The sequence below is a fragment of the Marivita sp. genome (assembly GCF_022763305.1).
Taxonomy (GTDB): Bacteria; Pseudomonadota; Alphaproteobacteria; order Rhodobacterales; family Rhodobacteraceae; genus Marivita.
Genome location: NZ_JALEGT010000013.1, coordinates 1 through 48,114, shown reverse-complemented (window position 1 = coordinate 48,114; position 48,114 = coordinate 1). Strand labels below are relative to the sequence as shown.

The following is a 48,114-nucleotide window of genomic DNA, read 5'->3' as shown; positions in this document are numbered from 1 at the left end:
GCCATTTGGGACTGGTCACGATGGCGACGCGAACATCAAATCAACGCCGCCATCGCGCATCATAAATCTCGACTCAAAGTGCAACTGTAGTACTAAGGCGCGAAATTACGCCCCGCTCTGCAAGGAATTTGCTCCGCTGCACCGGACAGTTCCTCGCGCCACGCAGCATGTCACGCAACTCTTCGATTTCCGCTGTGTGCCAGTCAATCAGGCTGCGCGGGATCTCAGGCCTCGATCTTGAAGGTCGAGGTCTCCGATGACAGCACGTTCGATACATCGGAAAGCCGTTTGCAGGCAGATGTTGTTTCAGTCGCCATCTGGGCGTTTTCCTGTGTCATGTGCTCCATGTGACCGACCGCTTCGTTGATCTGCGACAGGGCGGCTGACTGGCTTGTGATGCCTTCTGCAATTCGTCCGACGGAGGTGCTCAAAGTCTCGATGCCCTCAAAGAAGACACCCAGATCAGATCCGACCCGGTTCGCCAGGGACACCCCGTTCGACACGTGGTTTTCGCTTTCGGAAATCAGTCCGGCAATCTCGCGCGCAGAGTCGGAACTGCGTTGGGCCAACTGCCGCACTTCGGTTGCCACAACGGCAAATCCGCGACCCGCTGCCCCTGCGCGTGCCGCTTCGATCGCCGCGTTGAGTGCGAGAAGATTGGTCTGGACGGCAATGGACTCGATTGTGTTGACGATCTTGGAGATGCGACCGGACGACGTCTGGATCAGCTCCATGGCCTGCACCATCTCCTCGACCAGTTTGGTGTTGCTTTCGGCCTTTCCGCCTGTCGCCTTTGCGATGTTGTCTGCCGAAGTCGCTTCTTCGACGGCGCTACGCACCGTGCTATTGAGTTGGCTCACAGCCTATGCTGTCTGGCTCAGGGCCGAGGCCTGCGAGGCGCTGCGGCTAGACAGTTCCTCGGAAGAGGCGTTCATGCTCTGTTCGATTGTCTTGACAGCGGCGGTGACGGAGGACACCCGCCCCAAAAGGGCAGTCCAGTCTTCGGAGGTCCGATTGAAGGCGGTACCGACAAGGGCCAGGTCAGGCTGGTCGCTGATCTTGATGCGGTATGTCAGATCACCCTGACGCAGATGATCGAGGCCCTTGGCAAGGTCCTGGATCGCCTCTTGCCGCGCCGTGATATCCGTTGCTACCTTGACGATGCGTGTGACGTTGCCATGCACGTCAAAGACAGGCGCATAGGTCGCCTGAATCCAGATTGTCCGCCCGGTGCGTGTTCGGCGGGGGAATTGATCGGTGAAGGTCTCGCCCGACCTGAGGTACTGCCAGAACTTGGCGTATGCGCTGCTGCGTGCATATTCCGGGTCCACAAAGATCCGATGATGATTTCCAATCACAGCCTCGGCCCGATACTCAAGCGCCGCTAAAAAATTATCATTTGCGTGCAGGATGATGCCATCCACCGTGAAATGAATCACAGCCTGCGTGCGTTCCACCATCGCGAGCAACGCGATTTGACTTTCGTCCATCGTAGTTTCGGGATTTAAATCCAACATACTTTTTTCCCTTTTACAGCTGTGCATCAATACGACAGGCACCCGGTCGCATTTAGCGAATCGATTGAAAAATCAACGTTTTTACCGAAAGATATAGCGGCGTTTACAGTGGTTGATGCCGGACACCCTATTCGGGTGGGGAATCTTTTTTCAGGACGATGCCGTCAGACGGATCCACGCATCCAAGGTCGCCGGATTGGACGTGCCGGACCAACGCTGCGCCACGATGTCCATTCCAACCCACCCTAGAAGGTCGTCGAGGCGGGTCAGATCGCCACGTGCGAGGTCAGGATGCGCCAAGGCCGCAGGCACCCAGGCCACGCCAAGCCCGGATTGGGACAATTGCAGCGCCGCGGTCGACAGGCCGGTTTCCGTGACGACGCTGATCCGGCAGGTGCCTTCCAGCGCGGGCAGGATGTGTCGGCTCACGGCCGCACCCAGAAACACGTCCGTCGGATACCCGATGATCCGCAAGGTGCCTCCGTGAAAACCGGCGATGAGGTCGTCGGCATAGGCGCTGCCGCAGACGGGGATCAGCGTTTCCTCTCCAATCACGGCTTCGAGCAGGAAAGACGCCGGCTCCATCACGGGCTCCGACTTGATCCTGTAGGTCAGCGAAATCTCGGCCTGTCTGCGGATCAACAGCGTTTCGCACTCGTCCCGGTTGGCCGACCGCAGTCGGATATGCGTTCGGCTGGGTTCCGCCACTGAATTGATGATCTGCGTGCCCATGGACGTCGTGATCGCGTGCTGACTGGCAATCACCAATTGCCGCAGACCTGTGCGTTGCTCCTGCCGCATGTCGGACAGCATCTGGCGCAATTCGATTGCGAGTTTGCGCAGCTCGGCCTCGCGATCGCGGAGCACCCGAGAGGGGCCACTGGGTTTGACGCTGCGGTCGATCAGCTCGATGCCCAGAACCTCTTCCAGCACTTTGATGCGGCGGGAAAAGGCGGGCTGTGTTACGTTGCGCAGGCGGGCAGCGTCGGCGACACCGCCGCTGTCGAGAAGCGCCACGAGGTCTTCGATCCAGTCTATCCGCATGGAGGGCCTCTTTATGCGTAACGCGCATAATAACGCCGGTTTTTCTATTTGACGAGGCCGGTACCATGCAGAATTGATACGGCAACCCAATCAAAGGACGTTGCGATGCACTTTTCCCGATTCCCCCGCGTACACCTTGCCCATCTGCCAACGGCTCTAGAACCTATGGATCGCCTGTCAAAGGAACTTGGCGGTCCCCGCATCTGGATCAAGCGCGATGATTGCACCGGCATGTCCACCGGCGGCAACAAGACCCGCAAGCTCGAATTCCTGATGGCCGAGGCGCAGGCGCAGGGGGCCGATCTGGTCATCACCCAAGGTGCCACGCAATCGAACCACGCACGCCAGACCGCGGCCTGTGCCGCGAAGCTGGGCATGGATTGCCACATCCTTCTCGAGGATCGCACCGGATCGAACGATCCGAACTACAATCTGAACGGCAACGTGTTCCTTGACTTCCTGCACGGCGCGACGGCGGAAAAGCGTCCCGGCTCGGGTCTCGACATGAATGCCGAAATGGAAGCGGTGGCCGAGAAATTCCGCGCGGAAGGTCGCAATGTCTACACCATCCCCGGCGGTGGATCGAACCCGACCGGCGCGCTGGGCTACGCCAATGCTGCGATGGAACTGGTGACGCAGGCCAACAACATGGGTCTCAAGATCGACCGCATCGTTCACGCCACAGGCAGCGCGGGCACACAGGCCGGGCTGATCGTCGGTCTCAAGGCGATCAACGCGAACATCCCGCTTCTGGGCATCGGTGTGCGCGCGCCGAAGCCCAAGCAGGAAGAGAATGTCTTCAACCTCGCCGTCAAGACCGCCGAAAAGCTGGGTTGCCCCGGTGTGGTCAAGCGCGAGGATGTCGAGGCGAACACCGATTACGTCGGCGAAGGCTACGGCATCCCGACCAAGGAAGGCTTGGCTGCTATCGAGATGTTCGCCCGTCTGGAAGGCATCCTGCTTGATCCGGTCTATTCCGGCAAAGGCGCTGCCGGCATGATCGACCTTATCCGCAAGGGCGCGTTCGCGGGCGATGAGAACATCGTCTTCGTCCATACCGGCGGCGGTGTCGCGCTCTTCGGCTACACGGCAGCCTTCGACTATGACGCGCCGACCATGGCCGCCGAGTAATCGCACATGCAGCCGTTCACGGGCAGTTTCACCCAGCAGGAGCCGATTGCAGATGACGCAATCGCGGCGGCTGTCGAGGTGCTGCGCAGCGGACGGCTGCATCGCTACAACACGGTTGGTGACGAACTCGGCCCGGTGGCCGAGCTAGAAAAGGCGTATGCCGCCTATCAGGCCGCTGCGTACTGTCTCGCCTGCACCTCGGGTGGGTACGCCATGTCCACCGCCCTGCGCGCGCTGGGCATTGTCGTGGGCGACAGGGTTCTGACCAATGCCTTCACACTTGCCCCCGTTCCCGGCGCGATTGCCGCCGTCGGGGCCGAGGCCGTGCTGGTCGAGATCACACCCGATCTGGTGATTGATCTGGACGATCTGGACTCCAAGATCACAGACAGCGCGCCAAAGGCCATGCTCCTGTCCAACATGCGCGGGCACCTCTGCGACATGGAGGCGTTGATGGCGGTGCTCAACCATCATGGTGTGCCACTGATCGAAGACTGCGCCCACACCATGGGCGCGTCGTGGAACGGGCGCAAATCCGGCAGCTTCGGCATCGCCGGGTGTTTCTCGACCCAGACCTACAAGCATATGAACAGCGGCGAAGGCGGGTTCCTCACATCAGATGATCCCGAATTAATGGCCCGCGCGATCATGCTGTCGGGCTCGTACATGCTCTATGACCGGCACGGCGCGGCACCGTCCTCGGACGTGTTCACCGACATCCGCCTTGACACGCCCAACATGTCGGGCCGGATGGACAACCTGCGCGCGGCAATCCTGCTGCCTCAATTGGCCACGTTAGAGACGAATATCGACCGCTGGAACGATCGGCACGATCTCATCGCCAACCGCCTGCGCGAAGTTGCCGGGGTCTACGTCCCCAACCGTCCTTCGCAGGAACGCTATGTCGGATCGTCCTTCCAGTTCCTGATGCCTGACGTCAGTACAGAAACGGTCCAGCAAGTGGTCGCCGGGGCAAAGGCGCTGGGCGTCGAACTCAAATGGTTCGGCGCTGCAAGCCCGGTCGGGTTCACCTCGAACCACAAAAGCTGGCGCTACGTGACACCTCAGGATCTGCCGCGAACCGACGCGATCCTTTCCGGTCTTCTGGACATGCGCATCCCGCTGACCTTCAGCCTCGAGGATTGCGCCCATGTCGCGGACATCATCGTGCATGCGGTCGGACAAGCCCTGCAGAAAGGAGCAGCCTGATGCGGAAAATCGGTGTGCTGGGGGGCATGGGGCCAGAGGCCACGATCTACTTCATGCAGCAGGTCGTCGATGCCGTCGAAGCCCGTGACGACGCCGATCATATCCCGCTCTTGGTCGACAACAACACGCAGGTGCCCTCCCGCATCAAGGCCATCCTCGAAGGGGGCGGCGCCGATCCTGCGCCCGTTCTGGTGCAGATGGCCAAGGGTCTTGTCGCTGCGGGGGCCGAGGCGCTCGTGATGCCGTGCAACACGGCCCATTACTATGCCGGGCAGGTGGCCCAAGCCACCGATGCGCCATTCCTGAACATGGTCGACATGGCCAGTGCCGAGGCAGCGCGCATCGCACCCGGTGGCAAGGTAGGGCTTCTGGGCTCACCCGCCCTGCAGCAGGTCGGCGTTTTCGAAGACGCCCTGTCCCGCGTCGGTGTCAGCCCGGTCTACGCACGCGAACAAAGCCGCGCTTTGGCCGCTATCCGGTCGATCAAGGCCCAGGGTCCGTCAGAATTCGCAGCGCACAGCCTGTCGGACATCTGCGCCCAGATGGTTGCGGATGGGGCTGATGTGATCTGCATCTGCTGCACCGAGTTTTCGCTCCTGTCCAGGCAGATCGCCAGTTCAGTGCAGATCTATGACGCGATGCAGCTTCTGGTGTCGGCCACGGTGACGTTTTCCCGAGGCGAAGAGCAGGTGGTCGGCGCAGCCTGAGCGGATCAGACCGACACGCCTGCCAGCAGCGCGTCCCGATCCAGATCCGCCTTCGCGCCGCTCATCTTCACCGCGCCGCGCTCCAGCACGTAGAACCGGTCGCCGAGGTCGTAAGCAAAGCTGAAATACTGCTCGACCAGAACAATCGCCATCTCCGCCTGTTCGCGCAGCAGCGCGATCACCCGGCCAATCTGCTGGATGATATTGGGCTGGATGCCCTCGGTCGGCTCGTCCAGAAGCAGCAGCTTCGGCTTGGTGATCAGCGCGCGCGCGATCGCCAACTGTTGCTGTTGCCCACCCGACAGGTCGCCTCCACGCCGGTGCAGGAACTGCTTGAGGATCGGGAACAGATCGAAAATGTGGTCGGGTATGTGATGCTCTGTCTTGGGCAGGCAGGCAAACCCGGTCTCGAGGTTCTCGCGCACGGTCAGAAGCGGAAAGATGTCCCGCCCTTGCGGCACATAGGCGACGCCCTTCTGCGCCAGCGCATGCGCCGACGCGTGATCTATCGTTTCGCCGTTCAGCGACAGCGTGCCACCCGAATAGGCATGGGTGCCGGAAATCGCCTTGAGCAGGCTTGTCTTGCCGACCCCGTTTGTACCCATCACGCAGGTGATCTCGCCCTTTCGGGCCGCCATGTCGATCCCGTTCAGGATCTGGCTTCCGCCATAATGCAGCGTCAGGCGTTCGGTTTTCAGGACTTCATCGGCCAAGATACACCTCGATCACCTGTTCGTTCTTCGTCACATGGTCCAGCGACCCTTCGGCCAGAACCGACCCCTCGTGCAACACCGTCACCTTGCAGTTTAGGCGGCGCACGAATTCCATGTCATGCTCCACCACGACAACCGCTCGGGTTTTTGCCGCCTCGCGCAGGATGTCTGTGGTATGCTCCCGCTCTGCAGGCGTCATCCCCGCGGCGGGCTCATCGACAAGCAGCAACCGAGGCTCCTGCGCCAGCAGCATCCCGATCTCGAGCCATTGCTTCTGCCCGTGGCTCAATTCGCCCGATTTACGGTGCAGCGCACCCGACAGGCCGATCTGTTCGGCAAGGTCCGCAACCTTGTGATTGTCTTCTGCCGACGGCTTGAAGAACAGCACCGCCAATGGCCCGCGCGTCTTTTTCAGCGCCATCATCAGATTGTCGAAAACGCTCTGATCCTCGAACACCGTGGGGCGCTGAAACTTCCGTCCGACACCGGCCTGCGCGATCTTGCTTTCCGACATCTTGAGCAGCGACACGCTCTTGTCGCCATAGATGACCCGTCCTTCATCGGGCTTGGTCTTCCCGGTGATGATGTCCATGAACGTGGTCTTGCCCGCACCGTTCGGCCCGATCACCGCGCGCAATTCGCGTTCTGCGATCTGGAACGACAGGTTGTTGATCGCCTTGAACCCGTCAAAGGACACCGACACGCCCGACACTTCGAGAAGAGTGCTCATTTCTCGGCCTCCTGTTCGCGAAGGGACCCCTGATCCGGACCAAGCGATGCACCATGCCGGTTCGGGCTCTTGCGTTCCGTGATCAGGTCAATCAGGCCACCGATGCCTTTGGGCGCATAGAGCGTCACCGCGACAAACGACAGACCAAGCAACACCGTCCACCAGTCCACCCAACTGATCGTGTAGACCCCAAGATTGATATCGGGCGCCTGCCCGCCGGTGAACCATGTGGAGACAAGCGACACAAAGGCCGCACCAATGACCGCGCCATAGAGCCTGCCGCGCCCGCCAATGGCCACCCATACGGCAAGGTAGATCGACGCGATGGGCGCAATCTCGGCCGGGTTGATGATGCCCGCCTGCGGATAATAAAGCGCACCCGCAATGCCCGCGATCACAGCGGTCAGAGTAAAGATCACCAGCTTGAACGCCTCGACCGGGTAACCCAGAAAACGCACCCGCGCTTCGTCATCGCGGATGGCGCGGATCACCGATCCGAACTTGCCCGACACAATCCACGCGCAGAGCACATACCCCAGACCAAGCGCCAGCGCCGAGGCCCAGAAGAACCACAGCGACACGGTTGCTTGAGGCACATCATCCAATCCCGGCAGGTTCTGCAGCCCAGACAGCCCGTTGTTGCCGCGCAACCCGCTGTCGTTCTGGAACAGGTGCAGCGACAGCGCGAGGGTCATCGCCTGTGTCAGGATCGAAAGGTAAACACCCGTGACCCGGCTGCGGAATGCCAGCCAGCCGAACACCAGCGCCAGCAGCCCCGGTACGATGACCACTGCGGCCAGTTGCAGCGGCAGGGAATGCGCAAAGGCCCAGATCGGCGGAAACTCGGACGACCCGACCACGCCGAAGATCTGCGTCGCAATCCCGTCCGACACTTCCTGCGGCGTCGGCGGCAGCGGCGCTGCGGCAAGGCTTTCCAGAACGATGATCTCGGTCCGGGCATACATCAGCCACATGCCGATCGCGTAGCCGCCAAGCCCAAAAAACGCCATGTGCCCCAGCGACAGGATCCCGCAATAGCCCCAGACAAGGTCCATCGCCAAAGCCACAAGACACAGGCACAGCGTCTTGCCCAGCGTCTTGATGAAGCTGGTCGAGATCACACCGATCCCGAACCCTTCGGACAGGATTGTCACACCAACGGTGAACAGCGCGAGAATGGCGAGAAAGATCATCACCGACGGAAAGCGCAGCGCAAAAGGCTGGCGACGGGGAAGGGCTGCATCAGTCATGATTTACGCCTCCGCCGCGCGGCCCTTGAGGGCGATGATGCCCTTCGGCCGGAACTGGATGAAGAGGATGATGAACAGGATCATGTAGGTCTGTGCCGCCAGCGTGTTGGACGGGTTGAACCACTCGATCCCTTTCTGCAGGAAGCCCACCATCGTGGCGCCCAGCAGCGTGCCCCAGATGTTGCCGACACCCCCTACAACAACCGTCATGAAGGACTGCACAATGTAGTCGCTGCCCATCTCCGAGGTGACCTTGGCGTAAAGCCCGATGGCAACACCGGCGATGCCCGCGATGCCGGACCCAAAGCCGAAGGTCAGCATGTTGATCTTGTCGGGATTGATCCCCATCGACGCCGCCATGCGCGGGTTCTGGGTCACGGCGCGCACCTCGAGGCCCAGCCGGGTGCGGTTCATCACGAAGAGGAACAGCGCGAGGAACAGCAGCGCCAGCACGAAGATCGCGATGCGGATATAGCTGATCGACACGATGTCGTTGATCACCAAAGACCCGTCCAGCCAACCGGGGGCCGTCAAAGGCCGGGCCTGCGTGCCAAAGATGTTCTTGGCGATCTGCTGCAAAGCGATGGAGATGCCGAAGGTGGCGAGCAGCGTCTCCAAAGGGCGGTGATAGAGCCAGCGGATCACGAGTCGCTCCATCGCGACCCCCGCACCGAAGGTCACGGCAAAGGCCAGCGGGATCGCGACCAGAATGGACAGCGTGTAGTCCGGGATGAAAAGCTGCACGACATAGCCCGTGTAGGCACCCATCATGATGAACTCGCCATGCGCCATGTTGATGACGCCCATCACACCGAACGTGATGGCCAGGCCGATGGCGGCAAGGAAATAGATCGACGCCAAAGACAGCGCGTCCAGCGACAGGTCGAACATCTGGTTGATCGCGACTTTGTTCTCGATGGCGTTCAGCGCAGCCTTCGCCGCGAACACCACCTCGGGCGGGGCACCGACATAGCGTTCAAAGAACACATGATTGGCAAGACGCTGGTCAACCTCGGCCTCGGTCGCAACAGCTGTCACCGTGCCCTGTTCCGCCAGCGCCGCATAGGCCATGTCGCGCGCGTCCTGGCTGTTCAGCGTGGCCACTTGGATACCTGCGACCTGTCCATCCGCGATATTCGCGATCAGCGCGTTGCGCTGGTCCTCGACGCTGATGCGCGGCTTGGCAAGGTCCGCTGCAACAAGAAGCGCATAGGCATCGTCGCGGCTGAGCGTGTCTGATCCCGGTTCAAGCACACGGCCAATGTCGTCATCGCTGGGAAGTGCCTCGGCGGCCTCGACGCGCACCGCCAAAAGCGGGTTCAGTGCGGCCCGCACGTCGACGCCCAGATCACCGTCAAAACTCTGGATCGCCTCGATCCGTTCTGCCTCCGTTGCGCCATAGGCAATCGTCAGCAACCGCTCCAACCGCTGCTTTCGGGCAAGGATCTGCGGGTCGGTCTCCGTCGGAAGGCTGGCGCGCAGGGCGGCAAGGTGGCTTTCCTCGGCTCCGCGTTCAATCGCGTCCAAAGCGCGCTGTCGGGTGTCCGGATCAGGGTCGCTCAGTTGGAACTGCACCAGCGCGGTCCCGATCAGACCCCGGATGCCCGAATTCGGCTTGAGCTGTTCGAAACCCTCATCCGGAACGTCGCCGATCAGGCTGCCATCGGCAAAGTCGAAGATGCGCAGCGTGTCGCGATCGACTTCTTCGGCATAAACGAACAGGCCTGTCTCGGTATTCACCCACATCTCGCGAAGCTGCCACTTGTCGAGCACAACCTGCGCCGCAGGCAACCCGCTGTTTGCGAGCGCATCAATGGCAGGCCCAATGGTCCGTCGCGAGCTTTCGACGATCAGATCGCTTTGGGACTGGAGCAGTTGTTGGATCGGGGCATCGGCCTGTTGGGATGAGGCGGGCAGGCTCAGCGTCAGGCATGCAAGAAGGGTGGCGGCAAAGCGCAGCATCGGAACATCCGTTTCGGTTGGTGCGTGAGGGCACACACCCTACGGGAAAAGGTGCGGTGCGTGGTGTTCCACGCACCGCTTTGTGGCTTAGTAGTTCGACTTGATCTGCACGCAGGTCGAGGTCGCGGTGTTGTACATACCGCAGCCAAGGTCTTTCCAATCCGACTTGAGAACTGCCGATTCCGGCAGGAAGTCGGTCCATGCGTCACCCGGAACCGGATCGGTCTGGCTGATGATGTCGAACTGGCCGTCTGCCTGAATTTCACCGATCAGGACCGGCTTGGTCAGGTGATGGTTCGGCAGCATCACGGCGGTGCCGCCGGTCAGGTTCGGGAATTCCTGACCGTACATCGCGGTACGGACAGCATCCACATCGGTGGTGCCGGCGTCGGTCACGGCGTTCACCCACATGTTGAAGCCGATGTAATGCGCTTCCATCGGGTCGTTGGTCACGCGGTCGTCACCCATGCGGGCTTTCCAAGCGGTGACCCACTCTTCGTTGGCAGGCGTGTCTGCGGACTGGAAATAGTTCCAAGCAGCAAGGTGGCCGACAAGGTTCGTGGTGTCGAGGCCGGACAGTTCTTCTTCACCGACCGAGAACGCAACGACGGGGATGTCATCGGCAGAAATGCCAGCAGCCGCCAGTTCCTTGTAGAAACCGATGTTCGCGTCGCCGTTGATCGTCGAGATCACGCCGACCTTCTTGCCGTCTGCGCCAAGCGCCACAACGTCGGCCACGATCTTGGACCAGTCGGAATGACCGAAGGGTGTGTAGTTCACGAAGATGTCTTCTTCCGCGATCCCTTTGTCCTTCAGATAGGCCTCGAGGATGTTGTTCGTGGTGCGCGGGTAGACATAGTCGGTGCCGAGCAGGGCGAACTTTTCGACGCCCAGTTCTTCAAGGAAGTAATCGGTGGCCGGGATCGCCTGCTGGTTCGGCGCGGCACCGGTGTAGAACACGTTTTTGGAGCTTTCTTCGCCCTCATACTGCACCGGGTAGAACATCAGGCCGTTGAGCTCTTCCAGAACGGGCAGTGCGGATTTGCGCGAGACCGAGGTCCATGCGCCGAAGATCACGTCGACTTCCTGAACCGACAGAAGCTCGCGTGCCTTTTCCGCAAAGAGCGGCCAGTCGGATGCCGGGTCCACGACAACGGCTTCAAGCTGACAGCCCAGCAGACCACCCTTTTCGTTCTGGATGTCCACCAGCATTTCCATCGTGTCTTTCAGGGTCGTTTCGGAGATGGCCATCGTGCCGGACAGAGAGTGCAGGACACCGACCTTGATCGGGCAGCTGACATCCTGCGCCAACGCGGGAAGGGTGGAAACCAGAAGTGCGGCAGCCGCTGTTGTGCTGAGAAATTTCATCGACATTATGCAAACGTCCTTTGTACGTTTTGCGCCGCGAAGGTTGCCAAGAGCAGTCCAAGGCCCCAGATATCGCCAACGCAAGTCTATTGCGGAGTGCGGTGGAGCCTGGAGTTGAACGGCCGGTTCCATCGCACGTTACCAGCTGAAGTTGCGCATCAGCCGCCGGTATCTAGGCCGCAGATCTCAGGGCGAGGAAATGTGTCGTTAACCGGGATAGCGATCTCCGGCGATTTCGCACAAGTTTTACGCGGTATTTCTGGCTTCGTCTGTTTTTTGTGCAATCGAGCGGATGCAGGCACCCTATTGGGAGGCTGGCCACGCCTGCTGATTCACGGGGCCTGGGCCTGAATCAGGGCCTTGAGCCGCCATCGCAAGGCTTTCCCGTGCCGGTTGAAGCAGGATTGTGTCGCACTGGGCCAATTCCTGTTCCGCCCGTTTTTCAGCCCATCCCGCCCGTCGTTCATCCTCGGAAAAGGCGGCTTGGGTCAAAAGAGAGGCATGCGCCATCTTGGCGTCGATGCGTTTGGCCAGAACCCGTGTCGCGGTGTCGGGTGTGATCAGCGTGTCGAGGATATCCACCAAGTGCGCGCGTTGCGTCTGCATCTGCTCCGTCGGTTGGTCGGACATCAGCCAATGGTGCTCGATCTGAGCGGACAGCCGACCCACGCAATCGGTCACGCGTCGCAACAGGTCGTCCTCGGGCTTCGCCGCCGTGGTGGCGAGGCAGGTGATGAAAGCGGCAAAGCCAAGAGTTTTCAAAACGCCCATTAATTGAGCGTGTCGCACTATTTTCGTTCGCGCAAGATAACCTGTGTCGCAAATATCCTTTTGCGTGAACTGAGTCTCTTTTGCACCAGGCCATGTCAGGCGTTGAGCCGCTGCCCGACACCGCGCACGATCGCGCCGACATCCATCAATTGATCCGCCAGTGGGTTCGATTTGCGCCAGACCATCCCGATGGTGCGATTCGGCCTCGGTGCGGGAAAGGTTGCGATCGACACGTTCGCATTGCGTGTTTCCAAAGCGACCGCCATGTCCGGGATCAGGGTCACACCCATGCCTGCCCCGACCATCTGAACCAGCGTGGACAGGGAACTGCCCTCCATCAACTGGCGCGGCTGCGTTTTGGTGATCTCGCAGAACGACAGTGCCTGATCGCGAAAGCAGTGGCCTTCTTCGAGGAGAAGGAGCCTCATAGTCTTGAGCATGTCTGGGCTGGGAACCGGCTTTGCCTCGTCCCGTCGCGGGCGCACCAGCACGAAGTCCTCCTGGAAGAGCGCAAATTCCCGCAGTGCGGCTTCCGAGATCGGCAGCGCGACGATGGCGGCATCAAGGCGGGACTCCAGCAGGTCCCCAACCAGCGACTTTGTCACCGATTCCCGCACCTCAAGGTCAATGTCGGGGAACCTGCTGGTCAGCGCCGTGATCGTGTCGGGCAGAAGATAGGGCGCAACCGTCGGAATGACGCCAAGACGGAACCGTCCGGCGAACGGACCTTTCGAGGCGCGCATGAGGTCCTCCAATTCGTCGATGGCCAGCAGGGCCTGACGCGCCTTGGCCACGAAATCCTCGCCGATCGCGGTCAACCGCACGGTTCGCGCGCTTCGTTCCACAAGCGTCGCCCCTGCAATCGATTCAAGTTCCTTGATCTGCAACGACAATGCCGGTTGAGAAATGGAACAGGCTTCCGCCGCCCGCCCAAAGTGCTGATGCCGGGCGAGCGCGTCGAAGTATCTGAGTTGCTTGATGGTCAATCCGATCATTTGAAAAACTTATCAGAATGTTTTGAATATCCAATTGGAATTTATTGATACGCACGGTTAGAACCATTCTAGATCGTGCGCCCGCGCACGGACTGATTCATTGCGAGGGAGAAAGACCATGGACGGCAACAATCTCGATCCGAAAGGGGCATGCCCCATCATGCACGGTGGCAACACCGGCACCGGCAACAGCGTCACCAAGTGGTGGCCGAGCGCGCTCAACCTCGGCATCCTGCACCAGCATGGCGCCCGCACCAACCCGATGGACCCGGATTACAATCACCGTGAAGCGGTCAAGGCTCTGGACTACGAAGGCGTGAAAGCCGACGTCAAGGCGCTGCTCAAGGACAGCCAGGACTGGTGGCCTGCGGACTGGGGTCACTATGGCGGTCTGATGATCCGTCTCGCATGGCACTCGGCAGGGTCGTACCGCATGGGTGACGGCCGCGGCGGCGCAGCCACCGGCAACATTCGCTTCGCGCCGCTCAACTCGTGGCCGGACAACGCCAGCCTCGACAAGGCCCGCCGTCTGCTTTGGCCGGTAAAGAAGAAATACGGAAACGCCCTCAGCTGGGCCGACCTGATCATCCTCGCGGGCAATATGGCCTATGAGGACATGGGTCTGAAGACATTCGGCTTCGGCTTTGGCCGCGAAGACGTGTGGGCGCCCGAAGAAGACGTGAACTGGGGTGTCGAGGAAGAATGGCTGGCACCGTCGGAAGAGCGGTATGGCGATCTCGACGAACCGGCCACCATGTACAACCCGCTCGCGGCTGTGCACATGGGCCTGATCTACGTGAACCCGGAAGGTGTGAACGGCCAACCCGACCCGGCCCGCACCGCGCTGCATGTGCGCGAAACCTTCAAGCGCATGGCGATGAACGACGAAGAAACCGCAGCGCTGACCTGTGGCGGTCACACCGTCGGCAAGGCGCACGGTGGTGGCGGCATGGCCGACAAGATCGGTGCTGCACCCGAAGGCTGCCCGGTTCACAGCCAGGGCTTCGGCTGGGACAACCCCGGTCATCAGGGCAAGGCGGCCAACGCCTTTACGTCGGGGATCGAAGGCGCATGGACGCAGCACCCGACCAAGTGGGACATGGGTTACTTCGACTACCTCTTCAACTATGAATGGAAGCTGACCAAATCGCCCGCCGGTGCAAACCAGTGGGAACCGGTCGACATGCCCGAGGATCACAAGCCGCTCGATCCGACCGATCCGTCCAAGCGCGGTATCCCGATGATGACGGATGCGGACATGGCGATGAAGGTTGACCCGATCTACAACGAGATCTGCCAGAAGTTCCGCGCAGACCCCGAGTATTTCGCCGACACCTTCGCCCGCGCATGGTTCAAGCTGACCCACCGCGACATGGGCCCGAAGGCCAACTACTACGGTCCCGACGTCCCTGCCGAAGACCTGATCTGGCAGGATCCGATCCCGGCGGGCAGCACCTCCTATGATGTGGCCGCGGTCAAGGCCAAGATCGCGGACAGCGGTCTGACCTCTGCCGAAATGATCGCCACCGCCTGGGACAGCGCACGCACCTATCGTCAGTCGGACAAGCGCGGCGGTGCCAACGGTGCCCGCATCCGGCTTGCTCCGCAGAAAGACTGGGCGGCGAACGAGCCCGAGCGTCTGGCGAAGGTTCTGGGCATCCTCGAGCCGATTGCGGCCGAAACCGGCGCATCCATCGCGGACGTGATCGTTCTGGCTGGCAATGTCGGTCTCGAGCAGGCGCTAAAGGCGGCAGGTCATGACATCGAAGTGCCCTTCGCACCTGGTCGCGGTGATGCCACGGCAGAGCAAACCGATGCAGAAAGTTTCAACGTGCTCGAACCGCTGGTCGATGGCTTCCGCAACTTCCAGAAGGAAAAGTACGCCGTATCGATGGAAGAGCTCACGCTCGACAAGACACAGCTCCTCGGTCTGACTGCGCGCGAAATGGCGGTTCTGATCGGTGGCATGCGCGTGCTGGGCACCAATCATGGTGGCAGCAAGCATGGTGTGTTCACGGATCGTGAAGGCCAGTTGACCAACGACTTCTTCGTCAACCTGACCGACATGACCTACAGCTGGAACCCGATGGAAGACGGCACCTACGAGATCCGCAACCGAAAGACGGGCGAGGTCAAGTGGACCGCAACCAGCATCGATCTGGTTCTGGGCTCGAACTCCATCCTCCGCGCCTATTGCGAGGTGTATGCGCAAGACGACAACGCGGGTAAATTCGCGCGTGATTTCGTCGATGCGTGGACAAAGGTGATGAACGCAGATCGCTTCGATCTCGTCGCCTGATCGCAGACAACAAACCCCGAGCGGTCCGCCGCTCGGGGTCTTTGTATCAGTACGTGGCAGTCTACTTTGCCGTTACGACTCTCCCAGCGCTTCCGTCATCACCACCTTGACACGCGCGCCTTCGGTTACGCCGTCGTCGATCTCGATCCGGCCGCCCATCGCTTCCGCAAAATTCTGAGCCAAGGTCAGCCCCACACCGACACCCGACGTCGTGCCGGTCTCGTGTCCCAATTTGTCAAACGGAACAAAAGCCGTTCCGGCCGCGCCTTTCGGGAACCCCGGCCCTGTATCCGTGAACATGATCTCGACTCGACCGTCCCCGACAGAGCGCGCCTCGATCACGATGACGCCCCCGGGATTGGAAAACTTGATCGCATTGTCGAGCAATTGCTTGAAAATCGACGCCAGCCAGACCGCGTTCGCCTCGACCCGCAAATCCGGGTCCACCTGATTGGACACGCTCACATCCTTGTTCTCAAGCGCGCTGCCAAACCGTCCGATTACCGTTTGCAGACAGGACAGGACGGGCACTTTCGACGTTTCGGCAGTTGCGTCTTCCGCGGTCCAATTGGCGAAATCAAAGATGTTTTCGATGATGAGCAGGAGAGCATTCGACGAACTCAGAATCTGGCCCGAATAGGATTCAAGCGTGTCCGCTGGTATCTCCTGACGCGCCTTGGCATCCGAATTCAGGAACTCTGCAAATCCGGAAATCGCATGCAACGGCGTCAGCATCTCGTGGCTGACACTGCGCATCAACGTGCTCTTCGCCTCGCTCGACCGTTCCGCCTGCCGTTGCGCCTCCAGCAGCCAGTCCGCCTGAAGATTGGCTCGGCGCACAAAATAGCCGATCACGAACAGAACCGTTGCGAAAACCGTCAAAGCCGTCGCTGGGGCAAGGACCCGGTCCGCAGCCTCGGGCGTCACTTCGAATTCGCCCAGAAGGGCATAATCCGTGGCCCAACTCAGATACCAAAGGAAGACCGGCAGGAACACCATGCCCACAAGCCATCCGAGGCTCCTGCGTGCCGAGAAAAGCACGAAGGGGCCTGTGGCAATGGCGACGAACATGAACGAGATATGCCCTTCCGGTGGTGTCACGAAGGTTGCCAGTGCAATGCCCGCATTGACTCCTGCCAGCCAGACGATTCTTGCGGTGAGATGCCATTCGACATAGTGCAGTAACAGCCCCGCCAAGAGGCCGAACATCGCTATCGCGGCCGCCACGGACAACAATGTTGCGCCAAGAAAATAGGCGGTGATCCACCAGCCCAGCGCAAACGGGATGACATAGGCCAGCAGGATCATCGAGAACTGGATTCTCAGATCCCTGTCGTTTCCGCGGATCAAATCTCTTTTCAAGAATCGCATGTGGCGTGACGCGAGTTTCAGTTGTGCAGCGGACAAAAGTCCTAGCGCATTTTTCAGCGAATAATGTTCGACCCAAAGACTTTTCCGTTACGTCACATGCTCTACCACAACCTCCGGTCGCGACAGCATGGTGGATTCGCGTAAACTGCTCTATCTTTGGTTGATCGACCCGGCGCTTGGGCCATCTGTGAAGTCCCGAGACAGATTTCACCGCTGTTCATCTTTGGCACAGAATGTGCAGTCGCCTATGTGAAGCCAAACAATCGAAGCAATACGACATACATTCTCTCAACATCTGAACATTACCTGATCATCGCCACGATCCCCACAGCGCCGAGCTTTCAAACCGAGGCTTTTACAACGCCCGCGTTTAACGATATTGCGCTCCGAGGCAATTCGGGTTGGACTAACGGTTAATATGAGCACCACGGGCAACGTTCTCATTCTCATCGCTTTGCTGCCGTTCCTCGGAGCGCTGGTTCCCGGTCTCATGATTCGTGCCGGTCGCAACGCCTGCGCCAGTTTCACTGCCGTTCCAACTGCGATCGCATTGATCCTTCTGCTGACTTTTGCGCCGGCGGTGATGGACGGTCAGGTCATTCAGGCCGAGGTCAACTGGCTGCCACAATTGGGCCTGTCGGCGTCGTTCTTTCTGGATGGCCTCGGCCTCTTGTTCGGCTGCATGATCCTCGGGGTCGGGCTGCTGATCACGCTCTATGCGCGCTTTTACCTGTCCGGCGAAGACCCCGTGGGCCAGTTCTACACGTATCTTCTGCTCTTCCAGGGCGCGATGCTGGGGATCGTTCTGTCCGACAACATCCTGCTTCTGCTGGTGTTCTGGGAACTGACATCGCTCTCGTCCTTCCTGCTGATTGGCTACTGGAAACACCTGCCCGAAGGACGCCAGGGTGCCCGCATGGCGCTGACCGTGACCGGGGCAGGGGGGCTGGCGATGATCGGCGGGATGCTGATCCTCGGAAATATCGTGGGCAGCTACAACCTGACCGACATCCTGCAGGCAGGCGACGCGATCCGAGCGTCCGAATGGTACCTGCCCGCGCTGATCCTGATCCTTCTGGGTGCCTTCACGAAATCCGCGCAATTCCCCTTCCACTTCTGGCTTCCGCACGCGATGGCCGCACCGACGCCGGTCTCGGCTTACCTGCACTCGGCAACGATGGTGAAGGCGGGTGTGTTCCTGATGGCCCGCATGTGGCCGGTGCTGTCAGGCACGGACGCATGGTTCTACATCGTCGCCACAATCGGCCTCATCACCATGGTGCTGGGCGCTCTCATTGCGCTCTTCAAGAATGACCTCAAGGCGCTTCTCGCCTTCTCGACAGTCAGTCACCTTGGCCTTCTGACGATGCTTCTGGGCTTCGGAACCGAGGCTGCGGCCGTTGCGGCGGTGTTCCACATCATCAACCACCTGACCTTCAAGGCGGCGCTCTTCATGACCGCCGGGATCATCGACCACGAAACCCATACGCGCGACATCAAACGTCTGGGTGGGTTGCGTCACCTGATGCCGATCACCTTCTTCATCGGCACGGTCGCCGCGCTGTCGATGGCGGGTATCCCGCTGTTCAACGGTTTCCTGTCCAAGGAAATGATGCTCGAGGAAGCCTCGCACACCTATTGGGCCGGCAACCACTATGCGGTGCCGGTACTCGCCACCATCGGTGCGCTGCTGTCGGTCGCCTATTCCTTCCGCTTCATCAGCCACGTCTTCCTCGGCCCGGTGCGTGACGATTACCCGTCCAAGCCGCATGATCCGCCCTTTGGCCTGTGGGCCTCGCCCGCGTTGCTGGTCATTCTGGTGATCCTGATCGGCGTGATGCCCTTCCTGGCAGAAGGCATCGTCACCGCTGCTGCAAGCGCCGTCACCGGTGCCGACCTGCATCCGCATCTCAAGATCTGGCACGGCGTTACGCCCGCGCTCTTCATGTCGATCATCGCCGTCGTCGGTGGTGCGGTGCTGCTCGCAATGCACGCGCCCCTCGACCGCGCGTGGATCAACGCCCGTCGTCCCGAGGCCAAGGCCATCTTCGATAGACTGATCGCCGCAATCGTTGGACTGACGCAGCGCATCACCGCCGGCACCCATAACGGTGCGATCAGCCGCTATCTTGCCATCTTCACTGTCGCCTCAGTGGTGCTGGGCGCGATTGCCTTCATGGGTGGGGGGCTTGCCGCGCCGACGCGCGGTCTGCTGCCGGTTCCGTCCGTGATTGCCGTGGGCTGGGTCATGCTGATCGTGGCAACGATTTCGGTCGTGACCATGCATCACCACCGGTTCCGGGCGCTTGTCCTGATCGGGATCATCGGTCTGACCATCTCGGCCGGGTTCGTCTACATGTCGGCCCCGGACCTGGCCCTAACACAGATTTCGGTCGAAACCGTCACAATCATGCTGCTGCTGCTTGCACTGCATTTCCTGCCGAAAATCACACCGCATGAAAGCCCGATGGGCCTCAAGATCCGCGATGGGATCATCGCTGTTGCCGCAGGGGCCGGTGTCGGTGGTCTGGCCTTCGCCTTCATGCAGCGCGATATCTCGACGATCTCGTCCTACCATATCGACAACAGCTACACCGGCGGTGGCGGCACCAACGTCGTGAACGTGATCCTCGTCGACTTCCGTGGGTACGACACCTATGGCGAAATCATCGTGCTCGGCATTGCCGGCCTGCTGATCTACGCGCTGATGCACGCCCTGCTAGAAGGACCTGCGGCGCGGCGCCTGCGCAATGCCGACTATTCGCAGGACCGGTCCAAGGACCGTCACCCGCTGATGATGGTGGTTGTCACGCGCGTGCTGATGCCCATCGCTCTTGTCGTCGGGCTCTACATCTTCCTGCGCGGTCACAACCAACCGGGCGGTGGCTTTGTCGCGGGCCTCGTTGTCGCCATTGCATTGCTGATGCAGTACATGGCCTCGGGCTTTACCTGGACACAGGATCGCCAGCGCATCGAATACCACACGCTCATCGGGTTCGGCGTGATCATCGCCGGAGTGACCGGTGCCGGTGCCTGGGTGTTCGGTGTACCGTTCCTGACCAGTTCTTACACCTACGTGCACCTTCCCCCGATCGAGGAATTCGAACTGGCGACGGCGATGCTCTTTGACCTTGGCGTGTTCCTGACGGTTCTGGGTGCGGTGATGTTGATGCTCTACAGCCTGTCGCGCATCGCGCGCTATGCTGGCACCACGGTAAACGTGGACCCCATGGATTACGATCCCGCCAGCCGGGTCGAAGACACACCGGAGGCGCGCTGACATGGAATTTCTGGTTGCAAGCGCCATCGGCACAATGACGGCAGGCGGGGTCTATCTCCTGTTGCGGCTGCGCACGTTCCCGGTGATCCTGGGACTTGCACTTCTGTCCTATGCCGTCAACGTCTTCATTTTTTCGAGCGGACGCCTGGCCATCGACATGTCGCCGATCCTGTCGAAATACGGTGAAGCCAGCTATACGGACCCGCTGCCGCAGGCGCTGGTTCTGACGGCCATCGTGATCTCCTTCGGCATGACAGCGGTTCTGGTGATGATCTCGCTGGGCGCGTTCCTCGAAGCGGACAGCGATGCCATCGACATCGACCAGACCGATCTGGATGAGGATTCCGCGAAATGAGCCACTGGATCATCCTTCCCGTTGTTCTGCCCGCGATGCTGGCCCCGATCATCGGGTTCATGATGCGCCACGACATCGTTCTGGCCCGTGTGACGTCGACCTTCGGAACCGTGCTCCTGCTCGGGATTTCCTTTGTCCTGCTTGGCATGGCCATGGACGGGACAACCCATATCTACCGCCTCGGAGACTGGCCCGCGCCGTTCGGCATCGTGCTGGTGCTGGACAGGCTGTCCGCTCTCATGGTCACATTGACGGCAACCCTCGCGCTGATGGTCCTGCTGCACGCCATGGCGACCGGATGGGATGACCGGGGCAAACATTTCCACGCGCTCTTCCAGTTTCAGCTGATGGGCATCTGCGGCGCGTTCCTGACGGGCGACATCTTCAACCTGTTCGTCTTCTTCGAGATCCTGCTGATCGCGTCCTACGGCCTCATGATCCATTCGGGCGGACGCGAAAGGATGCGCGCAGGGCTGCAATACGTCGTGATGAACCTTGCAGGGTCCACCCTGTTCCTGTTCGCGCTGGGCACGCTCTACGCGAGCACCGGCACGCTCAACATCGCGGACCTTGCCGCCAAGATCCCCGAGATTCCTGCGGATGAGGCCGGGCTGGTCCGCGTTGCGGCGATGCTTCTGATGATCGTCTTCGCGGTCAAGGCGGCGCTCTTCCCCGTACAATTCTGGCTGCCTGCCACCTATTCCAACGCCCCGGCGCCGGTGGCCGCGCTGTTTGCCATCATGACCAAGGTCGGGGCCTACGCCATTCTCCGCGTCCACACCGTGGTCTTCGGTCCCGGAGTCGCTGGCACCGAAGGCATGATCGACGCGTGGCTCTTTCCCGCAGCGATTGTCACCATCGCGCTTGGGTCCATCGGTGTTCTGGGTGCCAAACGCCTGATGCCGCTGATCAGCTTTTCCGTCGTCGGCTCCATGGGCACCCTGCTTGTTGCGGTTGCCGCGTTTTCGCCCGTCGCCACGACCGCCGCGCTTTACTACATGGTGCACTCCACCTTCGCCGCGGCCTGCCTGTTCCTGATCGCCGACCTGGTGGTCAGCCGACGCAATGGGGACTCGCTCACGCCGACCTTTGCGACGCTTCAGAACGGTCTCTTCGCTGCGATCTTCTTTGCCGCCGCCATCGCTATGGCCGGGATGCCTCCGCTCAGCGGGTTCCTTGGCAAGCTGCTGGTGCTGGACGCGCTGCGCGCGCCTGACGTGATCGTCTGGGCGTGGACAGCCATCCTTGTCGGCTCGCTTCTGACCATCGTTGGGTTCGCCCGCGCGGGCAGTGCGCTCTTCTGGAAATCCACCGCCATTGCCGCACCCGAGGTCGCCGGAGATCCGGTCGAACCGCCTTCGCAGGCCAATGTGGCCGAGGTCACGCCCGTGATGCTCACCCTCGCGGTTCTGGTTGCACTGTCGGTCTTCGCCGGCCCGGTGGCTTCCTATCTTGAGCAGACGTCGAACCAATTGTTCGACCGGTCCGGATACATCTCGGCGGTCCTTGCCCCGGTCGAGGAGCGCTGACGCATGTTGAAACGCCTGATCCCGCACCCGTTCCTGAGCCTCACGCTGGTCTTTGTCTGGCTTGCGCTGGTCAACAAGTTCACGCTGGGCAACCTGCTTCTCGGGATGCTCTTCGGCATCATCATTCCGATGCTCACCGCGCCCTATTGGCCCGACCGGCCCAAGATCAGACGCCCTCTCAAAGGGTTTGAATACGTCCTGATCGTTCTGTGGGACATCGTCGTGGCCAACATTCAGGTCGCCGCGATCATCCTCTTCAAGCGCGAGAAGAACATCCATTCGCAATGGATCGTTGTCCCGCTGGATGTCACATCGGCAGAGGCGATCACCGTTCTTGCGGGAACCATCACCATGACCCCCGGAACCGTGTCCGCAATGCTGTCGGCCGACGGGGGCAGCATCCTCGTGCATTGTCTGCACACTGACGATCCCGATTCAGTCCGGGACGAGATCAAGACCCGGTATGAACGGCGGCTGAAGGAGATTTTCCAATGATCGAAGCAGCAATCCTGTTTGCAGCCGGATGCTATGGCATCGCCCTGCTGCTCGACCTGTGGCGGATCGCCAAGGGGCCGCATGCCGCCGATCGCATTCTGGCGCTGGATACGATGGTCATCAACGTGATCGCGCTTCTGGTGCTGTACGGTGTCTGGCGCGGGACAGCCATCTATTTCGAGGCCGCGATGCTGGTCGCCATGGTCGGGTTCGTGTCAACTGTCGCCTATTGCCGCTTCCTGCTGCGCGGCGACATCATCGAGTGAGCGTGGAACATGAGCACAATTGTTGAAGCCCTGATCGCTCTGTCGCTGGTTGTCAGCGGGATCTTCGGTCTTGTCGGGTCCTACGGTCTCGTCAAGCTGACCAACACGCTGCAACGCCTGCATGCGCCCACCAAGGCAACGACCCTGGGTGTCGGCGGCGTGCTTGTGGCCTCCATGATCTATTTCTATGCAAAGACCGGCTACCTCTCGATCCACGAGCTTTTGATCTCGGTTTTCTTGCTTCTGACGGCGCCGATCACCGCGAATTTCATCGCCAAGACCTATATGGCGACAAGCCTCAAGGACAGCGACCTGCCCGACAGCCAAAGCAGCAGTGGCTGGTCGATCTACGATGAGCCGCCTGCAAGTCGGCCCGGATCGGGATCGGTTCAGTAGGCCTTTCGGTTGCCCTGGATCTCGCCCGTCGTCAGGACCGGCGAGGCATCCAGCCCCTTTGCATCCAGCATGTCGGCCACACGCTCCAAGGTCGCCACAAGCTGGGCCTGTTCCCAATCCGCCATTTCCAGAAACTTGCGCACATATCGCTGCTGTAGCGCGTCGGGCGCGTTCTCCAGCCGCCGGTGCCCAGCCTGCGTGACCGTCACATTGGTCTGACGGCGATCCTCCCGGGACGGCACGCGCTCGACCAGCCCCCGCAGGACAAGCTTGTCCACCAGCGCCGAGACGGTGGCCTGACTGACACCCATCTGGTTGGCCAGCGCCTTGGGTGTCACGCTTTCCCGTTCATCGACGATCTGAAGCACCCGCAACTGCGCAGGTGTCAGCCCCACGGCATGAGCCAGATCGCGGGCATACAGTTCGGTTGCGCGCAAGATGCGGCGCAATGCGATCAGGCTGTCATCCATGCGTGTGTTGGCGTTGGTTGTCATGTCATGAAACATCGCATGAAAGCACAAACTGCTTCAATGCGCTTGGTTCAGCATAAAGTTTGTCTAACTAAATAAAATGGGAACCTAACGCACCTTTTATCCCTTTTAACGATGAAGAACGCCATGCATCGCAGCGGGAAAATGCCGCTATAAGCGTCTGTGATCTTAGAAGTTGAAATGAACGAGGCGATGCATTACTTAGTTAGGCGAACTAACGAAGGGTCCAAAAAGATGCCAACAAACAGTGACATTCCTCGAACGCGGGCGCCCCGTCTGCGCAAACCTGATGCGACAGACGGGGCGGCCATCTGGGAGCTTGTCAAAGAGTGCAAGCCTCTCGACGAGAACTCGATGTACTGCAATCTTGTCCAGGCAGACCATTTCCGCGACACCTGTGTCGTGGCTGAATTGGATGGCGACGTCGTCGGTTGGATCTCGGGACACATGATCCCCGATCAGAATGCACTGTTCGTCTGGCAGGTCGCCGTCAGTGAAAAGGCGCGCGGTCTGGGCCTTGGCAAGAAGATGCTGCTCGACCTGATCGAACGCGATGTCTGTGACGACGCCACGCTTCTGCAAACCACCATAACGCGTGACAACGCCGCGTCCTGGGCTCTGTTCCGCAGCTTCGCACGCCATATCGGCGGCAACCTGACGGACGAACCGCACTTTACCCGCGACCTTCACTTCGAAGGGCGGCACGCCACCGAACACATGGTCTCGATCACGCTGCCGCGTGAAGGCGATCTCAAGCGCGCCGCCTGAGCGCGCCTCCTCTCCCCAAATCTCATTCCGATGCCTTGAAAGGACACATGATGCCCAAGGACATGAATACTGTTTCGATTTTCGAACGCCGTGAAAGCGAAGCCCGCTCCTATTGTCGTGGCATGCCCGCGACCTTTGCCACCGCACGCGGGTCTGAAATCACCGATGACACCGGCAAGACCTATATCGACTTCCTCGCAGGCTGTTCGTCGCTCAACTACGGTCACAACGATCCCGACATGAAAGCGGCGCTGATCGAGCATATCTCCCACGATGGCATCGCGCATGGTCTCGACCTGCACACCAACACAAAGGCCGCCTTTCTCGAGGCATTCGAGGAGCACATCCTTGAACCGCGCGGCATGGATCATCGTGTAATGTTCACCGGCCCGACCGGTGCGAATGCGGTCGAGGCAGCCATGAAGATCGCACGCAAGGTGACAGGCCGAACCAACATCATCGCCTTCACCAATGGCTTTCACGGTGTGACGTCCGGCGCGCTGTCGGCGACCGGCAACAGCTACCACCGCGGTGGCGCAGGCACGTCGCTCAATGGTGTTACGCGTATGCCCTTCGATGGCTTCTTCCCCGGCGAAACCGACACTGCGGAATTCCTTGATGCCATGCTCAAGGACAAGTCCGGCGGCGTCGACGCACCCGCCGCGATCCTTCTTGAAACCGTACAGGGCGAAGGTGGCCTGAACGCCGCAAGTCCCGAATGGGTCAAGCGGATCGCAGAGCTGGCCAAGGAACATGGCGCGCTGCTCATCATCGACGACATTCAGGCAGGCTGTGGCCGATGTGGCACGTTCTTCTCGTTCGAGAAAATGGGCGTCACGCCGGATATCGTGACGATGGCCAAGTCTGTCTCGGGGTTCGGCCTGCCAATGGCGATGCTTCTGGTGCGCCCGGAATTCGATATCTTCGGTCCGGCAGAACACAATGGCACGTTCCGGGGCAACACCCACGCCTTTGTCACCGCCAAGGTCGCGGTCGAAAAGTTCTGGGCCGATGACGCCTTCGAAAAAGAGTTGGCCGAGAAATCGCAGCTGATCCACGATGCGCTTGCCGATCTCGCCGCGATGGTGCCGGGCGCATATCTCAAGGGTCGCGGTCTGATGCAGGGGGTCGATGTCGGCTCTGGCGATCTGGCGGGCGACATCTGTTCCCGCGCCTATGAAAACGGTCTCATCATCGAAACCTCGGGCAGCGAGGATCAGGTGATCAAGGTTCTCGCACCGCTGACCACGCCCAAGGACACTCTGCGCAAGGGGTTCAAGATCCTTCTTGCTGCAGCAGAAGATGTTCTGAGCACCACCACCAAGATTGCAGCGGAGTAACCGACATGATTGTCCGAGACTTCAACAAGATCGTCGAACATGAAAAAGACCGCGTCGTGTCGGATGCGAACTGGACCAGCGTCCGTATGCTTCTGGCCGACGACAAGATGGGCTTTTCATTCCACATCACCTTCCTCGAGGAAGGGTCGGAACACACGTTCGAATACAAGAACCACTTTGAAAGCGTGTACTGCATGAAGGGCAAAGGCTCGATCACCGATCTGGCCACCGGCGAAACCCACGACATCCAGCCGGGTGTGATGTACGCGCTCGACAAGCACGACCGCCATATTCTGCGGGCCGAGGAAGAGCTGGTCATGGCCTGCTGCTTCAATCCACCGGTGACGGGCACAGAGGTTCACCGCGAAGACGGGTCCTACGCCGCGCCGGAGACCGAGGACGCCTGAGATGACACACACTGTCGAAAAAATCGGTGGGACATCCATGTCCCGCCTCGCAGAACTGCGCGACACGCTCTTCATCGGCGATCGCTCAGGGGCCGATGTCTACAACCGGGTCTTTGTGGTGTCCGCCTTCGGCGGCATCACCAACCTGCTGCTGGAGCACAAGAAGTCCGGCGAGCCAGGGGTCTATGCGCTCTTTGCCCATGATGACAGCAACCACAAATGGCAGGACGCCCTTAATCGCGTCGCCGATGCGATGAAAGAGGCCCACGCCAAAATTCTGGACAAGCCGGCGGACATCGAACAGGCCAACAGCTTTGTGGATGAACGTATCCTCGGTGCCCGTAACTGCCTGATCGACCTGCAGCGTCTGTGCTCCTACGGCCATTTCCGCCTTCCCGAACACATGAGCCACACCCGTGAACTGCTTTCCGGTCTGGGCGAGGCGCACTCCGCCTTCGTCACGACCCTGATGCTGCAACGCGCGGGTGTCGAAGCGCGGTTTGTCGATCTGTCGGGATGGCGCGATCAGGGAGATGTTTGCCTTGAAGAGCGGATCACCAAGGCCTTCAAGGGTGTCGATCCCACGACAGAGATGCCCATCGTCACGGGCTACGCGCAATGTGTCGAAGGTCTGATGAACGAGTTCGACCGGGGCTATTCCGAAGTCACGTTCTCACATCTCGCCGCGCTGACCGGCGCACGCGAGGCGATCATCCACAAGGAATTTCACCTCTCCTCAGCCGATCCCAAGCTGGTCGGCGAAGGTGCCGTGCGCAAACTGGGCCGCACCAATTACGATGTGGCCGATCAACTGTCGAATATGGGGATGGAGGCGATCCATCCCAAAGCAGCCAAGACCTTGCGTCAGGCGGGCGTTCCTCTGCGCGTGACCAACGCCTTTGATCCAGGCGACCCCGGCACGCTGATCGACGATCAACCTGCAGACGAAGCAGCGGCAGAGATTGTCACCGGCCTCGACATCGTGACGCTCGAAGTGTTCGAACAGGATATGGTGGGCGTAAAGGGTTACGATTCCGGTATCCTCGACATCCTGACCCGCCACAACGTGCGCATCGTGTCCAAGACGTCGAACGCCAACACGATCACGCATTATCTGGATGCCTCGCTTAAAACGATGCGCCGGGTGGAGCGCGACATCGCCAAAATGTTCCCCGCCGCCGAGATCACAAGCCGCCGTCTGGCCATGGTGTCCGTCATCGGGCGTGATCTGAACGGCCTGTCGGTGCTCACTCGGGGTCTTCAGGCGATCGCTGCTGCCGGATGTGAAGCCATCGGCGCAAGCCAGGGCCCGCGCAATGTCGACGTGCAATTCGTGATGGACCGCGCCTCGACCGACACCGTCATCAAGGCGCTGCATGCGGAACTGATCGAAAACGCCCCCACGCGGTTATCCCGCGCAGCGTAACGTCAAGACACTCCGATGCCCGGTTCAGGGCATCGGAATATCTGTCACGAATTTCGGGACCTGATAGCCCTTCTGCACCGCAGGACGCTCTGCAATCCGCAGATACCAGTCTCTGACATTGGGAAACTCGTTCAGGTCGATCTCCTGCCATTCAAACCGCGCGGCCCAGGGAAAGATCGCCATATCGGCAATCGTATATTCACCGGTGACGAAATCGCGCCCGTCCAATTGCGTGTTCAGCACGGAATAAAGCCGCTGCGCCTCTTTCCCATACCGTGCCTCGGCGTAGTCCGATGTGCCTTTGTTGAACTTCAGGAAATGATGCGCCTGACCCAGCATCGGGCCAAAGCCGCCCATCTGCCACATCAGCCATTCCATCATCTGCCAATAGGCATCGCCTTCGGCCAGAAAGCGCCCGTGCTTCTGCGCGAGGTAAAGCAGGATCGCTCCGCTCTCCATCAGCGACAGGCCAGTGTCCTGATCCACAATCGCGGGGATCTTGTTGTTGGGCGAAATCTTGAGGAACTCCGGCGCGAACTGGTCATCCTTGCCGATGTCGATGGCATGCACGGCATAGGGCACGCCCAGCTCTTCCAGCAGGATGGACACCTTGCGCCCGTTCGGAGTGGTCCACGTATAGAGATCGATCATTCTGTCCTGCCTTCTGTTCCCGGTTCAGCGCAGCGCATTGCCCGTCGCCGCATCGAAGATGTGCAGCGTGTCCAGCGCCGCCGTCAAGGTCACCTCCTCGCCCACTTCGGGTGGGGTCCGCCCATCCGCCTTGGCGATGACCTCCTGCCCCTCGGCTCCGACATAGATCAGCGTTTCATGCCCCAGAGGTTCGCGCACCGTCACAGGCCCACGCACCAGCGCAGGCCCTGCGCCGGGATGCAGGTCTTCGGGACGGACGCCAACTGTCACCGCGTGCCCGTCTACCGCGTTCAGCCCCATCTCCAGAACCTCCCCCGACCCAAGCCGCAGCGCCCCGTTTGTCACCGTCCCGGACAGCATGTTCATCGACGGTGCCCCGATGAACCGCGCCACGAAGCTATTCGCCGGTTTGTGATAAACCTCAGCCGGGGTACCCACCTGCTGGATATGCCCGTCCTTCATGATCACGATCCGATCCGCCATCGTCATCGCCTCGACCTGATCATGGGTGACGAAGATGATCGTATTGCCGACCCTCTGGTGCAGCTTCTTGATCTCCACCCGCATCTGGGTGCGCAACTGTGCATCGAGGTTCGACAAGGGCTCATCGAACAGAAACACCGCCGGGTCCCGCACCATCGCCCGGCCAATCGCCACGCGCTGCCGCTGACCGCCTGACAACTGGCTTGGCTTGCGCGCCAAAAGGTCGGTCATTCCAAGAATGCCCGCCACCTCGTCAATCCGCGCTTCCTTGTCAGCCTTCGACATCTTCGAAGTCCGCAGCCCAAAGCCGATATTCTTGCGCACGGTCATGTGCGGATAGATCGCGTAGTTCTGGAACACCATCGCGATGTCCCGGTCCTTGGGTTCGAGGTTGTTGACCACACGCCCACCTATCACGATTTCCCCGCTGGTCGCGTCCTCCAGCCCGGCAATCAGGCGCAGCGTCGTCGACTTGCCACAGCCCGACGGGCCGACAAACACCACGAACTCGCCGTCTTCGACATCAAGGCTGATGCCGTGCAGCACCTCGGTCTTGTCATAGCGTTTGACCAGATTTCGGATCGCCAGATCGGCCATGCTCAGTCCTTCACCAGCAGCGTATCGAACGCCGATTTCAGTCTCTGTTCCGCGGTTTCGTGTCTGGTTTTGCGCAGGGCACAGGCAGCCCGCGCCGCCTCCGCCTCCGCCGCATACCCCGCCAAAGCCTCGCGCAATGCCGCCTCTCCCGGTCCACCAATCCGGTCTCGCCGCGCGACAAAGGTCTCCGGCGCAACCGCGGTCCGAAACGCTGCTTCATCCAGCTCCGGTGCGCGCCCGGTCAACCCCTTGAACGCTGCCGAGAACGCGGCGAACCCGTCACCTAAAGCCGCTCCTTCGGCAATCACCGCCTTTGCCGTCGCCGCTGCGATCTCATGCGCTGCGCGGAAGGTCAGACCTTCGTCCCGCACCAATGTGTCCGCCAACTCGGTGATCGTGATACAGGCCGCATCCGTCGTTCGCTGCACCCGGTCCGCATTGACACGGCAGGCGGGGATCAGTGCCGTCAGCAACTGCAACACCCGCGCACCGCGCTCGAACGCGGCATAACCCAACTGCTGCACCTCACCTTCGCTGTCATTCATGTCGGTGAAGGGCGTGTTCTGCATCACGCCAACGATGGCATCACATTGCCCAACCGTCGCACTCGCCAGATGGCGCAGGTGTTCAATTGGCACCGGGTTGCGCTTCTGCGGCATGATCGAACTGATCTGCACAAGGCTGTTCGGCACATAAAGCTGCCCCACCTCGAACGCGGTCCAGAACTGCATGTCCTGAATGACCCGCCCCAGATGCAGGAACATCAGCTTCATCGCGGAATAGAGCCCGGTCACGTAATCGACCGACGCGATGCAGCCGTAGGAATTGACCAAAGGCCCCTCGAAGCCCAACAGGTCCGCCACCCGCGCCCGATCAATCGGAAACCCGCTGGTGGTGATCGCCGCCGCCCCCATCGGGCAATGCTCAAGACCATCCGCCGCCGCGTTGAGACGCGCGATGTCGCGCAACAGCACCTCGATCACCGCGCCCAGGTAATGCCCCCAGGTTGTCGGCTGCGCGGGTTGCCCATGCGTATAGGCGACGATCAACGTCGCCTTCTCGGCCTCCGCCTTGGCGATCAGCGCCTCCGTTAAGGTTAACGCCTGCTCCAGCAACACGGACACACGTCCGCGCAAAGCCAGCTTGAACAGCGTATGGTCCATGTCATTGCGGGACCGCGCGGTGTGCAAGGCACCACCCAAGTCGCCCAAACGGCGCTTCAACTCCGCTTCGACCAGAAAAAAGTAGTCCTCGACCTCCCCGGTATAACTCAGCGCATCGAGGTCCACCTCGGCATCAACATCCCGCAACGCCCCGGCAATTGTGCCCGCGTCCCCGGAATCCAAAATCCCGGTCTCCGCCAGCATCACCAGATGCGCTCGGTTGATCGCCGCCATGTGCCCCGCGTAATGCGCCTTCACCCCGTCGAACAGGGGCGCGAGCACCGTGTCCCGATAGGTCGGGTCCGGAAACACGCTCTGATCCGTCATCCCTTGAGTCCTGCCATCACCACACCCTGAATGATGTAGCGCTGGAAGATCAGGAACACGATCAGGGTCGGAATGGTCGAAATCGCCGCCCCCGTCATGATCAGCTCCCACGCGACATCGGCCTCGTCCCCGAAGGACGACAGGCCCACGGGCAGCGTATACATCTCGACCGAGTTGGTCACGATCAGCGGCCAGATGAACGCGGTCCAGTTCCCTAGGAAGACGAAGATCGCCAAGGCCGCGAGCGCCGGTTTGACCAAAGGCATCGCCACGGTCCACCAGATCTGCAACTCGTTCAGCCCGTCGATCCGCGCGGCCTCGATAAAATCGTCAGGCACCGTCTCGAAAAACTGCTTCATCAGGAAGGTGCCGAAGGCGGTCATCAACCCCGGAAACATGATCCCCCAATAGGTGTCGAGCCACCCGAACTGCTGGCTCATCAGGTACCACGGGATCACCAGCATCTCGGTCGGGATCATCAGCGTCGACAGGATCGCGATGAAGACGATGTATCGGCCGGGAAAGCGGAACTTGCAAAGGGTATAGCCCACGAGACTGTCAAAGATCACGTTACAGACCGTCGTGATCACCGCGATGATCATCGAATTGACGAACCACCAGTAGAACCGCCCATCCTCGAGTACATAGGTGTAATTCTCCAGATGCGGCTCATCCGGGATCAGCTTGAGGTTATACACCTCATGCGGCCATTTCAGCGAGGTCGAGATCATGTAGGCGATGGGCATCACCATCGCGATCCCGCCCAGAAACAGCAGCAGCCAGCGGATGAACTGGCCCGTGTTCATCGGTTTCTTCGGTGCCTGCGTTTTCAGCAGGGCATCCGTGGTCGGGCGGATTTCCGTCGCGGTCATCTAGCTGTCCCTCAACAGGCGCAACTGGATCAGACTCACCACCAGCAGGACCAGAAACAACACCACGGTCTGCGCCGCCGCATAGCCCATGTCGAAGGCGCTGAAGGCGGTTTCGTAGATCATCAGAACCAGCGGCTTTGTGCTGTTCAAAGGCCCACCGGGATTGTTCGTCGTCATGTTGAAGACGTGGTCGAAGATCCGCAGAAACCCGATGGAGCTGAACACGACGATAAACACGTTGGTCGGCTTCAACAGCGGCAGCGTGATCTCCCACAGCACCGTCCAGCTTGAGACCCCATCAATCCGCGCCGCCTCGTAATAGCTGCGCGGGATCGCCCGCAGACCGGCCATGAAGATGATCACCTGAAACCCAAGCCCTGCCCAGATCGCCGGTGCCAGCACCGAGGGCAGCGCCCATGTTGTCGATTGCAGGAACGGGAACTGCGGGATGCCGATGCTTGCGAGGGCGTTGTTGAACAACCCCACCGGCACAGGCTGGTAGAACCAGCGCCAGACCCACGCCATTGCCACGGCACTGGTCATGAAGGGCAGGAAATAGAGCATGCGCAGAAAGCCATGCATGAACCGCGTCTTGTCGAGGTGATAGGCAATCACAAACGAGATCACGAGGCTGATCGGCGTGCCCAGAAGAAGATACACAAACGTGTTCTTGAACACTTTCCGGAACACCGGATCGGCAAACAGCTTCTGGTAATTGTCCAGACCCGTCCACGTCCGGTCCCCCAGCAGGTTCCACTCCTGAAAGCTGATCAGGATGGCATTGCCCGTGGGGTAGAACCGGATGACGCCATAGAACAGGATCGGAATGGCAAGGAACGCCCACGCCCAGACGATCTGTTTCTGCCGGATGGTCAGGTTGCGATACATGCCTCAGCCCGAAAAAGGTGACGCCCCGGCCGGGAGGGAACCGGGGCGTCCGTGCCGCGCGTTCAGTTGGACGCGCTGTTGTAGTATTCGTCGAGGATCTTCTGTTCGGCTTCGGCTGCAATGGCGAGGCTTTCCTCGGCGCTCATGCCTTGCAGGGTCATGCGCTCGATCATCTCGACCATCAATTGCCGCTGACCGCTTTCATTGGCGAACTTGGTGGTGTGGGCATAGGCAAGACCCTTGATGAAGGGGCCGAAGACCGGGTCGTTCGAATTTTCCTCGGTCAGACCCACCGACGGCTTCGCCGGCAACTCGCCCACCACATCAAGCCAGATCTGCATCGCCTCGTCGCTGGTGATGTACTGCATGAACTTGACCGCCGCGTCGTATTTCTCACCCTCGGCCTTGGTGGTGATCGCGTTGACCCAGTAGGACGAATAGTTCGACCGCGTGCCATCCGCCGTCGCCGGAAGTTCGGTCACACCCCATTTCAGACCGCGCGTGTCATTGAGCGATCCGATGCGGAACGATCCGTCGATATGCAGCCCGGCACGCCCCGCCTTGAAGGCGGCCTGCGGCTCATCCATGAAACCAATCGCCGAAACAGCATCGTCCCCGGTAAAGAGCGACGCATAGAAATTCAGCGCCTCAAGCCCCGCATCCGAATTGTAATTCACCGTCTGGTAATCATTGACATAGGGCTCACCGCCGAACTGACGGATCAGCCCCTCGCGCCACCAATGGTGGTCCTGCGCGGTCATACCAGCCGTCATGCCCACCTGCGTCAGGTTCCCCGCACCATCGCGCTTGGTCATGGCTTTGGCGGCGGCGATCATCTCGTCCAGTGTGGTCGGCGGCTCGACACCGGCCTCTTCCAGCAGCCGCTCATTGTAGAACAGTGCCAAAGACCGCACGGCGGTCGGCAGCGCCCAATAGGCGTCGCCCTCTTTCATCGCCTGCACCATCGGAAAGAACTCTGCGTCGATCTGACTGGCCGGGAACACATCCGCGGGAAGCGGCTGGATCAGCTCTGCGGCGACATAGTCATTGAGCCAGCCATAGAACAACTGCACCACATCCGGGCCTTCCCCTGCCGGGATCGCGGCGGCGACCTTGGTGCGGTAATCGGCATAGGGGAAATGGGTCATCTTGACCGTGATGTCCGGATTCGCCTCCTGGAAATTCGTGATCAGCGTTTCCATCGCCGTCACACGGGCGTCGAAGAAATACTGCCAGTATTCGATTTCCACCGCCTGCGTGGCGGTGCTGAAAAGGGCTGCGGCGCTGGTTGCTGTCGCAACGGCCAGTGCCTTGACGTTGAAGAATGCCATGGACCTCTCCCTGTTGAGATCTGTTGAATGTGCCAGCCTGTTCTTGTTCGCGGCGGGTCATTCTCCAAGCGTTAACTCAACTTTCTTGAGTGTTCAAGTTTGGTGCGCTAAGCGAAAGCATGGTCATTACGCTGAAACCGCAACTTGGGGCCAATCCCGAACGCGCCCGCAGCCACAACAAACAGTTGGTTCTGCGCGCCATTCGCCATGTCGGAGCGATTGGTCGGGCAGAGATCGCGCGCGCCTCCGGCCTGTCGACGCAGGCGGTGTCGAACATCATTTCCGATCTCTTGGGCGAAGGTCTGCTGATCGAACAGGGGGTGCGCAGCGCCGGGCGCGGACTGCCGGTGCAGCAATATGCGATCAAACCGGATGGCGGCTATGCCCTTGGGGTCGAGGTGCGACCCACCGCCGTTTTCACCGCTTTGGTCGATCTTGTGGGAACACCGCTGCTCACGGATCGGACTCCGCTGCGCGACACACAGAAATCGACAATATTAGACACTGTTTCGGCCCAATGCACGCAGACGTTGTCCCGCGCCGGGATCGGGAAAACCGCGTTGATGGGGGCGGGAATCGTCATGCCAGGCCCATTCGGAGAGACCGGCCTGACGGGCGCGCAGTCTGAACTTCCCGGCTGGACCGGTGGCGATCCGGCCGAGATATTTGCCAACGCGCTCGGTCTGCCTGTCTTCGTCGAGAACGACGCGAACGCGGCCGCCATGGCAGAACGGATGAACGGTGTTGCACGCGGTCTCGACGATTTCGCCTATCTCTACTTCGGTCAGGGACTCGGTCTTGGTCTTGTGCATGACGGTCAGGTCCTGCAAGGCGCGTTCGGCAATGCCGGAGAGATCGGACATATCTCCGTCGTGGTCGATGGCCACGCCGTGGAACTCGAAAGCGCCACAAGTCGTTTGTCGGTACAGGACTATCTTGCCCGCAAGGGAGTCAGCGTGACCGACATGGACGACCTCACCCGTCTCTATTCCAGCGCAAACCGTCATCTTTTTGATTGGCTGGATCAAGCGGCGCAGGCCCTGTCCGCTGCCCTGTCGATCATCGAGAACCTGTTCGATCCGCAGACGGTGATCCTTGGCGGTGCGATGCCAGACGATCTCCTCGATCACATGATCACCCGCGCCTCCCTGCCGACGAGGTCCGTTTCGAACCGTCCCGACCGCACGCATCCCCGCCTGATGCGCGGAACGTCCGGCCGCATGACCGCGACACTCGGCGCTGCTGCGCTGGTGTTGCATCAGGCATTCACCCCCACCATCGCAGAAGCGAGGTAATCCATGCCAACACCTGATCAGACCCGACTCGACCAGACCCGCATGCGCCCCCGCGTGCTCGAGCTCTGGTGGGCGCTGCGCCCGTTGCAATCGGTCGTTCGATTGATGAACACCGGCGCGCATCCCGATGACGAGACAACGGCCCTGCTGGCCGCCATCGGCCTGCGCGACGGCATCAACCTCAGCTACGCCTGTTCGACGCGTGGCGAAGGCGGGCAGAACGACATCGGCACGGAAAGCGGCCCGGCGCTGGGCGCATTGCGCACCCGCGAGATGGAGCGAGCCTGCGATCTGCTCAACATGCGCCTGTATTGGCATGGCACCTCGCCCGACGATCCGATCCGCGATTTCCGCTTCTCCAAAAGCGGTGAGGAGACGATGGGTATCTGGGGTCACGATCACCTGCTGCACCGGTTTGTCGAAATCGTCCGCACCGATCGCCCCGACATCCTCCTGCCCACCTTCCTCGACGTGCCCGGCCAGCACGGCCACCATCGCGCCATGACCCAAGCCGCGCATGAGGTGATGGCCGCCGCCGCCGATCCTGATTTCCCGTCGAACCTGCCGCCATGGCAGGTGTCCAAGATGTACCTGCCCGCATGGTCCGGGGCAGGGCAGGCCTATGACGATGATCTGCCGCCCCCCGAAGCCACTCTGACCATCGACGGTGCAGGCAAAGACCCGATGTCGGGCTGGAGCTATGCCCGCATCGGCCAGATGTCCCGCGCCTACCATCGGACCCAAGGCATGGGGCGCTGGGTGCCCGCAGGTCCCGGAAGGGACTGGCCGCTGCATCTGGTCGTCAGCCATGTTGACGGGCCGGACACCGACCTTATATCCGGCCTGCCGCAAACCCTTGCCGATCTGGCGGACCTTGCCCCCGAGGTGTCGCAGGATCTGTTGCTGGCGCACGGCTACATCACGGAAACCGTGTCCGCCTTTCCCTATGTCCGCCATATCGCGAAAACGGCGCAAAAGGCTCTGCATCACCTTCAAAAGGCCGAAGCCGATGCGCCGGACACCATTGCGCATCGCCTGTCCGCAAAGCACCGCCAACTGGCGCAGGTGCTGCGATTGGCGCATGGGATCGAGGCCAGCGCCCGGACCGACCAGCTTTGGCTGCGCCCGGGGGATACAACCAAGGTGACAGTCGAATTCGATGCCGGGGATGCCCCGGACAGCACCCACACCCTCGCTCTGCCTTATGGATGGTCCGAAGAGGACGGAGTTATCACCGTCTCGGCCGATGCCGGTCAGACCGATCCCTATCGGCCGGAATATGACCCCATCGATCCGCCCTTGCCCCGACTCGAGATCACGCTGGAATCCACGACCGTTGCAATCCCGTTCGAGCAACCGCCCGTCGTTCTGCCGGATCGGGCCGCCTTGATTGCTCCGGACAAGGCTCTGATCAACCTCAAGACGGCCAAGAGGACCGTTTCCGTCGCCATCGCCGATGTCAGCCCGGCTGGGTCCGATGTGACCTTTGATCTGCCCGAAGGCTGGTCGGCAACCAAAGGCGCCGGTGCGATCGAGATCACGTTGCCCGACGATCCCGACCCCGGTCTCTATACCCTGCCACTCTATGTCGGAGGTGCGCCCGCGATGACAGAACAGCGCATCGCATATGAGCACGTCGCGCCAACGGCCTTTACCCAGCCTGCGGCGCTGACCGTTCGGGTTCTGGATGTGGCTCTGACACAGGCGAAAATCGGGTATATCGGAAGCGGCCATGATGCGGTGGCACATTGGCTGCGCGCATTGGGCGCCGACGTGACCGAGTTGACCGATGACCAGATCACCAGTGACGCGGCGCTGTCCGCATTCGAAACCATCGTCATCGGCATCTTCGCCATGCGGTTCCGGAATGGTCTGGTCTCGGAAATGCCCCGACTGCGCGAATGGGTGGAAGAGGGGGGCACACTTCTGACCCTCTATCACCGGCCATGGGACAATTGGGATCCCGAGACTGTTCCACCCCGCAGGCTTGAAATCGGTCAGCCGTCCCTGCGCTGGCGCGTCACCGATGCAGCGGCAGAGGTCACTCATCTTGAGCCCGACCATCCCTTGCTGTGCCAACCGAACACCATCACGGAGGTGGATTGGGATGGCTGGGTCAAGGAGCGTGGTCTTTACTTCGCCAAAAGCTGGGATGACGCCTACACGCCGCTTCTGTCCATGTCCGATCCCGGGGAAGATCCGCTGACCGGGGCACTGCTGACGGCCGAGATCGGCAAAGGCCGGCACACCCATTGCAGCCTTGTCCTGCATCACCAGATGGCCCGGCTTGTGCCCGGTGCCTATCGCCTGATGGCGAACCTGATCGCCCCCCGCCGATGAGCACAGACGCGCCCCGCGACAACCTCAAGGGGGGCGCATGGCTCTTGGCCGATATGGCGCTGAACATCTGGGCGCTCGGCATCGTCAAGGCGCTGGGGCTGGGTTATCCCGTGGCGCAGATCGTGTTCCTGCGGGCCGGTATTGGCGTGCTGCTCTTGTCGCCTTGGATGTTTCGAAACCGACACGCCTTCGTCGGCATCCCGGATCTTCCCCTGCAGGTCCTGCGCGTCGGGCTGAGCGCCGCGACCCTGACGGCAAGCTATTTTGCCATTGCGCGCGTTCCACTGGCGCTTTTCACCACGATGAATTTCACCCGTCCGCTGGTTGTCATGTGTCTGGCCGCGCTTCTGCTGAGGGAGCGGATCACACCGGCACAATGGCTCGCCGCGGCCATTGCCATGGTCGGTGTTGTCATCGCCATTGACCCGGATGGCACACCAGTGGGTTCAGGATTGCTCGCCTTGGCGCTCGTCGTGTTGACCGGTTCGGGCGCGGTGATCGTCACACGACGCCTGCGGAATACGCCAACCCTCGTGCTGATGACATTCTACACCGTGGGTCTGGGGCTTTGCACACTGCCGTTCGCGCTCTGGTCGTGGCAGCCCATCCCGACCGAGCATCTGGGTCCTTTGCTGGCCATCGGTGTTTTTGCGCAATCCGCGCAGGCCTGCTTTCTGCGCGCGCATTTCAACGGCGATGCCGGGGTGCTGTCGGTGCTGGGCTACATGAGCCTGCCTCTCTCGACAGCCGCCGGGTACTTTGCCTTTGGCGAAACGCCCACCCTTCGGTTCTATGCCGGGGCCGCGCTTGTTGTGCTGGCGGCGGCGTCGCTCACCGTGACGCGTCGGAACCGGCCTGTCCTCAAGGTGCGATAAACCGGCGTGGGGGGTAGGGCTGGCTTCGTCGGGGAAAAACTGCTGGTAGTCGCAGGCCCGCGCACCTATCGTCCCGGCCAACCGGAAGTCTGGGTCGCGTGTCGCTTGAAATGACGAATAAATCCTTTGCCTACCTTGTTCCCCAGTTTCCCGGTCAAACCCATATCTTCTTCTGGCGCGAGATCGCGGCGCTCGAGGCGCAGGGTATCACCCCCGTCCTGTACAGCACAACCATTCCGCCACAGGGACTGATCTCGCATCGCTGGTCGCAAGAGGCGATGGCCCGCACGACCTATCTCGCCTCTCGCAATCCAGCCTTATTGGCAAGGATCCTGCCCCGGCTGCCATGGGGTCTTATCCTGAAAGAGGCACGGCGCCTGCCAGGACGCGAGGCCAAGACGTTTCTCATGGATGTCATGATCAGCGCACCTGCTGCCGAAAAGCTGGCACGCGACTGCGCCCGGCGGGGGATCACCCACGTGCATGCCCATTCCTGTGGGCGGGCGGCGCTGATCGCGGCCTTGGCGCATCATGCCTACGGGCTGTCCTACAGCCTGACCCTGCACGGCCCGCTTCAGGATTACGGCACAGGCCAGCGCTTCAAATGGCGCGGCGCAGCCTTTGTGAGCGTCATCACACGTGCGTTGCGCGATCTCCTTCCTGGCCAGTTGGGGGATGCTCTGCCGCAGCGTCTGCCGCTGCAGCCGATGGGCGTCGACACCAGCGCATTCCGGCGTGACACGCCGTATGTTCCGCCCGTCCCGGGAGACCCGTTGCGCGTCTTCAGCTGCGGCCGGCTGAACGTTGTGAAAGGACATCAGGACCTGATGCAGGCGGCGCGGATCATGATCGACCGTGGTCAGCCCGTGCAGCTCGAAATCGCGGGTGAGGACGATGCCGGCGGCACCGGGTTCCGCAAGGACCTCGAACACCGCATCGTCGATCTGGGTCTTGAGGAGAACGTAAAGCTCCTTGGGGCGATCAGCGCCGAAGCCGTGCAGGACAAGCTGAAGGCAGCCCATGTGTTTGTGCTGGCCAGCTGGTCCGAACCTCTGGGCGTCGCCTATATGGAAGCGATGAGCTGCGAGGTTCCTACGATCGGCACGAATGCGGGCGGTGTACCCGAACTGATCACCAGCGGAGAGGACGGCCTGCTTGTGCCGCCCAAGGACCCCGACGCCCTGGCCGAGACCCTCATGCGCCTTGCGGCCGACCCGGACATGGCAAAGTCCATCGCGCAGGCAGGGCGTGCGCGGGTGGTGGCACAGTTCGATTCCAGCCGGGGGGCGGACATGCTGGCACGCGAGATTTGGCCGTCGTGATGCGTCAGGATTTGTAACGCGTTCCGTACATGCGTTCCTGCATCTCGGTGTACCATTTCCGGAAGTTCTTGATCGGAAAGAACAGGAACACCGGGATCTGCGCGAGACCATAGGCATAGGCCCGCGCCGTCGGGAAACTGATCCGCTTTTGCGCCGCGTCAATCGCAAGATAGAGCCCCATGAACTTGGCAAAGGACGCCGCGCATCGCAAAGCAGAGCGCAGGCGATTGGGGCTGTGCACGGCATGCAGGGCCAGAAGATTGCGCACCCGGATCGTGTTGATGCGGAAGCGGCTGGCTTTGCTGTCGTTGCCATCTGCATGAAAAAATCCGGCATCCGGTGCCACGACAAGACGCCCGAAACGGGACATGCGATAGGAGAAATCACTGTCTTCATGCGTTGCGTAATATCGCAACAGCTCGGTCCAGCCCGAGTCGATGGCAAACTTGCGTCGGAAGGTTGTACGCCCTCCATTCACCAGCCCACTGGGAAACACGTTCAGATGCTGAACCGTTCCGGGTACGGGCCCCATGTCGACCGGATCGGCATAGGGCACAAAATGGCTGTCGAGGGTCAGGTGGCTTTCCAGCCACGCGCGCAGTTTCGGTCGCGGCGTGACAGCCAGCGCATGGGGAAAGACCCGTGGCGTCTCTGGATCGTGTGGGCCCGGCGTGAATTGACCAGCAACCATCGCGATCTCTTCGTCTGTGTCGGCCTCGTAGACACGCATGACGATTTCGGCGGCATCCGGATACAGGTAGATGTCGTCATCCAGCGAAAACACGATGTCCGACGTCGCAAGCCGAAGCGCCTGATTGCGCTGAAAGGTAAGCGACCGCACATCTGCGGGCACATACACCAGACGGATGTTTTCCCAGTCGCTGGCGAACGTGTCCTGCATCTGGTCGCGATGGTCTTCCCATGCATCCGACGCATCCACGACAACGACTTCGGCAGGGAGGCGGGTCTGGTTCAGCGCACAGCGCAGGGTCTCGACCAGAAAGTGCGGTCGATTGTATGTGCAGATCGTCAGTGTCCAGTTCAAAGGCATGGGCATTCGTACAGATGTTTACTCTCAAACGACAGATTTCGCGGCGTGTTAGCAGGTCAATTTGACCAAACTGCGGCACATCGACCGGCCAGTGGTGGTCTTGTGGCATAACATCTCGCAATATCACCCCAATCGGGTACCGATTGACAACTGAATTGGCTAGTAAACAAACAGTGCGCCAGAGGTGCCTCAAGCAAAATGGGGCGGTACAGGTAAACAGGAGCGGATCAGTGACACAGTGCGTGCTGTTGACGGGCGGGGCCGGCTATATCGGGTCGCATACCTATGCGGCTCTGGTCGATGCCGGCTATGACGTGGTCATTCTCGACAATTTCAGCAACGCCGCACGGGATGTCCCCAACCGGCTCGAGGTGCTGGCGGGTCGTGGCATCCACGTGATCGAAGCCGACGTTCTGGATCGCGCCGCGCTCGACACCGTGTTCGCGGACCATCGCATCGACGCGGTGATCCATTTCGCCGCCCTGAAGTCGGTGGGCGAAAGCGTGCGCAAGCCGCTGGTCTACATGCAGAACAACGTCGGAGGGCTTGTCACTCTGATGCAGGCGATGGAGGCGGCCGGTGTCTATCGTCTGGTGTTTTCGTCATCGGCCACGGTCTACGGAGAGGCCGAGCAGTTGCCGACGCCGGAAACGGCCCCGTTGAGCTACGGCAATCCCTACGGACATTCCAAGCTGATCTGCGAACAGATCATCGCGGAAACCGTGGCATCCGATCCGCGCTGGGCGGTCGGTGTGTTGCGCTACTTCAACCCGGTGGGGGCGCATACATCCGGCCTGATCGGAGAAGATCCCGCCGGGGTGCCGGACAATCTCATGCCCTATGTCGCAAAAGTGGCTGTAGGAGAGCTGCCGGTTCTGTCCGTCTTCGGGGACGACTATCCCACTCCTGACGGGACGGGGGTGCGTGACTACATCCATGTCAGCGATCTGGCCGAAGGGCACGTGCTGTCGCTCAAGGCATTGGAGCGCGATGGAACAGGCCACGTCGTCAATCTTGGCACCGGTCGCGGCTATTCCGTTCTCGAACTCATTGCTGCTTATGCACGCGCCAGCAATCGGCATATCCCTTACAAGATTGCGCCCCGCCGCGCCGGAGATGCCGCATCGAGCTATGCCGATCCCAGTCGTGCCAGGGCGCTGCTGGGGTTCGAGGCGAAATATGACCTGCACGACATGTGCCGCACGAGCTGGGTGTGGATGCAGAACGCCAAGAAAGCCTCGGACTGACCAATCGCTCTGGTCCGGACGGTCGCTGACGCGGTGGTCTAGCCCAGCAATTCCTTCATCCCCATGCGGACGGCCCGGTTGGGGTTCTTGTCAAGGATGTACTCCCCCAGGGATTTCGCAAGGCGCGTATGCCCCTTTTCCACCGCGCGGTTGAACAGCTCGCGTTGATAGCGCGGAAAGCGGCGGCGTTCCCGCAGCAGCTTGTAATAGTCGTGGCTGTCCAGCGTGCCGTTCAGCGCGCCAAGGATGATCGGGCTGAGGATTCCCATCTGGTTCAGCGAACTGCCCAGACGGTGGCCCAGAAGCGGCGCGCGCAGGTGCTGTACGTTGGCGCCTGTGAACCGCGCGGCGTGCTGGGCGTCAAGCGGCTCATAGGGATCATAGAGGATCGACACCCTGTTGGCGGCTTTGCTGACCTCGGCCGCGTCGCCGTAGGGCCCGGTGAAGTCGCGGTTCCAGACCACCTTGTAGCGCGTTTCCCAAGGCACAACCGTTTTGTCCACAGTCGATTGCGGAGAGATGGCGACCACGTCGCATCCCGGCGCGGCGGGGGAAAAGGCGCAGGCGGCATAGCCCCCCATCGACGCGCCGTAGAACACAACGCGCTTGAACTGTTCGAAGAACCCGCTGTCCCGCAAAGTGTTGAACTGATCATAGACCCAGTCTTCGCGATACCAGGTCCAGCCCCCCGCCAGCACACCCAGCATCGACCAGCCCTGATCCTTGATAAAGCTGTAGCCCCAGGGGCGGCGGTCCTCGCGTTTGGTCATCGCGATGTCGAGATTGTCGAAGGACACCACCAGCGTGTCCGGGTCGCGCGGGATGTACAAGAAACTGTGCCCGTTGGTGCCTGCGCGATACCACCCCTCGAGACCGGCAAGCTGCAGCGCGATGGCGTCCCAACTGTCGTCCATCACAGGGTCGGGCGGGTTGGGCGTGACCCGGATACGCGTGACCTGCTTGCCGTCATCCTCGCGCGTGGAAAGCGTGGTGTTGCTGCCATAGGCCTTGAGAAACGGAAACGCGCCAGAGCCACGCCGGACATCCATGAAGACCCGCGTGTCGGAATGGATGCAACGGTGCAGGAACGGCTCCAGAAACTGCGTTTTCCACTGATCGCCAAAGCCCTGAAGATTGCACAGCACATCCACCGGTCGCAGGTCTTTTTCCGCGCGGATCACCCTGATCCGATCCGGATCAACCTCGTTCTCGGTGAGGAAGGTGATGTATTCCGCCAGCCAGGGCATGTCCTCGTCCTTGAATTTGGCCCGGCGGTTGGTGTTCACCAACTGGATGTCGCAGTCGAACTTGTGGTGCAGGGCCAGCACAAAGCTGCGCGCCTGTCCGGTCAGGTCGGCGACGCTTGACACCTCATCAAGGTCCAGCTCGTCGATCAGCGCGCCGTCAAAGGTGGTGTTCCCGCGCCCCTTGATCGGCGCGAGCGCCGGGGTGATGCCATGCTCCTGCACCAGCTTTTCAAGGTACGACCCCTTGGGCGGCAGCCCGTCATGCAGATTGCCCAACTGCCTCTTGTTCGACGCCCAGAGGTGCAGGGCGGTGGTTTCGGACGTGATCAGCCCTTCTGCAATGTCGGCACGGCGCATGAACTTGAACCGTTCGCGAAAGGTGATCGGGTAAAAGGCGTTGAGCGGTTGCACATGCTCTTCCAGTCCCAACGCGTGCACATAATGGGTCACCATCATCGGCCCCCAGACGCCCCAGGGCTGTTCGGTGATATGCACCGGTTTGCCCTTCTCCGCCTTCTTGCGCATCTCTTCCTTCCGTTTCTTCGGCAGGAAGGGCGCGATGGAGAACCGGTCGCTGGTGAAATCCAGCATCTGGCGCAGCGCGTCGCTGTCGGCGGGAAGGCCCAGCACGGCGTTGTTCACACGGTGTTCACCGGGCAGTTCGTAGCCGAACACGTAGTCGCTGTCATAGTCCATCGGACGATGGCAATAGACGTCCGTATCCACCCAGATCATGCCGGGGTTCTGGTGGATCATGTGCAGGCGGAACCAGTCGGCAAACAGCGCGTAGCTGTTCTTCTGCTCGTACTTGATGAAATCGTTGGTATCGATGATCTCGCGCCCGTCGCGGCGGATCACGCCGTCGGGGACATTCGGAATATCCTCATAGCTGAAGAGCGTGATCTTCTGGCCCTTGTCGACAAAGGACTTCAGGCACAGCTGTTCCAGCCAGCTGAGCGGCCCCCCGATCCAGAGCGTTCCAACCTCGCGCGTGCGTGGCATCTGCATGTCCTCATTCGCGCCTCTTGTCGGTGCCGGGCGCTGTCGTTTTTTCGGATGCTAGGTCCAAAACGCCGTTTTGTGTAGCCTGCGTGATATCTGACTCAGTTTTTGCGCCATTCGTGCCTTTGCTGCCATGCAGCTTGCAAGCTTCCCCTGCGACACGCTACTTTTCATGAAAACACGCAGTATTGCGGGCGATAAACGACCTGCAGGATGAGGCATGACATGAGCGGTGAGACCTATACGGTTGTCTCAACCATGAAGAACGAGGGCCCCTATATCATTGATTGGGTGGCCCATTACAAAACGCTGGGGTTCGACCACATTCTGGTCTGCACCAATGATTGCACCGACACCACGGTCGAGATCCTGCTCCGCCTGCAAGAGATGGGGCTGGTCACGCAGCACAACACCATCGTGCGCAAGGCCGGGATTCACCGGTCGGCTCTGCGGCAGGCCAGCCGGCGCTATGACATCGTGCTGAATGCCACCTGGGTCTTTGTCTGCGACGTGGATGAGTACCTCAACATCCATCTGGGCGACGGATCGGTGCAGGCGCTGGTCGAAGGGTCGGGGCCGGATGCCGACGTGATCTCGGTGCCGTGGCGGGTGTTCGGATCGGACGGGATCGAGGCGTTTGCCGACAAGCCCGTGACCCAGCAGTTCCGTATGGCCGAATACGAATGGGATGCCGAGTTGCGGCCCGAAACCGGCAAGTTCGTCAAATCGCTCTACACCAACCAGCACAAGTTTCAGCGTATGGGCCTGCATGCGCCCGTTTCGCTTGAGGAGCACGTGGCCGACACGCGCCGCGTGCTGCCCGGTGGGATCGAGTATATCATCAACGGCGAGCGCACCGCCAATCCGCCGCTGTTCACCCATGCCCAGGTCAATCACTACGCTTTGCGGTCGATGGACAGCTTCCTTGTCAAACGTGCCCGCGGCCGGGCCAATCATTCGCATCATGTGCTTGGGATGGAGTATTGGGAGCGGTTCAACCTGAACCACGAAAAGGACACCTCGATCGACCGGTACAAGACCAAGGTGACCAAGCTGGCGAAAGAGCTGAAATCCGATCCGGTGCTGGCCGATCTGCATGCGCGTGCAGTTGACTGGCACAAACGCAAGGCGGCATCCTTGAAGATCGATCCGGATATGGACGATCTGGTCAACGGGCTGAAAGCGGCCCTGTGACCGACCAACCGGTGCACCGCAGGTAAGGACGAGATGGGACAGGTGATCGAACGACGCTTGCTGGGATTGGGGCTTGGCCCGATCACCCTGCTGGACGCCGTCGCCACGGATCACGAGGACGGCCCACGCGCGACGCTGTTTCTTGCAGCGGGAAGCAATCCGGCGCTTTTGGCGCATTCCGATGGTGCAGAGCCGATCTCTGTCGTCAGCGTCGGTGGCGCGGCCTGCGTTACCTATCCCTTGCCAGACGACGGTCGCCTTCGGTTGACGCTCGACACTGCGCCGGTCGAGATCGTACCGGCCCGGTCAGAGCAGGAGAGCTTCGAGGGCCTGAACTGCATCGCCGCCGTGCGCAACGGTGAGGATGCCGAGACCGTTGCGATCTGGCTGCGGCACCATGTCGAAACGCAGGGATTGCAGGCCGCCGTCATTGTCGACCGGGCACAGCCGGGAACCGACCCGGCCTTTGCCAAGGACCTGTCTGCAGAACTGGACCGGCTGGCGCTGGAGTGCGATGTAACCCTTGTGACCAGCGACCTGCCGCTGGGCCGCACCGATGCCCCGGCCGAGGCGCATCCGTTCTGCGTGCCCGAGGCCCCCGGCAAGGACCGGATGGAGATCCCCCCGCCCTCGCCTTGGGACTCGCCCCTTGGCGCGATGTCGCTGTACGAAATCCTGCGCGCCCGGTTTCTGGGGCAGGCGCGGGCGGTCTGCAATATCGAGGTGCATGACCTCATGCCGCTGGGTGCGCCCAACATATTCGACAGCGCGGTCGAAGCCGAAGGCGGTGTGATCGCGCTTTACGGGCGGCACTGCTACCCGTGGCGCGTGCGCAAGGATGACCCGACCCGCTTTGCCGATCACATCTGTGTCCAGTTCGATGCACGCGGCGGGCGGCAGCGCTGGTGCATCGCGCCTGCCAAAGCCACCGATGCCGCCATCTGGCGGATGATCCGCATCGGCAATGCGGTGCCCGACAGGGCGCGCACGCAGCTTTTCTACCGGCACATGGCGCTGCGGCATCCGACGCCGTCGATTTCCAAAATCGTGCCCAAGACCTCGCTGATCGAACATCCGCCTCTGATCGAGATGTCCGAGCAATACTGGGGCCACAAACCCGTACGCATGCCCGAACTGGAAGCCGACGCTTTGCCCAAGGGCAAGGGCCGCCGCGTGATCGTCACCACGATGAAGAACGAGGGGCCGTTCATCCTCGAATGGCTGGCCTATCACCGGGCCATCGGGTTCGACGATTTTCTGGTCTACACCAATGATTGCACCGACGGCACGGATACCATGCTGCAGATGCTGGAACGCAAGGGCATTGTGCAGCACCGGGAAAACCCGTTCCGCGAAAGCGGGCTGAAGCCTCAACACGCGGCATTGCAGGCGTCGGATGATGAGCCGATCGTCAAATCGGCCGCCTGGCTGACCTGCATCGACGTGGACGAGTTCGTCAACATCAAGGTCGGCGACGGTACGTTGGATGCGCTGTTCGACGCTGTCCCCGACGCCAACATGATCGCCATGACATGGCGGCTGTTCGGCAATGGTGATGTGCATGAATACGAGGACCGCCCGATCACCGAACAGTTCCTGCGCTGCGCGCCCGAGTTCGCCCGCAAGCCGCATCAGGCCTGGGGGTTCAAGACGCTGTTCAGGAATATCGGGTTGTTCAAGAAGATGGGGGTGCATCGCCCCAAGGGGCTGAATCCGCAGCTTTGGGAAGACATCAACTGGGTCAACGGGTCGGGCAAGCCTTTGCCGCGCGAAATGTTCCGCAATGGCTGGCGGTCGACGACCGAAACCTATGGGTATGACCTCGTTCAACTGAACCACTACGCGGTGCGGTCTGCTGAGAGCTTTTTGGTCAAACGCGACCGGGGGCGGGTGAACCATGTCGACCGGGATCAGGGGCTGGCCTACTGGTTTCGGATGAACAACAATTACGAGGAAGAGCTGTCGATCCAGTCCCGCATGCCGATGATGCGGGCTGAATTGGACCGGTTGCTGTCCGACCCCGAGATCCGCACCGCACATGACAGCGCTGTTGCCGCGCACAGGGCCAAGATCGACGAATTGCGGGCAACGGAAAATTACGCGAATTTCTATGCGGATTTGACGGGTTCGCGGCTCGAGAAGCTGTCGCGCCTGCACAATCATTTCGGATCAAACGTGTTCCTGTCCGGTCCCGAAGTAGTGCCGGACGAGATCGTGCAGAAAGATCCGGAGAAAGACTGGTTCTTCACCGTCGAACTGACGGGCGAAACCGCGCATTGATGCCTGGCCGATTGAAGGCCGCCCGGTTAGGGGCGGCCTTGTCATCGTCCGCGACGGGCCTCGGTCAGAGACACCGTCGCGGGAGTTGGTGCATGGCCGTCAGAGGCCGGGTCCGGCTCAATTGAGCAG

Annotated in this window: 41 protein-coding genes; 21 read left to right on the top strand and 20 right to left on the bottom strand. The window is 60.9% G+C overall.

What is annotated here, in order from left to right; translation table 11 throughout:
* Positions 1 to 224 precede the first annotated feature (224 nt).
* The 3 genes from MRY75_RS01785 to MRY75_RS01775 all read right to left on the bottom strand — a co-directional run bounded on the left by MRY75_RS01785 (position 225) and on the right by MRY75_RS01775 (position 2,561).
* The gene (locus tag MRY75_RS01785) at positions 225 to 860 is read right to left on the bottom strand and encodes a methyl-accepting chemotaxis protein (RefSeq protein ID WP_292305433.1); all 636 of its coding nucleotides are present in this window, start codon (positions 858 to 860) and stop codon (positions 225 to 227) included.
* 3 nt (positions 861 to 863) lie between these two features.
* A complete protein-coding gene (locus MRY75_RS01780) occupies positions 864 to 1,559 on the bottom strand; it encodes a PAS domain-containing methyl-accepting chemotaxis protein (RefSeq protein ID WP_292305432.1) in 696 nt (231 codons plus the stop codon).
* Positions 1,560 to 1,667: 108 nt separating this feature from the next.
* Positions 1,668 to 2,561, bottom strand: coding sequence for a LysR family transcriptional regulator (locus MRY75_RS01775; RefSeq protein ID WP_292305431.1), 894 nt, complete (start codon positions 2,559 to 2,561; stop codon positions 1,668 to 1,670).
* A 105-nt stretch (positions 2,562 to 2,666) separates the two neighbouring features.
* Between MRY75_RS01775 and MRY75_RS01770 the strand changes: the two genes are divergently transcribed.
* From MRY75_RS01770 to MRY75_RS01760, 3 genes are read left to right on the top strand one after another with little or no spacing between them, the layout of a single operon-like run.
* Complete coding sequence (locus MRY75_RS01770; protein ID WP_292305430.1) at positions 2,667 to 3,692, top strand: D-cysteine desulfhydrase; 1,026 nt, start codon at positions 2,667 to 2,669, stop codon at positions 3,690 to 3,692.
* A 6-nt stretch (positions 3,693 to 3,698) separates the two neighbouring features.
* Complete coding sequence (locus MRY75_RS01765; RefSeq protein ID WP_292305429.1) at positions 3,699 to 4,901, top strand: aminotransferase class I/II-fold pyridoxal phosphate-dependent enzyme; 1,203 nt, start codon at positions 3,699 to 3,701, stop codon at positions 4,899 to 4,901.
* Positions 4,901 to 5,608: an amino acid racemase gene (locus MRY75_RS01760; RefSeq protein WP_292305428.1), complete on the top strand. Its 708-nt coding sequence runs from the start codon at positions 4,901 to 4,903 to the stop codon at positions 5,606 to 5,608. The genes MRY75_RS01765 and MRY75_RS01760 overlap by 1 nt, the downstream gene beginning before the upstream one ends.
* 5 nt (positions 5,609 to 5,613) lie before the next feature.
* On the opposite strand, the gene urtE is transcribed toward MRY75_RS01760, so the two are convergent.
* The 7 genes from urtE to MRY75_RS01725 all read right to left on the bottom strand — a co-directional run bounded on the left by urtE (position 5,614) and on the right by MRY75_RS01725 (position 13,397).
* The gene (gene urtE, locus MRY75_RS01755) at positions 5,614 to 6,321 is read right to left on the bottom strand and encodes an urea ABC transporter ATP-binding subunit UrtE (protein WP_292305427.1); all 708 of its coding nucleotides are present in this window, start codon (positions 6,319 to 6,321) and stop codon (positions 5,614 to 5,616) included.
* Positions 6,311 to 7,051, bottom strand: coding sequence for an urea ABC transporter ATP-binding protein UrtD (gene urtD, locus MRY75_RS01750; RefSeq protein ID WP_292305426.1), 741 nt, complete (start codon positions 7,049 to 7,051; stop codon positions 6,311 to 6,313). Before urtD ends, urtE begins: the two co-directional genes overlap by 11 nt.
* A complete protein-coding gene (gene urtC, locus MRY75_RS01745) occupies positions 7,048 to 8,301 on the bottom strand; it encodes an urea ABC transporter permease subunit UrtC (protein WP_292305425.1) in 1,254 nt (417 codons plus the stop codon). Before urtC ends, urtD begins: the two co-directional genes overlap by 4 nt.
* A gap of 3 nt (positions 8,302 to 8,304) precedes the next feature.
* Complete coding sequence (gene urtB / locus MRY75_RS01740; protein ID WP_292305424.1) at positions 8,305 to 10,263, bottom strand: urea ABC transporter permease subunit UrtB; 1,959 nt, start codon at positions 10,261 to 10,263, stop codon at positions 8,305 to 8,307.
* An 87-nt stretch (positions 10,264 to 10,350) separates the two neighbouring features.
* Complete coding sequence (gene urtA / locus MRY75_RS01735) at positions 10,351 to 11,637, bottom strand: urea ABC transporter substrate-binding protein (protein ID WP_292305423.1); 1,287 nt, start codon at positions 11,635 to 11,637, stop codon at positions 10,351 to 10,353.
* Between the two features lie 297 nt (positions 11,638 to 11,934).
* Positions 11,935 to 12,402, bottom strand: coding sequence for a hypothetical protein (locus MRY75_RS01730; protein WP_292305422.1), 468 nt, complete (start codon positions 12,400 to 12,402; stop codon positions 11,935 to 11,937).
* Positions 12,403 to 12,497: 95 nt separating this feature from the next.
* Positions 12,498 to 13,397: a hydrogen peroxide-inducible genes activator gene (locus MRY75_RS01725; protein WP_292305421.1), complete on the bottom strand. Its 900-nt coding sequence runs from the start codon at positions 13,395 to 13,397 to the stop codon at positions 12,498 to 12,500.
* A 118-nt stretch (positions 13,398 to 13,515) separates the two neighbouring features.
* On the opposite strand from MRY75_RS01725, the gene katG reads away from it, so the two are divergent.
* On the top strand, positions 13,516 to 15,696 hold the full coding sequence (katG, locus tag MRY75_RS01720) for a catalase/peroxidase HPI (protein WP_292305420.1): 2,181 nt from the start codon (positions 13,516 to 13,518) through the stop codon (positions 15,694 to 15,696).
* A gap of 72 nt (positions 15,697 to 15,768) precedes the next feature.
* On the opposite strand, the gene MRY75_RS01715 is transcribed toward katG, so the two are convergent.
* A complete protein-coding gene (locus MRY75_RS01715) occupies positions 15,769 to 17,046 on the bottom strand; it encodes a HAMP domain-containing sensor histidine kinase (RefSeq protein ID WP_292305419.1) in 1,278 nt (425 codons plus the stop codon).
* Positions 17,047 to 17,485: 439 nt separating this feature from the next.
* On the opposite strand from MRY75_RS01715, the gene MRY75_RS01710 reads away from it, so the two are divergent.
* From MRY75_RS01710 to MRY75_RS01685, 6 genes are read left to right on the top strand one after another with little or no spacing between them, the layout of a single operon-like run.
* Positions 17,486 to 20,347 carry a monovalent cation/H+ antiporter subunit A gene (locus tag MRY75_RS01710; protein ID WP_292305418.1) on the top strand — a complete coding sequence of 954 codons (2,862 nt, stop codon included), beginning with the start codon at positions 17,486 to 17,488 and terminating at the stop codon, positions 20,345 to 20,347.
* A gap of 1 nt (position 20,348) precedes the next feature.
* A complete protein-coding gene (locus tag MRY75_RS01705) occupies positions 20,349 to 20,702 on the top strand; it encodes a Na+/H+ antiporter subunit C (RefSeq protein ID WP_292305417.1) in 354 nt (117 codons plus the stop codon).
* The gene (locus MRY75_RS01700; RefSeq protein WP_292305416.1) at positions 20,699 to 22,231 is read left to right on the top strand and encodes a monovalent cation/H+ antiporter subunit D; all 1,533 of its coding nucleotides are present in this window, start codon (positions 20,699 to 20,701) and stop codon (positions 22,229 to 22,231) included. The genes MRY75_RS01705 and MRY75_RS01700 overlap by 4 nt, the downstream gene beginning before the upstream one ends.
* 3 nt (positions 22,232 to 22,234) lie before the next feature.
* Entirely contained in the window at positions 22,235 to 22,726 is a 492-nt protein-coding gene (locus MRY75_RS01695) for a Na+/H+ antiporter subunit E (protein ID WP_292305415.1), read from the top strand.
* Complete coding sequence (locus MRY75_RS01690; protein WP_292305414.1) at positions 22,723 to 22,992, top strand: K+/H+ antiporter subunit F; 270 nt, start codon at positions 22,723 to 22,725, stop codon at positions 22,990 to 22,992. The genes MRY75_RS01695 and MRY75_RS01690 overlap by 4 nt, the downstream gene beginning before the upstream one ends.
* A 9-nt stretch (positions 22,993 to 23,001) precedes the next feature.
* Positions 23,002 to 23,388 (top strand): Na+/H+ antiporter subunit G, encoded by a 387-nt coding sequence (locus MRY75_RS01685; protein WP_292305413.1) that lies wholly within the window; start codon positions 23,002 to 23,004, stop codon positions 23,386 to 23,388.
* Here the strand turns inward: MRY75_RS01685 and MRY75_RS01680 are convergent.
* Positions 23,382 to 23,882 (bottom strand): MarR family transcriptional regulator, encoded by a 501-nt coding sequence (locus MRY75_RS01680; protein WP_292305412.1) that lies wholly within the window; start codon positions 23,880 to 23,882, stop codon positions 23,382 to 23,384. The genes MRY75_RS01685 and MRY75_RS01680 overlap by 7 nt on opposite strands.
* Positions 23,883 to 24,113: 231 nt before the next feature.
* On the opposite strand from MRY75_RS01680, the gene ectA reads away from it, so the two are divergent.
* The 4 genes from ectA to MRY75_RS01660 are packed head-to-tail and all read left to right on the top strand — an operon-like array spanning position 24,114 to position 27,820.
* Positions 24,114 to 24,647 (top strand): diaminobutyrate acetyltransferase, encoded by a 534-nt coding sequence (gene ectA, locus MRY75_RS01675; protein ID WP_292305411.1) that lies wholly within the window; start codon positions 24,114 to 24,116, stop codon positions 24,645 to 24,647.
* 50 nt (positions 24,648 to 24,697) lie between these two features.
* On the top strand, positions 24,698 to 25,987 hold the full coding sequence (gene ectB / locus MRY75_RS01670) for a diaminobutyrate--2-oxoglutarate transaminase (RefSeq protein ID WP_292305410.1): 1,290 nt from the start codon (positions 24,698 to 24,700) through the stop codon (positions 25,985 to 25,987).
* Between the two features lie 5 nt (positions 25,988 to 25,992).
* A complete protein-coding gene (locus MRY75_RS01665; RefSeq protein ID WP_292305409.1) occupies positions 25,993 to 26,394 on the top strand; it encodes an ectoine synthase in 402 nt (133 codons plus the stop codon).
* 1 nt (position 26,395) lies between these two features.
* On the top strand, positions 26,396 to 27,820 hold the full coding sequence (locus MRY75_RS01660) for an aspartate kinase (protein ID WP_292305408.1): 1,425 nt from the start codon (positions 26,396 to 26,398) through the stop codon (positions 27,818 to 27,820).
* 24 nt (positions 27,821 to 27,844) lie between these two features.
* Here the strand turns inward: MRY75_RS01660 and MRY75_RS01655 are convergent, their stop codons facing one another.
* The 6 genes from MRY75_RS01655 to MRY75_RS01630 form a co-directional block, all read right to left on the bottom strand.
* Positions 27,845 to 28,471: a glutathione S-transferase N-terminal domain-containing protein gene (locus MRY75_RS01655; protein ID WP_292305407.1), complete on the bottom strand. Its 627-nt coding sequence runs from the start codon at positions 28,469 to 28,471 to the stop codon at positions 27,845 to 27,847.
* Between the two features lie 24 nt (positions 28,472 to 28,495).
* A complete protein-coding gene (ugpC, locus tag MRY75_RS01650) occupies positions 28,496 to 29,551 on the bottom strand; it encodes a sn-glycerol-3-phosphate ABC transporter ATP-binding protein UgpC (protein ID WP_292305406.1) in 1,056 nt (351 codons plus the stop codon).
* A 2-nt stretch (positions 29,552 to 29,553) separates the two neighbouring features.
* Positions 29,554 to 31,041 (bottom strand): argininosuccinate lyase, encoded by a 1,488-nt coding sequence (gene argH / locus MRY75_RS01645; protein ID WP_292305405.1) that lies wholly within the window; start codon positions 31,039 to 31,041, stop codon positions 29,554 to 29,556.
* On the bottom strand, positions 31,038 to 31,913 hold the full coding sequence (locus MRY75_RS01640) for a carbohydrate ABC transporter permease (RefSeq protein WP_292305404.1): 876 nt from the start codon (positions 31,911 to 31,913) through the stop codon (positions 31,038 to 31,040). Before MRY75_RS01640 ends, argH begins: the two co-directional genes overlap by 4 nt.
* Positions 31,914 to 32,801 carry a carbohydrate ABC transporter permease gene (locus MRY75_RS01635; RefSeq protein ID WP_292305403.1) on the bottom strand — a complete coding sequence of 296 codons (888 nt, stop codon included), beginning with the start codon at positions 32,799 to 32,801 and terminating at the stop codon, positions 31,914 to 31,916.
* 62 nt (positions 32,802 to 32,863) lie between these two features.
* A complete protein-coding gene (locus tag MRY75_RS01630) occupies positions 32,864 to 34,132 on the bottom strand; it encodes an extracellular solute-binding protein (protein WP_292305402.1) in 1,269 nt (422 codons plus the stop codon).
* A gap of 119 nt (positions 34,133 to 34,251) precedes the next feature.
* On the opposite strand from MRY75_RS01630, the gene MRY75_RS01625 reads away from it, so the two are divergent.
* The 4 genes from MRY75_RS01625 (at position 34,252) to epsE (ending at position 39,964) form a co-directional block, all read left to right on the top strand.
* Complete coding sequence (locus MRY75_RS01625) at positions 34,252 to 35,427, top strand: ROK family transcriptional regulator (RefSeq protein ID WP_292305401.1); 1,176 nt, start codon at positions 34,252 to 34,254, stop codon at positions 35,425 to 35,427.
* A gap of 3 nt (positions 35,428 to 35,430) precedes the next feature.
* The gene (locus MRY75_RS01620; RefSeq protein WP_292305400.1) at positions 35,431 to 37,767 is read left to right on the top strand and encodes a PIG-L family deacetylase; all 2,337 of its coding nucleotides are present in this window, start codon (positions 35,431 to 35,433) and stop codon (positions 37,765 to 37,767) included.
* Positions 37,764 to 38,642 (top strand): DMT family transporter, encoded by an 879-nt coding sequence (locus tag MRY75_RS01615; RefSeq protein WP_292305399.1) that lies wholly within the window; start codon positions 37,764 to 37,766, stop codon positions 38,640 to 38,642. Before MRY75_RS01620 ends, MRY75_RS01615 begins: the two co-directional genes overlap by 4 nt.
* Positions 38,643 to 38,752: 110 nt before the next feature.
* On the top strand, positions 38,753 to 39,964 hold the full coding sequence (gene epsE, locus MRY75_RS01610) for an exopolysaccharide biosynthesis GT4 family glycosyltransferase EpsE (RefSeq protein ID WP_292305398.1): 1,212 nt from the start codon (positions 38,753 to 38,755) through the stop codon (positions 39,962 to 39,964).
* 4 nt (positions 39,965 to 39,968) lie between these two features.
* On the opposite strand, the gene MRY75_RS01605 is transcribed toward epsE, so the two are convergent.
* Entirely contained in the window at positions 39,969 to 41,021 is a 1,053-nt protein-coding gene (locus tag MRY75_RS01605; RefSeq protein WP_292305397.1) for a glycosyltransferase family 2 protein, read from the bottom strand.
* Between the two features lie 224 nt (positions 41,022 to 41,245).
* On the opposite strand from MRY75_RS01605, the gene galE reads away from it, so the two are divergent.
* Entirely contained in the window at positions 41,246 to 42,262 is a 1,017-nt protein-coding gene (gene galE / locus MRY75_RS01600) for a UDP-glucose 4-epimerase GalE (RefSeq protein ID WP_292305396.1), read from the top strand.
* A gap of 38 nt (positions 42,263 to 42,300) precedes the next feature.
* Here the strand turns inward: galE and MRY75_RS01595 are convergent, their stop codons facing one another.
* Positions 42,301 to 44,511 (bottom strand): hypothetical protein, encoded by a 2,211-nt coding sequence (locus MRY75_RS01595; RefSeq protein ID WP_292305395.1) that lies wholly within the window; start codon positions 44,509 to 44,511, stop codon positions 42,301 to 42,303.
* Between the two features lie 225 nt (positions 44,512 to 44,736).
* On the opposite strand from MRY75_RS01595, the gene MRY75_RS01590 reads away from it, so the two are divergent.
* The gene (locus tag MRY75_RS01590; RefSeq protein ID WP_292305394.1) at positions 44,737 to 45,705 is read left to right on the top strand and encodes a glycosyltransferase family 2 protein; all 969 of its coding nucleotides are present in this window, start codon (positions 44,737 to 44,739) and stop codon (positions 45,703 to 45,705) included.
* 33 nt (positions 45,706 to 45,738) lie between these two features.
* Positions 45,739 to 47,985, top strand: a complete 2,247-nt coding sequence (locus tag MRY75_RS01585) for a glycosyltransferase family 2 protein (protein WP_292305393.1) — start codon at positions 45,739 to 45,741, stop codon at positions 47,983 to 47,985.
* Positions 47,986 to 48,114 lie beyond the last annotated feature (129 nt).

Excerpts from the sequence above, each read along its gene's own strand:
- argH (WP_292305405.1), bottom strand. The coding sequence starts at position 31,041 with ATGACGGATCAGAGCGTGTTTCCGGACCCGACCTATCGGGACACGGTG.
- MRY75_RS01605 (WP_292305397.1), bottom strand. The coding sequence starts at position 41,021 with ATGCCCATGCCTTTGAACTGGACACTGACGATCTGCACATACAATCGA.
- MRY75_RS01700 (WP_292305416.1), top strand. The coding sequence starts at position 20,699 with ATGAGCCACTGGATCATCCTTCCCGTTGTTCTGCCCGCGATGCTGGCC.
- MRY75_RS01680 (WP_292305412.1), bottom strand. The coding sequence starts at position 23,882 with ATGACAACCAACGCCAACACACGCATGGATGACAGCCTGATCGCATTG.
- MRY75_RS01730 (WP_292305422.1), bottom strand. The coding sequence starts at position 12,402 with ATGGGCGTTTTGAAAACTCTTGGCTTTGCCGCTTTCATCACCTGCCTC.
- urtC (WP_292305425.1), bottom strand. The coding sequence starts at position 8,301 with ATGACTGATGCAGCCCTTCCCCGTCGCCAGCCTTTTGCGCTGCGCTTT.
- MRY75_RS01685 (WP_292305413.1), top strand. The coding sequence starts at position 23,002 with ATGAGCACAATTGTTGAAGCCCTGATCGCTCTGTCGCTGGTTGTCAGC.
- MRY75_RS01590 (WP_292305394.1), top strand. The coding sequence starts at position 44,737 with ATGAGCGGTGAGACCTATACGGTTGTCTCAACCATGAAGAACGAGGGC.
- urtB (WP_292305424.1), bottom strand. The coding sequence starts at position 10,263 with ATGCTGCGCTTTGCCGCCACCCTTCTTGCATGCCTGACGCTGAGCCTG.
- ugpC (WP_292305406.1), bottom strand. The coding sequence starts at position 29,551 with ATGGCCGATCTGGCGATCCGAAATCTGGTCAAACGCTATGACAAGACC.
- MRY75_RS01625 (WP_292305401.1), top strand. The coding sequence starts at position 34,252 with ATGGTCATTACGCTGAAACCGCAACTTGGGGCCAATCCCGAACGCGCC.
- MRY75_RS01775 (WP_292305431.1), bottom strand. The coding sequence starts at position 2,561 with ATGCGGATAGACTGGATCGAAGACCTCGTGGCGCTTCTCGACAGCGGC.
- ectA (WP_292305411.1), top strand. The coding sequence starts at position 24,114 with ATGCCAACAAACAGTGACATTCCTCGAACGCGGGCGCCCCGTCTGCGC.
- MRY75_RS01640 (WP_292305404.1), bottom strand. The coding sequence starts at position 31,913 with ATGACCGCGACGGAAATCCGCCCGACCACGGATGCCCTGCTGAAAACG.
- epsE (WP_292305398.1), top strand. The coding sequence starts at position 38,753 with ATGACGAATAAATCCTTTGCCTACCTTGTTCCCCAGTTTCCCGGTCAA.
- MRY75_RS01585 (WP_292305393.1), top strand. The coding sequence starts at position 45,739 with ATGGGACAGGTGATCGAACGACGCTTGCTGGGATTGGGGCTTGGCCCG.
- urtA (WP_292305423.1), bottom strand. The coding sequence starts at position 11,637 with ATGTCGATGAAATTTCTCAGCACAACAGCGGCTGCCGCACTTCTGGTT.
- ectB (WP_292305410.1), top strand. The coding sequence starts at position 24,698 with ATGCCCAAGGACATGAATACTGTTTCGATTTTCGAACGCCGTGAAAGC.
- katG (WP_292305420.1), top strand. The coding sequence starts at position 13,516 with ATGGACGGCAACAATCTCGATCCGAAAGGGGCATGCCCCATCATGCAC.
- MRY75_RS01760 (WP_292305428.1), top strand. The coding sequence starts at position 4,901 with ATGCGGAAAATCGGTGTGCTGGGGGGCATGGGGCCAGAGGCCACGATC.
- MRY75_RS01695 (WP_292305415.1), top strand. The coding sequence starts at position 22,235 with ATGTTGAAACGCCTGATCCCGCACCCGTTCCTGAGCCTCACGCTGGTC.
- MRY75_RS01705 (WP_292305417.1), top strand. The coding sequence starts at position 20,349 with ATGGAATTTCTGGTTGCAAGCGCCATCGGCACAATGACGGCAGGCGGG.
- urtD (WP_292305426.1), bottom strand. The coding sequence starts at position 7,051 with ATGAGCACTCTTCTCGAAGTGTCGGGCGTGTCGGTGTCCTTTGACGGG.
- MRY75_RS01635 (WP_292305403.1), bottom strand. The coding sequence starts at position 32,801 with ATGTATCGCAACCTGACCATCCGGCAGAAACAGATCGTCTGGGCGTGG.
- MRY75_RS01690 (WP_292305414.1), top strand. The coding sequence starts at position 22,723 with ATGATCGAAGCAGCAATCCTGTTTGCAGCCGGATGCTATGGCATCGCC.
- MRY75_RS01770 (WP_292305430.1), top strand. The coding sequence starts at position 2,667 with ATGCACTTTTCCCGATTCCCCCGCGTACACCTTGCCCATCTGCCAACG.
- MRY75_RS01660 (WP_292305408.1), top strand. The coding sequence starts at position 26,396 with ATGACACACACTGTCGAAAAAATCGGTGGGACATCCATGTCCCGCCTC.
- MRY75_RS01615 (WP_292305399.1), top strand. The coding sequence starts at position 37,764 with ATGAGCACAGACGCGCCCCGCGACAACCTCAAGGGGGGCGCATGGCTC.
- MRY75_RS01595 (WP_292305395.1), bottom strand. The coding sequence starts at position 44,511 with ATGCCACGCACGCGCGAGGTTGGAACGCTCTGGATCGGGGGGCCGCTC.
- MRY75_RS01725 (WP_292305421.1), bottom strand. The coding sequence starts at position 13,397 with ATGATCGGATTGACCATCAAGCAACTCAGATACTTCGACGCGCTCGCC.
- MRY75_RS01710 (WP_292305418.1), top strand. The coding sequence starts at position 17,486 with ATGAGCACCACGGGCAACGTTCTCATTCTCATCGCTTTGCTGCCGTTC.
- MRY75_RS01665 (WP_292305409.1), top strand. The coding sequence starts at position 25,993 with ATGATTGTCCGAGACTTCAACAAGATCGTCGAACATGAAAAAGACCGC.
- MRY75_RS01765 (WP_292305429.1), top strand. The coding sequence starts at position 3,699 with ATGCAGCCGTTCACGGGCAGTTTCACCCAGCAGGAGCCGATTGCAGAT.
- MRY75_RS01655 (WP_292305407.1), bottom strand. The coding sequence starts at position 28,471 with ATGATCGATCTCTATACGTGGACCACTCCGAACGGGCGCAAGGTGTCC.
- MRY75_RS01630 (WP_292305402.1), bottom strand. The coding sequence starts at position 34,132 with ATGGCATTCTTCAACGTCAAGGCACTGGCCGTTGCGACAGCAACCAGC.
- MRY75_RS01620 (WP_292305400.1), top strand. The coding sequence starts at position 35,431 with ATGCCAACACCTGATCAGACCCGACTCGACCAGACCCGCATGCGCCCC.